The 53,362-nt window shown below is 70.3% G+C and carries 46 protein-coding genes and 1 pseudogene; 23 read left to right on the top strand and 24 right to left on the bottom strand.

From position 1 onward, the window contains the following. Positions 1-60: 60 nt before the first annotated feature. A complete protein-coding gene (locus ADL12_RS34835; protein ID WP_062709829.1) occupies positions 61-1,236 on the bottom strand; it encodes a serine hydrolase domain-containing protein in 1,176 nt (391 codons plus the stop codon). After that, positions 1,188-2,513, bottom strand: coding sequence for a multidrug effflux MFS transporter (locus ADL12_RS34840; RefSeq protein ID WP_062709832.1), 1,326 nt, complete (start codon positions 2,511-2,513; stop codon positions 1,188-1,190). The genes ADL12_RS34835 and ADL12_RS34840 overlap by 49 nt, the downstream gene beginning before the upstream one ends. Before the next feature lie 97 nt (positions 2,514-2,610). Here ADL12_RS34840 and ADL12_RS34845 point away from each other — a divergent pair, with 97 nt between their 5' ends. Further along, on the top strand, positions 2,611-3,657 hold the full coding sequence (locus tag ADL12_RS34845; RefSeq protein ID WP_062709835.1) for a Gfo/Idh/MocA family protein: 1,047 nt from the start codon (positions 2,611-2,613) through the stop codon (positions 3,655-3,657). Here the strand turns inward: ADL12_RS34845 and ADL12_RS34850 are convergent. Then, a complete protein-coding gene (locus ADL12_RS34850; protein ID WP_062709838.1) occupies positions 3,644-5,284 on the bottom strand; it encodes an alkaline phosphatase D family protein in 1,641 nt (546 codons plus the stop codon). The two genes, ADL12_RS34845 and ADL12_RS34850, sit on opposite strands and share 14 nt — an antisense overlap. Before the next feature lie 134 nt (positions 5,285-5,418). Here ADL12_RS34850 and ADL12_RS34855 point away from each other — a divergent pair, with 134 nt between their 5' ends. Further along, positions 5,419-6,198, top strand: coding sequence for an SDR family oxidoreductase (locus ADL12_RS34855; protein WP_062709933.1), 780 nt, complete (start codon positions 5,419-5,421; stop codon positions 6,196-6,198). Between the two features lie 236 nt (positions 6,199-6,434). On the opposite strand, the gene ADL12_RS34860 is transcribed toward ADL12_RS34855, so the two are convergent. Further along, entirely contained in the window at positions 6,435-7,421 is a 987-nt protein-coding gene (locus ADL12_RS34860; RefSeq protein ID WP_062709936.1) for an aldo/keto reductase, read from the bottom strand. 79 nt (positions 7,422-7,500) lie between these two features. Beyond that, entirely contained in the window at positions 7,501-7,827 is a 327-nt protein-coding gene (locus ADL12_RS34865; RefSeq protein ID WP_062709841.1) for a hypothetical protein, read from the bottom strand. 132 nt (positions 7,828-7,959) lie between these two features. On the opposite strand from ADL12_RS34865, the gene ADL12_RS34870 reads away from it, so the two are divergent. Continuing rightward, positions 7,960-8,526, top strand: coding sequence for a DoxX family protein (locus ADL12_RS34870; RefSeq protein ID WP_062709844.1), 567 nt, complete (start codon positions 7,960-7,962; stop codon positions 8,524-8,526). A gap of 57 nt (positions 8,527-8,583) precedes the next feature. Here the strand turns inward: ADL12_RS34870 and ADL12_RS34875 are convergent, their stop codons facing one another. Continuing rightward, positions 8,584-9,132, bottom strand: a complete 549-nt coding sequence (locus ADL12_RS34875) for a YciI family protein (RefSeq protein WP_062709846.1) — start codon at positions 9,130-9,132, stop codon at positions 8,584-8,586. A 79-nt stretch (positions 9,133-9,211) separates the two neighbouring features. On the opposite strand from ADL12_RS34875, the gene ADL12_RS34880 reads away from it, so the two are divergent. Next, positions 9,212-9,562: a MazG-like family protein gene (locus ADL12_RS34880; protein WP_062709851.1), complete on the top strand. Its 351-nt coding sequence runs from the start codon at positions 9,212-9,214 to the stop codon at positions 9,560-9,562. Here the strand turns inward: ADL12_RS34880 and ADL12_RS34885 are convergent. The 4 genes from ADL12_RS34885 to ADL12_RS34900 all read right to left on the bottom strand — a co-directional run bounded on the left by ADL12_RS34885 (position 9,559) and on the right by ADL12_RS34900 (position 15,468). After that, positions 9,559-11,193 carry an NHL repeat-containing protein gene (locus tag ADL12_RS34885; protein WP_062709854.1) on the bottom strand — a complete coding sequence of 545 codons (1,635 nt, stop codon included), beginning with the start codon at positions 11,191-11,193 and terminating at the stop codon, positions 9,559-9,561. The two genes, ADL12_RS34880 and ADL12_RS34885, sit on opposite strands and share 4 nt — an antisense overlap. Then, positions 11,190-13,013, bottom strand: coding sequence for a flavin-containing monooxygenase (locus ADL12_RS34890; RefSeq protein WP_062709858.1), 1,824 nt, complete (start codon positions 13,011-13,013; stop codon positions 11,190-11,192). The genes ADL12_RS34885 and ADL12_RS34890 overlap by 4 nt, the downstream gene beginning before the upstream one ends. 170 nt (positions 13,014-13,183) lie before the next feature. Further along, on the bottom strand, positions 13,184-13,891 hold the full coding sequence (locus tag ADL12_RS34895; RefSeq protein ID WP_062709861.1) for a response regulator transcription factor: 708 nt from the start codon (positions 13,889-13,891) through the stop codon (positions 13,184-13,186). Positions 13,892-13,965: 74 nt separating this feature from the next. After that, complete coding sequence (locus tag ADL12_RS34900) at positions 13,966-15,468, bottom strand: esterase/lipase family protein (protein ID WP_062709864.1); 1,503 nt, start codon at positions 15,466-15,468, stop codon at positions 13,966-13,968. Positions 15,469-15,653: 185 nt separating this feature from the next. On the opposite strand from ADL12_RS34900, the gene ADL12_RS34905 reads away from it, so the two are divergent. From ADL12_RS34905 to ADL12_RS34965, 13 genes are all read left to right on the top strand, one after another. After that, on the top strand, positions 15,654-16,718 hold the full coding sequence (locus tag ADL12_RS34905) for a lytic transglycosylase domain-containing protein (protein ID WP_062709866.1): 1,065 nt from the start codon (positions 15,654-15,656) through the stop codon (positions 16,716-16,718). A gap of 54 nt (positions 16,719-16,772) precedes the next feature. Next, positions 16,773-17,843: an RNA polymerase sigma factor gene (locus ADL12_RS34910; RefSeq protein ID WP_062709868.1), complete on the top strand. Its 1,071-nt coding sequence runs from the start codon at positions 16,773-16,775 to the stop codon at positions 17,841-17,843. A 621-nt stretch (positions 17,844-18,464) separates the two neighbouring features. Continuing rightward, a complete protein-coding gene (locus ADL12_RS34915) occupies positions 18,465-19,415 on the top strand; it encodes an ABC transporter ATP-binding protein (protein ID WP_062709870.1) in 951 nt (316 codons plus the stop codon). Then, positions 19,412-20,182 (top strand): MlaE family ABC transporter permease, encoded by a 771-nt coding sequence (locus ADL12_RS34920; protein ID WP_062709872.1) that lies wholly within the window; start codon positions 19,412-19,414, stop codon positions 20,180-20,182. Before ADL12_RS34915 ends, ADL12_RS34920 begins: the two co-directional genes overlap by 4 nt. 11 nt (positions 20,183-20,193) lie before the next feature. Next, positions 20,194-21,009, top strand: coding sequence for an MlaE family ABC transporter permease (locus ADL12_RS34925; RefSeq protein WP_062709873.1), 816 nt, complete (start codon positions 20,194-20,196; stop codon positions 21,007-21,009). Positions 21,010-21,032: 23 nt separating this feature from the next. Then, positions 21,033-22,283 (top strand): MCE family protein, encoded by a 1,251-nt coding sequence (locus tag ADL12_RS34930; protein ID WP_062709876.1) that lies wholly within the window; start codon positions 21,033-21,035, stop codon positions 22,281-22,283. Further along, positions 22,280-23,329 carry an MCE family protein gene (locus ADL12_RS34935; protein WP_062709879.1) on the top strand — a complete coding sequence of 350 codons (1,050 nt, stop codon included), beginning with the start codon at positions 22,280-22,282 and terminating at the stop codon, positions 23,327-23,329. Before ADL12_RS34930 ends, ADL12_RS34935 begins: the two co-directional genes overlap by 4 nt. After that, on the top strand, positions 23,326-24,420 hold the full coding sequence (locus ADL12_RS34940) for an MCE family protein (RefSeq protein ID WP_244188157.1): 1,095 nt from the start codon (positions 23,326-23,328) through the stop codon (positions 24,418-24,420). The genes ADL12_RS34935 and ADL12_RS34940 overlap by 4 nt, the downstream gene beginning before the upstream one ends. Positions 24,421-24,446: 26 nt before the next feature. Then, complete coding sequence (locus ADL12_RS34945) at positions 24,447-25,556, top strand: MCE family protein (protein ID WP_062709940.1); 1,110 nt, start codon at positions 24,447-24,449, stop codon at positions 25,554-25,556. Positions 25,557-25,582: 26 nt separating this feature from the next. Beyond that, positions 25,583-26,875, top strand: coding sequence for an MCE family protein (locus ADL12_RS34950; protein ID WP_062709882.1), 1,293 nt, complete (start codon positions 25,583-25,585; stop codon positions 26,873-26,875). After that, a complete protein-coding gene (locus tag ADL12_RS34955; protein WP_062709885.1) occupies positions 26,872-28,173 on the top strand; it encodes an MCE family protein in 1,302 nt (433 codons plus the stop codon). The genes ADL12_RS34950 and ADL12_RS34955 overlap by 4 nt, the downstream gene beginning before the upstream one ends. A gap of 5 nt (positions 28,174-28,178) precedes the next feature. Next, positions 28,179-28,658: a hypothetical protein gene (locus ADL12_RS34960; RefSeq protein WP_244188158.1), complete on the top strand. Its 480-nt coding sequence runs from the start codon at positions 28,179-28,181 to the stop codon at positions 28,656-28,658. Between the two features lie 27 nt (positions 28,659-28,685). Next, positions 28,686-29,426 carry a hypothetical protein gene (locus ADL12_RS34965; protein ID WP_062709891.1) on the top strand — a complete coding sequence of 247 codons (741 nt, stop codon included), beginning with the start codon at positions 28,686-28,688 and terminating at the stop codon, positions 29,424-29,426. Positions 29,427-29,492: 66 nt separating this feature from the next. Here ADL12_RS34965 and ADL12_RS34970 read toward each other — a convergent pair whose 3' ends face one another. From ADL12_RS34970 to ADL12_RS54415, 5 genes are all read right to left on the bottom strand, one after another. After that, positions 29,493-30,191 (bottom strand): DUF429 domain-containing protein, encoded by a 699-nt coding sequence (locus ADL12_RS34970; RefSeq protein ID WP_244188159.1) that lies wholly within the window; start codon positions 30,189-30,191, stop codon positions 29,493-29,495. A gap of 72 nt (positions 30,192-30,263) precedes the next feature. Further along, the gene (locus ADL12_RS34975) at positions 30,264-30,668 is read right to left on the bottom strand and encodes a hypothetical protein (RefSeq protein WP_062709897.1); all 405 of its coding nucleotides are present in this window, start codon (positions 30,666-30,668) and stop codon (positions 30,264-30,266) included. Positions 30,669-30,687: 19 nt separating this feature from the next. Next, entirely contained in the window at positions 30,688-30,861 is a 174-nt protein-coding gene (locus ADL12_RS54410; protein ID WP_159053378.1) for a hypothetical protein, read from the bottom strand. A gap of 10 nt (positions 30,862-30,871) precedes the next feature. Beyond that, a complete protein-coding gene (locus ADL12_RS34980; RefSeq protein ID WP_159053379.1) occupies positions 30,872-31,555 on the bottom strand; it encodes a hypothetical protein in 684 nt (227 codons plus the stop codon). A gap of 326 nt (positions 31,556-31,881) precedes the next feature. Then, positions 31,882-32,055, bottom strand: coding sequence for a hypothetical protein (locus tag ADL12_RS54415; RefSeq protein ID WP_159053380.1), 174 nt, complete (start codon positions 32,053-32,055; stop codon positions 31,882-31,884). Between the two features lie 300 nt (positions 32,056-32,355). Between ADL12_RS54415 and ADL12_RS34985 the strand changes: the two genes are divergently transcribed. After that, positions 32,356-34,395, top strand: a complete 2,040-nt coding sequence (locus ADL12_RS34985; protein ID WP_079052442.1) for a tetratricopeptide repeat protein — start codon at positions 32,356-32,358, stop codon at positions 34,393-34,395. Positions 34,396-34,441: 46 nt separating this feature from the next. Here the strand turns inward: ADL12_RS34985 and ADL12_RS34990 are convergent, their stop codons facing one another. The 6 genes from ADL12_RS34990 to eccD all read right to left on the bottom strand — a co-directional run bounded on the left by ADL12_RS34990 (position 34,442) and on the right by eccD (position 40,792). Beyond that, the gene (locus ADL12_RS34990; protein ID WP_159053381.1) at positions 34,442-35,191 is read right to left on the bottom strand and encodes a TRADD-N-associated membrane domain-containing protein; all 750 of its coding nucleotides are present in this window, start codon (positions 35,189-35,191) and stop codon (positions 34,442-34,444) included. Between the two features lie 80 nt (positions 35,192-35,271). Next, positions 35,272-35,568, bottom strand: coding sequence for a WXG100 family type VII secretion target (locus ADL12_RS34995; protein WP_062709907.1), 297 nt, complete (start codon positions 35,566-35,568; stop codon positions 35,272-35,274). A 95-nt stretch (positions 35,569-35,663) separates the two neighbouring features. Beyond that, a complete protein-coding gene (locus tag ADL12_RS35000; RefSeq protein WP_062709909.1) occupies positions 35,664-36,029 on the bottom strand; it encodes a WXG100 family type VII secretion target in 366 nt (121 codons plus the stop codon). A 408-nt stretch (positions 36,030-36,437) separates the two neighbouring features. Then, complete coding sequence (gene mycP, locus ADL12_RS35005) at positions 36,438-37,703, bottom strand: type VII secretion-associated serine protease mycosin (protein WP_062709911.1); 1,266 nt, start codon at positions 37,701-37,703, stop codon at positions 36,438-36,440. Positions 37,704-37,720: 17 nt separating this feature from the next. Further along, a complete protein-coding gene (gene eccB, locus ADL12_RS35010) occupies positions 37,721-39,265 on the bottom strand; it encodes a type VII secretion protein EccB (protein ID WP_062709913.1) in 1,545 nt (514 codons plus the stop codon). 54 nt (positions 39,266-39,319) lie between these two features. After that, a complete protein-coding gene (eccD, locus tag ADL12_RS35015) occupies positions 39,320-40,792 on the bottom strand; it encodes a type VII secretion integral membrane protein EccD (RefSeq protein WP_062709915.1) in 1,473 nt (490 codons plus the stop codon). Positions 40,793-41,164: 372 nt separating this feature from the next. On the opposite strand from eccD, the gene eccCa reads away from it, so the two are divergent. From eccCa to ADL12_RS35040, 5 genes are all read left to right on the top strand, one after another. After that, entirely contained in the window at positions 41,165-45,130 is a 3,966-nt protein-coding gene (gene eccCa / locus ADL12_RS35020; protein ID WP_079052443.1) for a type VII secretion protein EccCa, read from the top strand. A 24-nt stretch (positions 45,131-45,154) separates the two neighbouring features. Then, entirely contained in the window at positions 45,155-45,901 is a 747-nt protein-coding gene (locus ADL12_RS35025) for a toll/interleukin-1 receptor domain-containing protein (protein WP_062709917.1), read from the top strand. A 73-nt stretch (positions 45,902-45,974) separates the two neighbouring features. Next, positions 45,975-46,994, top strand: coding sequence for a hypothetical protein (locus ADL12_RS35030; protein ID WP_159053382.1), 1,020 nt, complete (start codon positions 45,975-45,977; stop codon positions 46,992-46,994). Positions 46,995-47,145: 151 nt separating this feature from the next. Beyond that, a complete protein-coding gene (locus tag ADL12_RS35035; protein WP_062709925.1) occupies positions 47,146-47,958 on the top strand; it encodes a hypothetical protein in 813 nt (270 codons plus the stop codon). A 173-nt stretch (positions 47,959-48,131) separates the two neighbouring features. Next, positions 48,132-50,249, top strand: coding sequence for a tetratricopeptide repeat protein (locus tag ADL12_RS35040; RefSeq protein ID WP_062709946.1), 2,118 nt, complete (start codon positions 48,132-48,134; stop codon positions 50,247-50,249). 102 nt (positions 50,250-50,351) lie between these two features. Here the strand turns inward: ADL12_RS35040 and ADL12_RS58615 are convergent. The 3 genes and pseudogenes from ADL12_RS58615 to ADL12_RS35050 form a co-directional block, all read right to left on the bottom strand. Then, positions 50,352-50,582: pseudogene (locus ADL12_RS58615) on the bottom strand (transposase); the annotation flags it as partial. Continuing rightward, positions 50,579-51,157 carry an IS5 family transposase gene (locus ADL12_RS35045; RefSeq protein ID WP_107120101.1) on the bottom strand — a complete coding sequence of 193 codons (579 nt, stop codon included), beginning with the start codon at positions 51,155-51,157 and terminating at the stop codon, positions 50,579-50,581. The pseudogene ADL12_RS58615 and the gene ADL12_RS35045, both read right to left, overlap by 4 nt. Continuing rightward, the gene (locus tag ADL12_RS35050; protein ID WP_062709930.1) at positions 51,058-52,746 is read right to left on the bottom strand and encodes an IclR family transcriptional regulator domain-containing protein; all 1,689 of its coding nucleotides are present in this window, start codon (positions 52,744-52,746) and stop codon (positions 51,058-51,060) included. Before ADL12_RS35050 ends, ADL12_RS35045 begins: the two co-directional genes overlap by 100 nt. Positions 52,747-53,362 lie beyond the last annotated feature (616 nt).

The following is a 53,362-nucleotide window of genomic DNA, read 5'->3' on the forward strand; positions in this document are numbered from 1 at the left end:
CGCCAGGGGGCTCTGCCCCCTGGACCCCCGCTCCTCAAACGCCGGAGGGGCTGAATTTTGCTACAGCTCCCGGACCGCCCGGGCCACCCTCGTCCCCGCCCTCGCCCTCGGCCGGCTGTCCGGCGTCCGCCTTCGCGGGTGCACCGTGTTCGCCAGCAGCACCACAAACGTGTCCGTCACCGGATCCAGCACCAGCGACGTCCCCGTGAACCCGGTGTGCCCCGCCGCCCCCCGCCCCGACAACTCCCCCATGAACCACGGCTGGTCGACCGCGAAGCCCAGCCCCGGCGGGGTCAGGAGCAGCTCCACGAAATCGGGGCCGAGGATGCGGGCGGGCCCGTAGGCGCCGCCGGAGAGCAGGGCGCGGCAGAAGACCGCGAGGTCGCGGCCGGTCGAGAACAGGCCCGCGTGGCCGGCGACCTCGCCGAGCGCCCACGCGTTCTCGTCGTGGACGGATCCCCGCAGCATCCCCCGGTCCGCCTTGGCCCAGGGACGTCGTTGGTCCTCGGTCGCCGCCGCCCGGGGGCAGGGGCCGAAGTGGGTCGCCGTCATGCCCAGGGGACGCGTGATGCCGTCGTGGATGAGGACGTCGAGCGTGCGGCTGGTGATGCGTTCGAGGGTGTGCTGGAGCAGGAGGAGGTTCAGGTCCGAGTAGCAGTAGGTGCCGGGCACCCCGACCGGCACTTCCGCCCGCAGCCTCTCCAGGCGCTCGGCGTCGTCGGCGCAGTCGTACAGCGGGAGTTCGGGACGCAGCCCCGAGGTGTGGGTGAGCAGCTGACGCACCGTGACGTCGTGTCTGGCGGCCCCGCGGAAGTCCGGCAGATACGCTCCGACCCGCGCGTCGATGCCGAGCGTGCCGCGCTCGATCTGCTGGACGGCGGCGACGGCGGTGAAGAGCTTGGTGAGGGAGGCCAGGTCGAAGGGGGTGCCCGTGGTCATCGGGACTTGTGCCTCGGGCGGCAGTTCCACCCCGGCGTCCTTCTCCTCGTCGTAGGAGGCATACCGCACCGCCCAGCCCGCCGCCTCCTCGACGGCGAGGTACGGTCCCCGCCCGACGGCCAGCACCGTTCCGGCTGCCCAGGGGCGTGGGCCGATGGTGAGGTCGTGGACCTCTCGGACGAGGTAACGGATCTCCCCGGGGTCGAGTCCGGCCCTTTCCGGCGTGTCCCCGCGCAGTCTCGGCGCGCTCAGTTCTCTGCTCCCTCCACATCCGTATGTCTGTTCCAGGGACGGCACATTCCCATGAAGCAGGCCAGCGCCACCAGTGCTGCGGCCAGTTGGACGACCGCCATCGGGACGGCGGTGTCCTCCCCCGCGATGCCCACGAGGGGCGAGGCGATCGCGCCGATGAGGAAGGAGGACGTACCGAGGAGCGCGGAGGCGGACCCGGCCGCGTTCTTGGTGCGCATGAGGGCCAGGGACTGGGCGTTGGGGAGCGTCACCCCCATCGCGGACATCAGGACGAAGAGCGCGGCGGCCACCGGTGCCAGCCCGACCTCACCGAAGACGCCGAGCGACATCAGCAGCAGCGCGGTCGCCGCCAGGATGACGACCGTCAGGCCCACGCCCAGCACCCGGTCCAGGCTGGCCCGCCCGACCAGCATCTTGCCGTTGATCTGGCCGACGATCACGAGCCCGACCGAGTTGAGTCCGAACAGCAGGCTGAAGGTCTGCGGCGAGGCCCCGTAGATCTCCTGGATCACGAACGGCGACGCCGCTATGTACGCGAACAGCGCCGCGAACGCGAACCCGCCGGCCAGGGTATAGCCGGCGAACGCGCCGTCGGCGAGCAGACCGCGCATGGCCCGCAGGGCCTCGCCGACGCCGCCGCTGTGCCGGTCCTCGGGCGGCAGCGTCTCGGGGAGCCTGCGCCAGACCAGGGCGGCCAGCAGCACCCCGACCACGGTGAGTACGACGAACACGCCCCGCCAGTCCGTCACCCGCAGGATCTGGCCGCCGATGAGCGGCGCCACGATCGGGGCCACGCCCGAGATCAGCATGAGGGTCGAGAAGAAGCGGGCCATCGCCACGCCGTCGTAGAGGTCGCGTACGACCGCCCGCGCGATCACTATCGCCGACGCGCCCGCGAGGCCCTGCGCCAGCCGGAAGGCGACCAGGAACTCGACGGTGGGCGCGAGCGCGCAGAGTGCGGTGGCGACGACGTACACGGCGAGGCCGGCCAGCAGCGGGCGCCTGCGGCCCCAGCGGTCGCTCATCGGGCCGACCACCAGCTGCCCGAGCGCCATGCCGGCCAGGCAGGCGGTGAGCGTGAGCTGGACGGTCGCGGCGGGCGCGTGCAGGGAGCGGGTGACCTCCGGGAGCGCGGGGAGGTACATGTCCATCGCGAGCGGGGGCGTGGCGGTCAGGCCGCCGAGGACCAGGGTGACGAGGAGGCCGGTGCGGCGCAGGGAGCGGGGAGAAGTGGGCGGCTGCTCTGTCTTGTGGTCTGCCTTGTGTGTGCTCGGTATGGCCGGCTGCGGCACGTCCTGTGCCTGCCCCCCACGGTCGCCCATGCGCCCCTCCCTCTCCGGCCTCTCCGAATGATCCGCCCTCTATGCTCTCAGCTCGTACAGAGTGCCGAGCGTCACATGAGCGAGAGGTGGGGCCGCCATGGCGGAGCAGAGCGTGCGGTGGGGGATCCTGGCGACCGGTGGGATCGCGGCCGCGTTCACGGCGGACCTGATCGACCTGTCCGACGCCGAGGTGGTCGCCGTGGCCTCGCGGAGCCAGGCCTCGGCGGACGCGTTCGCCGAACGGTTCGGGATACCGCGGGCGTACGGCGACTGGGACGCGCTCGCCCAGGACGGCGACATCGATGTCGTGTACGTCGCCACCCCGCACTCCGCGCACCGCGCCGCCGCCGGGCTGTGTCTGGAGGCGGGGCACAACGTGCTGTGCGAGAAGGCGTTCACGCTGAACTCGCGTGAGGCCGAGGAACTGGTCGCGCTGGCGAGGGCCCGCGGGAGCTTCCTGATGGAAGCCATGTGGATGTACTGCAACCCGCTGGTCCGGCGGCTCAAAGCGCTGGTGGACGACGGCGCGATCGGCGAAGTACGCCATGTGCAGGCCGACTTCGGGCTGGCCGGGCCCTTCCCGCCCGCGCACCGGCTGCGCGACCCGGCGCAGGGCGGGGGCGCGCTGCTGGACCTCGGCGTGTACCCGGTCTCCTTCGCCCAGCTGCTGCTCGGGGAGCCGTCGGACGTCACGGCGCGTGCGGCGCTGTCCGCCGAGGGCGTCGATCTGCAGACGGGAGCCCTGCTCTCCTGGGACAGCGGCGCCCTCGCGTCGGTGCACTGCTCCATCGTCGGCGGTACGGCGACCTCCGCGTCGGTGACCGGCTCGGGCGGCCGTATCGACGTACCGAACGGCTTCTTCTTCCCGGACCGTTTCGTCCTGCACCGCGACGGCCGCGACCCGGAGGAGTTCACGGCCGACCCGGCCGACGGACCCAGGGGCAGCCTGCGGCACGAGGCCGCCGAGGTGATGCGGGCCCTGCGCGCCGGCGAGACCGAGTCCGCGCTGGTCCCGCTCGACGGCACGCTCGCCGTGATGCGGACGCTCGACGCGATCCGGGACCGCATCGGCGTCCGCTACCCGGGCGAGGCCCCCGAGGAGGGCGCCGGAGACGACCTCGCGCCCGCGCTCACGCCGGCGTGAGCCCCGGCTCCCCCACCTCCGTGACATAGGACGCGGCCGTCGTGACCGGCGCCCCGGGCGTGGTCACGTACGGGACCGTCTTGAAGTCGGCCCTCGCCCGCTGCTCCCCCAGCGCGACGGTCACGTATCCGCGCCGTCCGTTGTAGAACTTCATGTGCGGGTTGGCCTGCATGTACGTGTCCCAGTTGGCGGGCTTGTCGATGCCGTCCCGGCCGCTCGCGATCGACGTGGCCACGATCTCCGTGCCGAGCGTGGCGGAGTCGGGGTCGTCGAAGTCGTCCTTGATGTCGAAGCCGTAGCCGACGTGGACGTCACCGGTGAGCACCATCAGGTTCTCGATCCCGGCGGTCCTGGCCCCGTCCAGCACGCGGCGGCGGGAGGCGCGGTAGCCGTCCCAGGCGTCCATCGACACCCGTGACGGCGTGGTGAGGTCGAACTTGCGCTGGGAGAAGGTGACCTGCTGTGGTACGACGTTCCACAGCGCCTTCGACGAGCGCCACCCGTCCAGCAGCCACCGCTCCTGCGTCGCACCGGTCATCGTGCGCGCCGGGTCGTCGACGTCCGGGCCGGGGATCTGGGAGCCGTCGCCGTACGCCTGGTTGGAGCGGTACTGCCGGGTGTCCAGCACGTCGAACTGGGCGAGCCGGCCCCAGTGCAGGCGCCGGTAGAGCTGCATGTCGGGGCCGGTGGGCTGCTGCGGGCTGCGCAGGGGCTGGTTCTCCCAGTAGGCGCGGTAGGCGGAGGCCCGGCGCAGCAGGAACTCCTCCGGCGGGACGCTGTTCTCGGGGGTGTCGTCGGCGTAGTTGTTCTCGGTCTCGTGGTCGTCCCAGGTGACGACGAAGGGGTGTGCGGCGTGCGCGGCCCTAAGGTCGGGGTCGGACTTGAAGAGGGCGTAGCGCAGTCGGTAGTCCTCCAGGGTCACCGTCTCGTGGTTGAAGTGGGCGGGGAGCGTGCGGTCGGTGTAGTTGCGGTAGCCGCCGACGGAGTTGACCGCGTACTCGTACAGGTAGTCGCCGAGGTGGAAGACGACGTCCACGTCGTCCTGCGCGAGATGGCGGTACGGCGTGAAGTAGCCGTCGGCGTACGCCTGGCAGGAGACGGCCGCGAGGGTCAGCGAGCTCGCCGGGCTGGTCGTCGCGGGCGCGGTGCGGGTGCGGCCCGTCTCGCTGATCCAGGTGCCGGTGCGGAAGCGGTAGTAGTACACGCGGTCCGCGTCGAGTCGGCCGACCTCGACGTGGACCGTGTGGTGGTACTCGGGGTGCGCGGTGGCGGTGCCCCGTTTGGCGATGCGGCTGAACTTCTCGTCGTGCGCCAGCTCCCAGTGGACGGTGACCCGTTCGGCGGGCAGTCCGCCGTCGGGCTGGTACGGGGCGGGGGCCAGGCGGGTCCACAGCAGGACGGAGCCGGGCCGCGGGTCGCCGGAGGCGACGCCGAGGGTGAAGGGGTCGTCGTCGATCCGGCGGGCGTCGAGCTCGGCGGCGCTCGCCGCGCCCGCGGCCGGCAGGTTCACGGCGAAGGCGAGCGCGGCAGCCGCGCCCGTCAGGGTCAGAAAGCCGCGGCGGCCGATGTGGCGGGCGGCCGCGCGCAGTTCGGGGGCGTGCTGGGGCTCGTGTCTGGTGATGGTCATCCGGTCCTCCCCTGCCTGATGGATGCATGAGGCATTGGAGTGGCCGGGGACGACACCCTCTTGGCGCGTACACAACACCCGGATGGCGGATGGAAGAGTTCCGGATGGCGGACCCTCACGTACGCTGCGGGCCCATGAACGAGAGGCAAACGGAGACGACGAGGACGGACACGAGGATCGCCGTGGTGACCGGGGCGGGCTCCGGCATCGGCCGTGCGGTCGCGGTGGAACTGCTGCGCGCGGGCTGGTCGGTGGCGCTCGCGGGGCGGCGCGTCGAGACGCTTGAGGAGACGGCGGGACAGGTGCCCGGCGGTGCCGCGCTCGCCGTACGGACGGACGTGTCACGGCAGGAGGACGTGGCCGCGCTGTTCGCCGCCACCGTGGAGCGGTACGGGCGGGTGGACCTGCTGTTCAACAACGCGGGGACGTTCGGGCCGGGCGGGGTGCCGGTCGAGGAGCTGTCGTACGACGCCTGGCGGCATGTCGTGGACACCAACCTCAACGGGGCGTTCCTGTGCGCGCAGGCGGCGTACCGGCAGATGAAGGAGCAGGACCCGCAGGGCGGCCGGATCATCAACAACGGGTCCATCTCGGCGCACACACCCCGCCCGCACTCCGTCGCCTACACGGCGACCAAGCACGCGCTGACCGGCCTGACCAAGTCGCTGTCGCTGGACGGGCGGCCCTACAACATCGCCGTCGGCCAGATCGACATCGGCAACGCGGCGACCGACATGACCGCGCGCATGCAGACGGGCGCCCTGCAGGCCGACGGCTCGGTGGTACCCGAGCCCGTGATGGACGTCGCCGACGTGGCGCGGACCGTGCGGCACATGGCGGAGCTGCCGTTGGAGGCGAACGTGCAGTTCGCGACGGTGCTGGCGACGGCGATGCCGTACGTGGGGCGCGGCTGAGCGGTCAACCTATACAAGCGGAATGTGACCGTCCGCTGCATTGCGACCGGTGAGGAGCATATGCTCGACCCCTCTCCACAAAAGCTTCACACTTGGGGCACAAGTCTCCGCTGACCACTCCGAGGGGGGATGCGGCAGCCGTTCCATGACACCGGGTGGGGGTGGACCTCGCGTGGGACCGCGAGGGACGCACCGGTGCGTGGAACGGCTGTCGCACATTTCCTACGGCGTGGTGCTCACCGCCCGAGGATCCGGTCGACCTCGGCCACCTGCTCCGCGCTGAGCGGTCCCTTCGCCATCGCGCCCGCGTTCTGCTCGGCCTGGGCGACGGAACGGAACCCCGGGATCGGCACGGTGCGCGGGCTGCGGGCCCACAGCCAGGCGAGGGCGCCCTGGCCGAGCGTACGGCCGCCGCTGGTGAGGATGTCCTTCAGCGCGTCGACGCGCCCGACCCACTCCGGATCGGCGCCGGAACCGTCCCCGAAGCCCTGCAGCCACTGCGGCGGCCGACTGCGGATGTCCCCGGCCTCCAGGGCCTGGCCGGTCCTGCGCTTGCCGGTCAGCAGGCCCATCGCCAGCGGGCTGCGGTTGATGCTGGCCAGCTCCAGCTCCGCGCACAGCGCGAACATCTCCGGCGCGTCCTGGAGCACATTGGCCATGTGCTGTACGGCCGCACAGTGCTCCCCTTGCGCGAAGACGGCAGCGCGGGAGGGGTCGTCGGTGCTCCAGGCGTAGGCGCGGACGATGCCCTCGCGCACGAACTCCTCGCAGACGTCACGCAGTTCGGCGGCGCGCTCCGGGTCGGCGTCCGACAGGTGCAGCTGGTAGAGGTCGACGTAGTCGGTGTCCAGGCGCTTCAGCGAGGCGGTCAGCGCCCGGCGGACGTACTGCACGCTGTCGTCGGCGCCGGTGAGGGTGCGGCTCTCCTCGTCGAAGACGTTGCCCCACTTGGTGGCCACGACGACATCGCCGCGGCGCTTGCCGAGGGCGCGGCCGAGGACACGTTCGCTGTGGCCGGCACCGTAGGTGTCCGCGGTGTCGAAGAAGGTGACGCCCAGGTCGAGGGCGCGCCGGATCGCCCGTATCGACTCCTCGTCGTCGACCTTGCCCCAGCCCAGGGGCTGCCCATCGGTGGACTGCCACTCACCGCCGATGGCCCAACACCCGAAGCCGAGAGCGCTCACCTCGATACCGCTGCGGCCCAAAGTCCTCTTGGTCTCCATGACGGAGGACATTAGGAGTTGGAGCGCACACGAAGGCAAGCACACGAAGGCAGGTCCCGAGGGGATTCCCTGCGGCCGACTATGCCTGTCCGGTCTCGAAGCGGGAGATCCTGCCGTCGTCCTCGATCTCGAAGTGCCACCGGGTGCGCATCTCGCCCCAGGTGTCGTTGCGGTAGTGGGTGAGGAGGTCGCGGCCCTGGTTGGACTCGTTGTCCACCTCCATGTGGCCGTTGGAGGCGAAGATCTCCCGCTCGATCCAGTCGGCGAGGTCGCGGTCGGTGCCGTCGTCCGCCATGGTCGCGCCGGGCGCGAGGATGTTCAGGAAGCCCTCGCGGTCGTGGGCGTTGACGGCGGTGACGAAGGCGCGAACGGCCGGGTCGCTGAGTTTGGAGGTCTGAATCGTCATACCGGTCAGCCTCACACCGGCCCCGTCGGCCCGCCACCCGAACGGCGGCGCGGACAGGCCGACCGGGTGTCGTCGGTGCGACGGTGGATACGCGGGAGGGTCCTGTTCCTGCTGTCAGTTCCGGGAGTCACTGTGAGTGCATACGACCGACGTGATCTGGGCCTGCTGTTGCTCCGGCTGGGTGCCGGCGGAGTGCTGGCCGCGCACGGTACGCAGAAGCTGTTCGGCTGGTTCGGCGGGCATGGCATCGAGGGGACCGGCCAGTTCATGGAGTCGGCCGGCTACCGGCCGGGCAAGGCGAGCGCGACGGCGGCGGGCCTCGCCGAGACCGGCGGCGGCACACTGCTGGCGCTGGGGCTCGCGACGCCCGGGGCGGGCGCGGCGGCGGCCGGTGCGATGGCGGGGGCGTCCGCGGTGCACGCCCCGAACGGCTTCTTCAACCAGGAGGGCGGCTTCGAGTACGCGGCCACCCTCGGCCTCGCCGCCACCGGCCTCGCGATCGCGGGCCCCGGCCGCCTCTCCCTCGACCACGCGCTCGGCCATGTCTTCGACCGCGGCTGGATGGTTCCTACGGCACTCGCGGCGACGGCTGCGGTGACGGCGGTGGTGGTGGGGGTGCGGAACAAGCGGCTGGACAAGGCGGAGAAGGAGGAGGAGGCGGGACTCTTCGACGAGCAGGAGGTTCTGTTCGGGGAGTAGATGGGTGCACGGGCGGATTCGTAGCTGGGTCCATGGGTGGGTCCACAGGCAGGTGCATCACCGCCGCCCGCCGAACTCCCAGTCGTGGACCTCGATGTCGGCGTACCGGCCCGGGGTCAGCACGGCGCGTGCCGTGTCCGGGTCCGGGGACCGGAGCAGCACGGCCGTACCCAGCCAGGCGGCGCCGTCGTCGGACAGCAGGGGCCCGTACGCGATCAGGTCGTCCCGGTCGGCCGGCACGGCGAGGTCGGCGGCCTGTCCCGCGCCCAGGCCGAGCACCAGGTACCGGTTGCCGCCGGTCCGGCCACCGGGGAAGTCCCACATGGTGCGCCCCAGCAGATTGCGCCACCGGCGCAGCAGCACGTCCCGGTACACGCCCGCCTGGTAGTTGGGCTCGTCGAAGGCGAACGCGCGGGCGGCGGCGGGATCGGGCAGGTCGACGATGTGCACACTGCCGGTGGGCGTCTCACCGTCGTCGGCGAAGGTCGGGCCGCGGGCGATCATCTCCTTCGCGTACCGGTCCATGTAGGACCAGTGCTCCTCCAGCAGTTCCTCGCGCAACGTGACCGAGTCCGGCCGATCGCGGTGGTAGCAGAAGTACTCCATGCCACCAGACCCTCCCCGACGAACGGCGGCATCTCAACGGACTTTCCCGGCCCGGGTGGCCCTGTGCCAAGCTGCCCGCATGACTGATCAGGCCGCCCCTTCCGACGCCTCCGCCGACCTGTGGGCATCCATCGACGACCTGTGGACCTGGCTCGACGCCAACCGGCCGGTCGGTGACAAGGAGGGCATGCTACTGCGGATGCTGAAGCTGTCGGAGGAGGTCGGCGAGGTCGCCCAGGCGGTGATCGGGGCGACCGGTCAGAACCCGCGCAAGGGGGTCACGCACAGCTGGGAGGACGTGCAGGGCGAGCTCTGCGACGTGGTGATCACCGCGCTGGTCGCCCTGCGCACCCTGACCCCGGACACCCGCGAGGTCTTCACCCGGCATCTGGCCCGGGTGAAGGAGCGCTCGCTGGGTTCTGCGTCCTAGCGGGGCTTCAGCCTCAGCACCGTCCCCTCCCCGTTCGCCGACAGCAGCAGTGAACCGTCCGGGCCGGCTGTCAGCCCCGCGAACCGGCGGGCCATGCCCGGCATGCCGTTCGCGAAGAGGGCGGGCTCCGTGCGGGGTACGACCCCGGGTGGCGGCCCGACCGGCAGGTCTTCGGCGTCGGTGCGGGTCTCCCCCGTCGTCAGGGACAGCGCCCGCAGCCGGCGCTGTCCGGTCTCCACCGTGAACAGTTCGTCGCCCAGGACCGCGAGGCCCTGCGGCGCGTCGAGCCCGTCCACGACGACCGTCGGCGGCCCGTCCTCCTCCAGCCGCAGCACGGCGCCGAGTTGCTCGTCGCTGACGTAGCAGCGGCCCTCGGCATCGAAGGCCACGTCCACGGGCCGGTCGAGCCCGTCGGCGAGCACGGTGAGGACATCGGCCTCGTCGACGGCCACGACCCGCCCCGCGTCCGACTCGGCGACGATCAGCGAGCCGTCCGGGGCGACCGTGAGGCCGAGCGGCCGCCGCAGTCCGCCGGCCCGTTCCCGTGTGGTCCCGGCCTCGGGGTCGTACGTCTGGATCTGCCCGAACTGCGAGGTGATGTGCAGGAGTTCGCCGTCGGCCACGATGCCGTGCGAGAAGTGCAGCAGGGAGTGTGTCGTGACGCCGCCCTCGGGTGAGGGTTCGGGGCGCGCGACGCGGTAGTGGTCGGCGGCGTACACCCTGCCGCCCAGGTCGATCGTCACGCCGTACGGTCCGTCGAGGCCGCGCGGCACGATCTCGCGCGTGCGCCCGTCGGGATGCATCTCGGTGACGCCGCCGCTGGAATAGCTGGAGACGAACATGCGGTTCTCGGCGTCGAAGGCCGCGTTGTCCAGCCCGACGACGCCGCTGGTGACCAGGGTCCGCGAGCCGCTGCCGTGCAGGTCGATGCGGGTGACGATGCCCTCCGGGCCCCGGGACAGCACATGCAGCACCCCGCCCTGGTCGAACCGCACGGCGACCGGCTGGTGGACGTCGTCCGCGACCACCTCGGGCGCGCCCCCGTCGGGCGGGATCCGCCAGACCTGGCCGGTGAGCAGCGGGTTCCGGCCGCTCATCATGTGCGGGTAGTAGAGGTGGCCGTCGGGGCCCAGCTGCATGGCGTTGCCGAGCGCCAGCCCCTGCGTCAGGACGCGCGGGTCCCGTCCGTCGGGAAAGAGCTCCATCAGACGGCCGTCGGGCTTCATCTCGTTCACGAACAGCCGGTCGCCGATGCAGGTGATGCCGTTGGGATTGTCCACGTCGCCGGAGACGAGCGTGTACGTCCCCTGCGGGCTGCGGCGCCACACCCGCCCCGGCACCAGGTCGGCGATGTACATCGAGCCGTCCGCGCCGAAGGCGAGGTCGTCCGGCGACTGCACGGGGCTGTCCATCGGCACGACCACCTCGACGTCCCCGGAGGCCGGGTCGACGGCGCTGATCTGCCCGGCGAGGAACTGGGCGACGTACAGCCGCCCGTCGGGCCCGAACGCCACGCCGTTGGAACCCCACAGCAGGCTGGGCGGATTGAGCCGCTCGAGCGCCCAACGGGCGCTGGTGGCACGCCGCTTGCCGGTCGCGTCATACCTGCTCGTCGGCTCCATGACCGTCATGCCTCGCTCTCCACCAGCACCTCGCGCATGCCGCCCTGCGACCGCCAGCGCCGCAGCAGCTCGTGGAAGGCGACCGGTCCGTCGCCGTACGACTCGCTGCGCTCCCTCGGACTTCCCTCGTTGTTGTAGTAGCCGGGGGTGCACTCGGCCTGGAACTTGTAGAGGTCGGCCGCCTTCTGGCGGATCGTCGTCACCCAGGCGTCCTGCGCCTCGGCGGTCGGCTCGACGTACCGGGCCTGCCTCTTGCGCGCCTCGGCCACGACCTCGGCGACATGCGAGGCCTGTTCGTCGAGGATGTGGACGAAGTTGACGGAGGCGGCGTTCTGCATCGAGCCGAGCAGGAAGAGGTTGGGGAAGCCGCGGGTGGTGAGTCCGTGCAGAGTCTTGAGGCCCTCGGTCATCCAGGTCTGCAGCAGGCCGGCGCCGTCCCGCCCGTACACCGGGAGCTTCCCGGACAGCACGCCCGACCTGCCGACGTCGAACCCGGTCGCGAAGATGATGCAGTCGACCTCGTACTCCACGTCGCCGACCACGACGGCGTTCTCGGTGATCCGCTCGACGCCGTGGGTGTCGGCGGTGTCGACGAGGGTGACGCTGGGCCGGTTGAAGGTCTGCAGGTAGTGGTCGCTGAAGGTGGGCCGCTTGCACATGTAGCGGTACCAGGGCTTGAGCTTCTCGGCGGTCTCCGGGTCCTCGACCACTGTCTCGACGCGGGAGCGCAGCTCGTTCATCTTCTGGAAGTCGGCGATCTCGTAGGCGAGTTCGCGCTCCTCGGCCGGGACGTCGGCGTAGGCGTTGGTCGGGATGAGCTTCTCCTGGAGCCGGGCGCTGGAGGTCCAGGCGTCGTTCACCAGGTCCTCGTCCTGCCGGACGCCGGTGACGACCTTGAGGAAGTTCTCCATGCGGCGCCGCTGCCACCCGGGCTTCAGCGACTTCGCCCACTGCGGGTCGGTGGGCCGATTGCCGCGTACGTCGACGGAGGACGGGGTGCGCTGGAAGACGTACACCTGCGCCGCGTCGGCCCCGAGGTGCGGCACGACCTGGATGGCGGTGGCGCCGGTGCCGATGAGGGCGACGCGCTTGTCGGCGAGGCCCGTCAGGCCGCCGCTCGCGTCGCCGCCGGTGTAGGTGTAGTCCCAGCGGCTGGTGTGGAAGGTGTGCCCGCGGAAGGTCTCGATGCCGGGGATGCCGGGCAGTTTGGCCTGGCTGAGGGTGCCGCTGGAGACGACGACGTAGCGCGCCCGCATCTCGTCGCCGCGATCGGTGCGGACGACCCACTCCGACTGCTCCTCGTCCCAGCGCAGTCCGGTGACCTGGGTCTGGAAGCAGGCGTGGTCGTAGAGGCCGAAGTGCCGGGCGATGGCCTGCGCGTGCTGCCGGATCTCCTCGCCCGGCGCGTACTTCCACTGCGGGACGTAGCCGAGCTCTTCGAGCAGCGGCAGATAGATGTACGACTCGATGTCGCAGTGGATGCCCGGGTACCGGTTCCAGTACCAGGTGCCGCCGAAGTCCCCGCCCTGCTCGATGACCCGGATCTCCTGGGCACCCGCCTGCCGCAGCCGCGCCCCGGCGAGCAGCCCGCCGAAGCCACCGCCCACGACCAGGGCCTCGACCCGGTCGTGCAGCGGCTCACGGGTGAACTCCGGGTCGGCGTACGGGTCCTGGTCGTCCACGCCGGCCTCGCCGGCGAGGTGCCGGTACTGGGCGCCGCCGTCGGGGCGGATCCGGCGGTCGCGCTCGGCGCGGTACCTGGCGCGCAGGGCTTCGGGGTCGAAGTCCAGGTCCTGCACGTCGTTGTGGGGGTCCTGTGGCTCGGGCACGGGCCTGCTCTCCTCGGTCGTGGGGCCGGCCGTGGGGAGGGCCGGGACTGGGGAAGTCGAGGACCAGTGAAGCGAACCGGACTGACAGCACCCAGACAGTTCCCGGACACTTGATCAGCGTGAGCCGTCCCACAGCTGCCGCACGTCCGAAACCGGCCGCCACGGCAGGCTTACGGCCGGGTCGTCCCGCCCAGCCAGTAGCCGAAGCCCCGCCGGGTGTGGATCAGCGGCGGCTGCTCGCCGTTCACCTTGCGGCGCAGCCGTGAGACGAGCCGCTCGATCGCGCTGTCGGTGGGCGGGTCGTCCCAGACGTGCCGCCCGATCTGCTCCTTGGACAGCACGCGTTCGGCGTTCACCAGCAGGTGGCGCAGGAGGCGGTACTCCGCGGGCGTGAGCTCGATGGTGCGCTCGCCGCGCCGCGCCCGGCGGGTGGCGTGGTCCAGCACGAGGTCGCCGTAGCGCAGCGCACCGTCCCATCCGGAGGGCTCCGCACCGCGCACCAACTGCCGTGCGCGGGCGAGGACTTCGGCCACTCGGCCCGACGCCGCCCGGCCCCCCTGCCCGTCCGCGCCGGGGCCGCCCCCGGGAAGACTGCCCAGGAACTCTCCGCTGCCGGTGAGCAGCAGGACGGCCGGGCGGTCGGGGGCGAGGAGACGGCGACTGTTCCTGAGCGCCCCGGTGTCCGGCAGCGTGACATCGAGGATGACCAGATCGAACCGGCGCTCGGTGAGCCAGACGGTGGCCTCGGTGGCGCGGTCCACCGCGACGGTCCGGTATCCGGCGAGCTCCAGCATCGCGGACAGCGGCTCGGAGGTACGGGGGTCACCGGCGACGAGCAGGACATCCGGTACCGCGTCGGTCGACGGCGGCTTCGGCATACGGTCACTTTACTGCGGGTTGCCTGAGGCAAGTATCCGCAGATGAGGTCTCCCGGTCTCCTCACCACGTCACGTCACGTCCAGGGCGTGGCGACGAGCCGGATCCGCGCCTCGCGGCCGACGAGGGGTGCGGCGGTGGTGGGCAGTTCGATGTGCGCGACCCAGCGCTCGGGGGTGGGGTCCTCGTCCACCCGGGGCTCTCCTGCGACGCGGTGGTCGCGGATGGCACCTTCGATCTCCGAGTTCCAGGCGGCCCAGATGCCGGGGCCGGCCTCCGGCGTGCCCACGTCGATGACGAGGGTGTCGGCGAAGTCGGCGGTCTGCTCCAGGTGGTCGCCGAGATGGAGGATGCCGTGCCGCTCACGCAGGGAGATGATCCGCAGCTGGAGGATGAACCGCATGGGTTCGTCCGTCGACTGCCGCAGGCCGCTGTTGAGGAAGGTGGTCGCCAGCGACTTCGACGCCTCCTGCCCGTCCTGAGCCGCGTCGAGTTGGATCGGGCACCAGTGGGCGGCGAGCCGCTCGTGCATCACCACGGGCAGCCCGCGCACCGACAGCCGGGCCTCGGCCTGCCACACAACGTCCGAGCCGCCGGACAGCCGGTAGTCGACCAGCGACGCCTCGATCCTGGTGTCCCCGAAGAGAAACCGCCGCAGGTTCTGGTAGCCCTCCTCGGAGTTGACCATCCCGTAGCGCCCGCTGTGGCTGCGGTGCACGAAGGCCTGGTGGGCGCCCGGCACATACGCCCGCTCGATCTGCACGAGCCCGTCGCTGTGCGGCCCGACGGCGGCCGACGACAGCCCGAGGGCGACGTCGTAGTCCGCCGGGTCGGTCCCCACCAGGCAGAAGACGCGCTCGGCGGGTAGCGCCCCCGGCCCCGTGGGCATCAGCCGGGAGTCCCAGTCGCCGGGCGGGCCGTCGGGGTCCAGCCGGTCCTGTGGGGTGAGGTACTCGTACATCCGCCGGGGGCCGAAAATGTCGGCGCCCTGGATGCCGAGCGTGTCCCGGATCCGCTCCAGCCACCCGCCCCCGGCGTCGAAGCCGATGCCACCGTGCGGGGTGCCGTAGGTGAAGAACTTCGCTACGCAGTCGGCGGCGGCGCGGCCCCGGTCGGGCAGGACCTTCTGCAGCAGGCACCGGCAGATCAGTCCGCCCATGGAGTGCGCCACGAGGATCACGGCGGGGGCCCCGCTCTTCTCCCGCAGCCGGTCGATCAGGTCGAGCAGGTCGGCGGCGGCGTGCTCCAGCCGGTACTCCTGGGGGCTGCCGCCCCAGGTGGTCGCCGAGCGGTCGTAGAAGCGGTGGATCCAGATGCTGTTGGCGGGAATCTCCGCGTGGTCCGCGAGGTAGGCCTCCTGGCTCCCCTTGACGAGCAGTTCGTAGCCCTCCTCCCGCAGCAGGCGCAGCAGCGGGCTCTCGAACTGGTGAAAGAGCGGCTGGCTGTGCGCGCCGACGCGGACGTGGGTGGAGCCCTCGTTGAAGCCGTAGAAGGGGTCGACCACGGCCTTGTCGATCCCGCGGGTTCCGCCGGCGAAGCCCCGGACGTAGACGAGCGGAAGTCTGCGGTTGTCGTCCACGCCTTGCCTCCAAGCACCGGGGTCCACTCCTCCTGAGTAGACGAAGCCCGGAACTCCGGCCTCCGGGAATAGCCCGAAACGGTGATGCCACGGCCGGGCGGGTCCCCGCGACAGATCCCCGCGACGGATCCGCCCCCCTGCCCCGTAGAGCAGACGACAGCCGTCTGCAGGGAGGGGAACAGAACGTGGCAGGGCACGGAGGCAGAGCCGCCAGAGGTACGGCGGTCGCGGTGGCGGCGGTGGTGGCGCTGACCGCGTCCCACGCGCCGGGGGCGGTCCCGGCACGGGCCGCGGGGCAGGCGCCCGCGGAGCACGGACCGAGCGTGTCCGGCGACACGCCGTACCGCACCGAACTGCCGCCGCTGCGGACCGGGAAGCGGGACGGCGGCGGGGCACCGGCCGAAGTGGCGGGCGCCACGCTGCCCGCGAGCGTGTTCGACGCCTACCGGCGGGCGGAGGAGCGGCTCGCGCGCGAGGCGCCCGGCTGCCGGCTGCGGTGGCAGTTGCTGGCGGCGATCGGGCAGGTGGAGTCCGGTCAGGCGCGGGGCGGCCGGGTGACGTCGGACGGTACGGCCGTGACGCCGATCCTCGGCCCGCGCCTGGACGGCGTGGCCTTCGCGCTGATCCGGGACACCGACGGCGGCGCCCACGACGGGGACACGGCCTACGACCGCGCGGTCGGGCCGATGCAGTTCATCCCGTCGACCTGGGCCCGGTGGGGCGCGGACGGCAACGGCGACGGGCGCAGCGACCCGAACAACGTCTTCGACGCGGCCCTCGCGGCCGGGCGCTACCTCTGCGCGGGCGGGCGGGACCTGTCCGACCCGGCCGGCCTCGACCGGGCGATCCTCGGCTACAACCACTCGGCAGCCTATCTGCGCACGGTCCGCGCCTGGTACGCGTACTTCCTGGAGGGGCACAGGGTCGTCCCGGACAGCTCCGCCGCCTCCGCCGAACACCCCGAGCCGTCGCCGTCCCCGGCCCGGCCGAAGGAGGTCTCACCGACGCACCCCTCCTCCCGGCCCAGCGCCACCCCGTCCCGCCCGCCGTCGACCCCCGACTCGCCGGCCCCGACCGCGTCCCGTCCGGCCACCGAACCCGACGAGACCGAGAATCCGCAACTCCCCCTCCCGTCCCCGGACATCGAGCTCCCCGACGACGGCCTGCTGTCCGACGGCGCCCCACTGGCCAGTAACAGCGCGGACTCGATGACCGCCACCCCCTCCACAACGGCCGATACTCGGCGGTAATGTCGCGCCCCGCCGGGCGGAACGAAAACCGGTGGTGAGCGCGAAGGGGCCCTCATGGCGACGGACATGCCTGCGGACATGCCCGCAGAGACACCTGCGGAGCTCGATGCCGCCGACGAACGTTGGCAGCGCATGTGGAACCACCGCGAGCAGTTGCTCAAGGTGGCCAGGCGCAGGTCGATGAGTGCGGAGGACGCCGAGGACGCGGTGCACGAGGCGATGCTGCGCGCCGCCGAGCGTCCCGACCTGGACGACGAGCGGCTCGCGGCCTGGCTGACGACGGTCACGATGCGGCTGTGCATCGACCGCTACCGGCAGGTGAACCGTGAGGCCGAGGTGCGCACCAGCCCGACGCTCATCGCCCCCGGCCCCGTGCCCGTCGAGGAGGCGGTGTGCGACCGGGCCGAGGCGAAGTGGCTGGCGGTGCGCAGTGGTGAGCTGCCCGCGCGGCAGGCCGAGGCGCTGCGGCTGAAGTCGGAGGACCTCGACGTCGGGCAGGTCGCCGTCCAGATGGGACTCAGTTACCGGACCGTAGAGTCGCTGCTGGCCCGGGCGCGGCGGACGCTGCGGCAGTCGCTGGCCGCCACGCTCGGGTTCGCGCTGTTCCTCATCGGATGGGGGCGACCGCGCGGCGGCGGCAAGGTGCACGCCGTGGCGGTGGCCTCGACGGCGGCGACCCTGGCGGTGGCGGGGTTCGTGCTGCCGTACGCCCTCGACGGGAGCGGGGACGGCGGTGGCGGTACGGCACCTCGGCCCGCCGTCGCCTCGCCGGGCGGCGGGGAGGCGCTGCGGCCCGACGGCAGGGGTGCGGGTGGTACGCCACAGGGGAACACGCCCATGGCCACCTCGGGCGAACGGGGGGCTGCCGAGTCCCCGGCGGCCGAATCGTTCCTGCCCCTGTCCGTGCCGTCGCTGCCAGCGGTGCCGGAGGTCCCGGTATCCCCGCTGCCGGTGCTGTCCGCCCCGGAGGTCCCACTGCCCCCCGAGGTACCGGACCTGCCCGACGTCCCCGACCTGCCGGTAGAGGCCCCCGTCGACCCAACGGACACGACGACGATCCCGGACGCCTCCACCGCCCTACCGTCCCCCTCACTGCCCGTGCCAACGCCAAGCACCCTGCCGTAACCGTTCCTGAAGACTGAGCAGGAGTGAGTCCCGTTCAGCCGCGCGCCCCGAACGGTCTTGGGTGCTCCCCCAGAGGGGGTGCCCCCAGGTCCCCGGCGTACTCGACCCCGGGGCGGCGACACGCATCGCGTGCGTGGTCCGGGCCCGGGAGGCCCCCGCGGCCGGAGGCCGCTGATGGACACCGCCCTCACGACCTGGCCATGTGGGTACGGCCAGAGGCGGCGGAGAGGCCCCGAACCATCACTCCGGTGGAACGGGGGCTCCGCACGCCGGCGCCGTAACCGGCGTCCCAGATCGCACGATCACGTTGACCCGGTCGGCCAACCCCCGAGGTGCCGGACCTCCCCAAACTCCCCGACGTCCCCGACCTGGCGGTGCAGCCCCCCGCCGACCCGACGGACACGGCAACAGTCCCGGACGCCTCCACCGCCCTACCGTCCCCCTCACTCCCCGTGCCGACGGCAGCGCCCTGCCGTAGCCGCGGACATACGACCGTAAGCCACCCCAAATTCCCCACTCCGAAACTCGCCCGAAAAAAATCCGCCACGCAAGCGACGGACGTCCGCCCCCTCCCCGTAGAGCAGATGTCAGAGCTGCTCCAGGGGCTGAAGGGTGGACCGGATGGGTGTCGAGATCTGTGTGGAAGGGCTGACCAAGTCCTTCGGTCACCAGGTCATCTGGCAGGACGTCTCACTGACGCTGCCCGCCGGGGAGGTCTCGGTCATGCTCGGGCCCTCGGGCACGGGCAAGTCGGTGTTCCTCAAGACGCTCGTCGGACTGCTGAAGCCGGAGCGCGGGTCGATCACGATCCAGGGCCGGGACATCACGCGGCTGCGCGAGCACGACCTGTACGAGGTGCGGAAGCTGTTCGGGGTGCTGTTCCAGGACGGCGCGCTGTTCGGTTCGATGAACCTGTACGACAACATCGCCTTCCCGCTGCGCGAGCACACCCGTAAGTCCGAGAGCGAGATCCGGCGCATCGTGCTGGAGAAGATGGACATGGTCGGGCTGATCGGCGCCGAGGAGAAGCTGCCCGGCGAGATCTCCGGCGGGATGCGGAAGCGGGCGGGGCTCGCCCGGGCGCTCGTGCTCGATCCCGAGATCATCCTCTTCGACGAACCCGACTCGGGCCTCGACCCCGTCCGCGTGGCCTACCTCAACCAGCTCATCGTCGACCTCAACGCCCAGATCGACGCGACCTTCCTGATCGTCACCCACGACATCGCCTCGGCCCGCCAGGTCCCGGACAACATCGGGCTGCTGTTCCGCCGCGAGCTGGTCATGTTCGGGCCACGTGAGGAGCTGCTGACCAGCGACGAGCCTGTCGTACGGCAGTTCCTGAACGGCCGCATGCAGGGGCCGATCGGCATGGCGGAGGAGAAGGACGCCGCCCAGGTCGAGCAGGAGCTCGCCGCCCTCGGCGACGGCGACGGCAAGGGCGCACGGTCTCCCGGCAGCCAGGCTCTGACTCCCCGCCTGCTGCCGGGGCCGGGCATCCCGCGGCCACCGCGCTGGGAGGCCATCGCCCGGCGCGAGGCCGCGCTGCACGAGAAGGCGGTGGCCGGCGCATGAGCCTGTCACCGATCGGAGCGCTGCGGCAGTCGGGGAGCCTGTTCGCGATGGCGCTCGACGTCATCCGGACGATTCCCCGACGGCCGTTCCAGGCAAGGGAGTTCATCCAGCAGGCGTGGTTCGTCGCGAGCGTGACGATCCTGCCGACGGCCCTGGTCTCCATCCCGTTCGGCGCGGTCATCGCGCTGCAGATCGGCAGCCTGACCCGGCAGCTCGGCGCCCAGTCCTTCTCCGGAGCCGCCTCCGTGCTCGCCGTACTGCGCGAGGCCTCGCCGATCGTCACCGCGCTGCTCATCGCGGGCGCCGGCGGCACGGCGATCTGTGCCGACCTCGGGGCGCGGAAGATCCGCGACGAGATCGACGCGATGCAGGTGCTGGGCATCGACCCCATCCACCGCCTCGTCGTACCGCGCGTGCTGGCGTCGATGCTGGTGGCGGTGCTGCTCAACGGCCTGGTGTCGGTGGTCGGCGTGGCGGGCGGCTATTTCTTCAACGTCGTCCTGCAGAACGGCACCCCCGGCGCCTACCTCGCCTCCTTCACCACCCTCGCCCAGCTCTCCGACCTGTGGGCGGCCGAGGTCAAAGCACTCGTCTTCGGCGCGATCTCCGGGATCGTCGCCTCGTACAAGGGACTGACCGCGAAGGGCGGCCCGAAGGGTGTGGGCGACGCGGTGAACCAGTCGGTGGTGATCACCTTCATGTTGCTGTTCGTGACCAACTTCGTGATGACCGCGGTGTACTTCCAGGTCGTCCCGCAGAGGGGTTGAGGGGTTAACCGATGAGACTTCTCGATCGCCCGCTGCGCTCACTGGAAGCGCTGGGCACCCAACTCTCCTTCTACGGCCGCTCGTTGGCCTGGACCGGCCGCACGCTGCGCCGCTACAAGAAGGAGATCCTGCGCCTGCTCGCCGAGGTGAGCTTCGGCCGCGGCGCGCTCGCGGTGGTGGGCGGCACGGTCGGCATCATCGCCTTCCTGTCCTTCTTCACCGGCACGGAGGTCGGCCTCCAGGGCTACGCGGCCCTCAACCAGCTCGGCACCTCCAACTTCGTGGCGTTCCTCTCGGCGTACTTCAACACCCGGGAGATCGCCCCGCTGGTGGCCGGACTCGCGCTGTCCGCGACGGTCGGCGCCGGGTTCACGGCCCAGCTCGGCGCCATGCGGATCAGCGAGGAGACCGACGCCCTCGAAGTCATGGGCGTGCCCTCGCTGCCGTTTCTGGTGACGACGCGGATGATCGCCGGGTTCGTCGCGGTGATCCCGCTGTACGTGATCGGCCTGCTGTCGTCGTACCTCGCCGCCCGCACCATCACCACCGGGTACTACGGCCAGTCGGCCGGCACCTACGACCACTACTTCCAGCAGTACCTGCCCCCGGTCGACGTGCTGTGGTCCTTCGGCAAGGTGCTCGTCTTCGCCGTCCTGATCATCCTCGTCCACTGCTTCTACGGCTACTACGCGAGCGGCGGCCCGGCGGGCGTCGGCGTGGCGGTGGGCCGTGCGGTGCGGACCTCGATCGTGGCGATCAACGTCCTGGACTTCTTCCTGTCGCTCGCGATCTGGGGCGCCAACACGACCGTAAGGATCGCGGGGTGAGCCGCCGAATGAGGGTGCGCCGTATGAGGGTGCTGAGACTGCGGCTGTACGGCGTCGTCTTCATCGCCGTACTCGCGACGCTGCTGTCGCTGTCGGTCGCCGTCTACCGGCAGGCGTTCACGCCGGTCGTGCGGATCACCCTGGAGGCCGACAGCCTCGGCAACCAGCTCGATCCGCGGGCCGACGTCAAGCTGCGCGGGCTGCTGGTCGGCGAGGTGCGCGAGGTGCGGGCGGACGGGACGAAGGCGACGCTGGACATCGCGCTCAAGCCGGAGCACGTCGCGTACATCCCGTCCGACGTGCACGCGCGCCTGCTGCCCAAGACGCTGTTCGGCGAGAAGTACGTCGACCTGGTGCCGCCCACCGGCGCCGGGGCCTCGTCGGCCCGCCCGATCCGCGCCGGCGACGTCATCACCCAGGACCGCACCCGGGTCGGCATCGAGGTGCAGCAGCTGCTGAACGACCTGCTGCCCCTGCTGCGAACCGTCCAGCCCGGCAAGCTCAACGCCACCCTCTCCGCGTTCTCCACCGCCCTCGAGGGCCGCGGCGACCGGATCGGCGACAACCTCACGCGCCTGGAGGCCTACCTGCGCCGCCTCAACCCCCATCTGCCGTCCCTCACCGAGGACATCGCACGCTTCGCCGAGGTCGCCGAGGTCTACGGCGACGCGGCGCCCGACCTGATGGAGATCCTGCGCAACACCGTCACCACGAGCCGCACGATCGTCGACCAGAAGGACCGGCTGGCAGCGGCCCTGAAGACCACAGCCACCGTCGCGGGGACGGCCGAGGACTTCTTCGACACCAACGGCGACCGGCTGATCACCCTCGGCCAGGTCTCCCGCCCGACCCTGGAGCTGTTCGCCCGCTACTCCCCCGAGTACCCGTGCCTGCTGGCCGGCCTGGTCCGGCAGGAGAAGGCCTCGGAGGAGGCGTTCCGGGGCGGCAAGATGCACATCACGCTGGAGGTCGTACGGCCGCAGGGGGCGTACGAACCGGGCGAGGAGCCGCGCTACGGCGAGCGGTCGGGGCCCAACTGCCGTGATCTGCCGCATCCGCCGGTACCGGCACCCGGGGCTCACCTCGACGACGGTTCGAAGTCCGGGGGTTCGTCTGCGGGCGGCCCGCTGGGCGTCTCCGCGACCCGGGCCGAGCAGCGGGCGGTCGGCTCGCTCGTGGCCCCGGTCCTGGGCGTGCCCGCCGACGAGGTGCCGCCGGTGGCGACGCTGCTGTTCGGGCCGCTGGCGCGCGGGACGGCGGTGACCGTCGCATGAGAACCGCAGGCGCACGGCAGACCGTCGCTCCCCTCATCAAGTTCAGCCTCTTCGCGCTGGTGACCATCCTGGCGACGGCTCTGCTCGCCGCCACCATCGTGAACATCTCCTTCACGCCGGACCATCGCTATCGCGCGGTCTTCAGCGACGTGACCGGCCTGGAGGAGGGCGACGACATCCGCGTGGCCGGGGTGCGGGTCGGCGAGGTCGAGGGCATCCGGATCAAGGACCGGACGCTGGCCGAGGTCACCTTCACGGTCGGCCAGGACCGGCCACTGCTCATCGGCACCGGCGCGGTCATCCGGTACCGCAACCTGGTCGGGCAGCGGTACGTCGCGCTGACCGAGGGCACGGGCGACGGAACCCGGCTGCGCCCCGGCGCGACGATCCCGCTCTCCCGCACCCAGCCGGCGTTGGACCTCAACGCCCTGCTGAACGGCTTCAAGCCCCTGTTCGCCGCGCTCAGCCCGAAGGACGTCAACCAGCTCGCCACCGAGATCATCAAGACCCTCCAGGGCGAGGGCGGCACCGTCAACAGCCTGCTCGTGCACACGGCGTCGCTCACCTCGACCCTGGCCGGCCGCGACAAGCTGATCGGCTCGGTGATCGACAACCTCAACACCGTGCTTCAGACGCTGGACAAGCGCGGCACCCGCTTCTCCGGGCTGCTCAAGCAGCTGCGCCGGGTCATCTCGGGACTGTCCGCCGACCGCAAGCCCATCGGCCAGTCGCTGGTCAGCATCGGCGACCTGACGGAGGCCACCTCGGGGCTGCTGAAGGACGCGCGGCCGCCGCTGAAGGACGACATCGCCGAGCTGACCGACCTCACCGGAACCCTGAACGACAACGAGAAAACCGTGGAGGGCGTGCTGAAGCGGCTGCCGAACAAGCTCAACGAGCTGACGGGGACGGCGTCCTACGGCTCGTGGTTCAACTTCTACCTCTGCGACTTCGACGGCCGGATCGTGCTGCCGAAGACGGAGTCGGGGTCCCAGCAGGTCCTGACGCCCGATCTGCATGTGGCGAGGGCGAGGTGCGGGTCATGAGCCGTAAGCATGGTCCGGAGCCGCTGTTCAAGGTCCGGGTGGAGCCGCCGAGGCTGCCGAAGATACGTCTGCCGAAGGTACGGCTCCCGCGCATCCGCCGCCCGCACCTCTCCCCGTTCCGCGAGCGCAACCCCGTCGTCATCGGCGCGGTCGGTCTCACGTTCCTCGCGCTGCTGACGGTGGCCGCCTTCAACGCCGACCGCCTGCCGATCATCGGCGACGGCGATACGTACAGCGCTGCCTTCGCGGAAGCGGGCGGTCTCAAGCCGGGTGACGAGGTGCGGATCGCCGGGGTCAAGGTCGGCAAGGTCGAGGAGGTCGACCTGGACGGCGATCACGTCAAGGTCACCTTCAAGATCAAGGGCGAGCCGGGCTTCGGCACGGAGACCGTCGCGTCGATCCGGGTCAAGACGATCCTCGGCGCGAAGTACATGGCCCTGCACCCGAAGGGACAGGGCCAGTTGGAGCCGGGCAGCGAGATCCCCCTCAAGCGGACTGTCCCCGCGTACGACGTCGTACAGGCCTTCAGCGACCTCACCACCACGACGGAGGAGGTCGACACCGACCGCGTGGCGAAGGCCCTGGACACCCTCTCCACCACCTTCGAGGACTCGCCGGAAGAGGTACGGGCGTCCATCAAGGGCCTGTCGCAGATCTCCCGGACGGTCGCCTCCCGCGACAAGGCGCTGCGCGAGCTGCTCGACCACGCGAACGGCGTCACGGGCGTACTGGCCGACCGCTCAGGGGACTTCACCACGCTGGTCAAGGACGGCGACAAGCTGTTCAAGGAGATCACCAAGCGGCGCGAGGCGATCCACAGACTGCTGAAGAGCTCCGCCGCCCTCGGCATCCAGCTCTCCGGCCTCGTCCAGGACAACGACAAGGAGATCGGGCCCGCGCTCAAGGGCCTGAACAGCGTGGTGCAGATGCTCGAACGGAATCAGTCCAGCCTGGACAGGAGCATCAAGCTCCTCGCTCCCTATACGCGGCTCTTCACCAACACCCTCGGCAACGGCCGCTGGTTCGACTCCTACGTCCAGAACCTGGTCGCCGCTCCGGTGGTACCGCGCACGGGAGGGGCGGCGCAGTGAACATCCCCGTCAGGGTGAGAAAGCGGCTGGCCCTGCTCACCGTACTGATCCTCGTCGCCGCGCTTGCCTACGTCCTGTGGCCGCGCCTCGAGCCGGTCCGTGTCACCGCGTACTTCCCGCGCACCGTCGGCATCTACCCCGGTTCGGACGTCCGCGTCCTCGGCGTCCGCATCGGCGAGGTCAAGGAGATCACGCCGGAGGGCGGCCGGGTGCGGGTGGAGCTGGAGTACGAGGCCGGCCGCAAGGTCCCCGCGGACGCGCAGGCGGCGATCATCAACTCGTCGGTGGTCAGCGACCGTTACGTCCAGCTGCTCCCGGTGTACCGGGGCGACGGCCCGGTGCTGCGGACCGGGGACGAGATCCCCGAGTCGCGTACGGCCGTGCCGGTCGAACTGGACCGTGTCTTCGACAGCCTGCACACCACGGCCGAGGCGCTCGGCCCGGACGGCGCCAACAAGGACGGCGCCCTGTCCCGGCTGCTCGGGGTGAGCGCGGACAACCTGGACGGTCAGGGCAAGAACCTGCACGGGACGGTGGAGGATCTCGCGGCGGCGGTCACCACCCTGTCCGACGGCCGCACGGACCTGTTCGGCACGGTCCGCAACCTCCAGGTCTTCACGGCGGCGCTGGCGGCCGACGACAAGAGCGTGCGGTCGTTCAACAGCAGCCTCGCGAAGGTCGCCGATCAACTGGCGGGCGAGCGCAAGGACTTGGCGGCGGCACTGAAGAACCTCGGGACGGCACTGGGCGACGTGTCCGCCTTCGTGAAGAAGAACAAGAAGTCGCTGACCTCGAACGTGGAGGGTCTCAGCAAGGTGACCAAGGTCCTCGTCACCCAACGGGCGGCGCTGGCGGAGCTGTTGGAGGTGGCCCCGACCGGCATGTCGAACCTCAACAACGCCTACAACCCGTCGGCCGGCACCCTCGACACCCGCAACAACGCCGATCAGGCGCAGGACCCGGCGTCGCTGCTGTGCTCAGTGCTCAGGACGACCGGGGACGAGGGCGGGAAGAACCCCGACTGCAAGGAGTTGCGGGAGCTGTTCGACTCCCTGCCGGAGGTGCCGCAGGGCGGCGCGGCGGTCACGGGCACGGTCGATCGCACGCTCGGCGGAATCCTGGGGGCGAGCGCATGAGGGCCGAGCGCATGAGGGGCGAGCGTATGAGCGGGCTGCTCCGCAAGGGCGGGGTGGCGGCGTGGGCGGCAGTCGGCTCGCTGCTCCTGACCGGCTGTGAGTTCAACGGCTGGTACGACGTCCAACTGCCGGGCGGCGCCGCCTCGGACGGCAACGCGTACCACGTCACCGTCGAGTTCCGTGACGTCCTGGACCTGGTGCCGCAGTCGGCCGTGAAGGTCAACAACGTGACGGTGGGCGCGGTCGAGAAGGTCGAGCTGGACGGCTGGCACGCGCGCGTGCACCTGCGAGTCGCCGACTCGGTGAAACTGCCGGCGAACGCGATCGCCGAGCTGCGTCAGACCAGCATGCTCGGCGAGAAGTACGTGGCCCTGTCGAAGCCGCCGGGTACGGCGCCGGTCGGCCGTCTCGGCGAAGGCGCCGTGATTCCGCTGTCCCGCAGCGGCCGCAACCCGGAGATCGAGGAAGTGCTGTCCGCGCTGTCGGCCCTGCTCAATGGCGGCGGAGTGGCCCAGCTCAAGACGATCACCGTGGAGCTGAACAAGGCGCTGGAGGGGCGGGAGAACCGGGTCAAGTCGCTGTTGAAGGAGCTGGACACGTTCCTGGGCGGCCTGGACAAGCAGAAGCAGGACATCGTCCGGGCGCTGAAGGCCGTGGACCGACTCGCGGGGCGCCTCGGCAAGGAGAAGGAGACCATCGCCGACGCGGTCGACACGATGCCTCCGGCCCTGAAGGTACTGGCCGACCAGCGCCGCGACCTGACGACGATGCTGACGTCCCTGTCCAAGCTCGGCGAAACGGGCACCAAAGTCATCAACGCCTCGCACGACGACACGGTCGCCAACCTCAAGCAGCTGCGCCCGATCCTGCAACAGCTCAACAAGGCGGGTACCGACCTGCCCAACTCCCTTGAACTGATGACTACTTACCCGTTCCCGCGCAACGCGGTGGACGCGATCAAGGGCGACTATGTGAACCTCCACATCACCGCGGACCTCGATCTGGCGGGGATCTACGGCAACTTGACGGAGAAGCCGGGCGGGGACGGCCGGGGCGGCGACGGGGACACCCAGGGCCCCGAGCTTCCCGGGACCCCCGACCTGCCGGACGTACCGGATCTCCCGGAGGTGCCGGGCGTGCCGACACCCACGGCGCTGCCGAACGGCCCGAGCGTGCCGTCCCCTTCGGCCTCGTCCGGGGGCGGCGGTGACCTGCTGTGCCCGCCGGTGTGCACGGCCGGCTATGCGGCTGGGGGCGACTGGCCCGAGGGGATCAACCTCGAACTCGCCGAGCTCATGCTGAAGGGGGTCCAGCCGTGATCACCCGTACGGTCAAGGTCCAGCTGATGGCCTTCGCCACCATGACCGCTGTAGGGGTGTCGTATGTCGGCGCCGAGTACACGGGGCTGGTGGACGAGGTCCTGGACCGCGGCTACACAGTCCGCGCGGACTTCGCCGACTCCGGGGGCATCTTCCCCGGCGCCGAGGTGACGTACCGCGGTGTGCCGGTGGGCAAGGTGGGCGGGCTGCACCTGACGGGCTCCGGGTCGGGGTCCGGGTCCGGGCCCGGCGGAGTTTCGGTCGCCCTGGACATCGAGGACGGGGCGCCGCACATCCCGGCGAACACCGTTGCCGTGGTCGCGAACCGTTCGGCGGTGGGCGAGCAGTACATCGACCTGCAACCCCGCGCGTCCCACGGCCCGTACCTGCTCGAAGGCAGCAGCATCCCGCGCCGGAACACCCGCGTCCCGCTGCCGACGACCGACCTGGTCCTCAGCCTGGACCGACTGGTGAACTCGGTCGGCAAGGACGACCTGCGGATCACCGTCGACGAGCTGGGCGAGGCCTTCGCCGGAACCGGCCCCAACCTGAGCCGCCTGGTGGACTCGGGCAACGAGCTGGTCAAGTCGGCATCGGACGCCCTGCCGGAGACGATCGCGTTGATCGAGGACTCGAGGAAGGTCCTGAAGACGCAGGCGGACCAGGGCTCGTCGATCAAGTCGTTCGCGAGTGATCTCGCAGCGCTCACGGCCCAGTTGAAGGCGAGCGACAGCGACCTGCGCAAGCTGATCGGCAACGCGAGGCCGGCCGCACAGGAGGTCAACTCGCTGCTGAGGTCGGTCGACCCGGAGCTGTCGGTCCTGCTGGCCAACCTGATCAGCGGCGGCCAGGTAACGGTGGCGAGACTGCCCGGCGTGGAGCAGGCGCTGGTCACCTTCCCGGCGATGGTGGCGGGCAGCTACACGGTGCTCCCGGGCGACGGCACCACGCACTTCGGCCTGGTCGTGAACGCCGACGATCCCCCGGCCTGCACCCAGGGCTACGGCACGGCACGCCGCGACCCGGCCGACACGAGCACACGCGAGGCGAACACCGGGGCCCGCTGCACGCTGCCGCGCGGGAGCGAGTCGTCGGTGCGGGGCGCGCAGAACGCCCCGGGTGCGTCGCGCTCGTACGGCGGCGCGAACCAGGCGGCGTACGTCACCCCGTACGACCCGGAGTCCGGCACCACCACCGGCCCGGACGGAAGGAACGTCGAGATCGGCTCGACGGGCGGCCAGCGGGCCGTGTTCGGAAAGGAGTCGTGGCAATGGCTGCTCGTTGGCCCGATGGCATGAGACTGATGCGGTCCAGGGCGATGCGGGCGGGACTCGTCGTGGCGACAGTCCTCACCACCGCACTCAGCATCTGGCTGGCCCTCGGCCTCCACGCCCAGCGCGAGGCGGACCAGCGCCGCCAGGACATCCTGTCCGCGGCCCGCCAGTCGGCACTGAACTTCACCTCCCTCGACTACCGGCACTACAGCCGCGACAGCGCGAACGTCCTGGCAGGCGCCACCGGCGACTTCAAGAAGCAGTTCGCTGCACAGACGGCCCAGTTGACGGAGCTGGTGGCCCAGAACAAGTCGGTCTCGGAAGGCCAGGTCCTGGAGGCCGGCATCGTCCGCTCGGGCGAGGACTCGGCCCGCGTGCTGGTGGTCGCCGACAGCAAGGTGACCAACACGGCGGTGCCCCAGGGCGAGGCACGCACCTACCGGCTCCAGCTGGACCTGGTGCAGCGGGACGGCCGCTGGCTGACGTCGGACGTCGAGTTCGTCGGCTGACGGACGGCACGAGTGAGGAGTACGACCATGACGAAGACGACCACCGGCCGCGCCCCCGTTTCCACCACCCGGCGCAGCATGACCGCGGCAGCCCGCGCAGCGGCCAAGCGAGCGGAGCGCGGCCACCGCGAGCAGGACCCGGAATCCACCGTCGCCGGGCGCACCGTACTCATCGACGCCCCGAAGAACGGCTGGGAGGACCCGCCCGAGCCGTCCCTGGAGTCGTTCGAGGAGGACGCGCCTCCGGAGAACGGGGGCCGGCCCCGTGTACGCCGACTGCTCATCGCGGTCCTCGGCCTCCTGCTCGTGGCCGGCCTGGTCGCCGTCGCCGTACTGGGTTGGCAGTACCAGGACGGACGTCAGGCGGAGAGCGCACGGGCCGAGGCGGTCGCGGCCGCCCGCACGGCGGCGCCGGCCGTCCTGTCGTACGACTACCGCCACCTGGACCAGGACTTCGCCCGCGCCCGCACCCACCTGACCGGCGACTTCCGCGACGAGTACGAGAAGACCACGAAGACGGTGGTCGGCCCGACGGCCACGAAGTACCGGGGCGTGGTGAAGGCAACGATCGCCGCCCCCGCCTCCGGCGGATCCCCGGCGGCTTCCGTCGTCTCGGCCTCCCCGGACGAGGTCGTGGTCCTGCTCTTCGTCAACCAGGTCACGGAGAGCACGCAGGTGTCAGGGTCCCGCGTGGACCTGAACCGGGTGCGGATGACGCTGACGCGGACGGACGACGGCTGGAAGGTGAGCGCGGTGGACGCACTCTGACGGCCATAGCGGATCCCGCCCGATCCCGGCGAATCCCGGCGAATCCCGGCGAATCCCGGCAGATCGTCAGTACCGGATCTCGATGACGCGCCCTTCCGCATCCATCTCAGGGAGCTCCGGAATCCGGCCCGCGACACCTAGCGCGATCCGGTGTGCCGACCAAGCCGCCGCAGCGGCGTCGAGTACGTCGTCCACGGCAATGCGATCCGCTTCGCCGAGCTCGTCCGGCAGCACGAGCCCGGCTGCAGCCAGCAGCCGGCGGCGCAGGTTCTGGCCACGCCAGGTCTTCTTGGGGTAGTCCAGCGGCACACCGCCGGCGAGCGCGCTGAAGGACACCTCGGGATGCACCTCGTGGATCCGGTGGTCGGCGAGCCAACACGCCCGAGCCTCCAGAAGCTTCGGAGCCAGCGCCCACGCCTGTCGGCTCAGCCGGCCGCCGGCGAGCTCATGGCATCGCTCCGAGGCCGCCACGTAGTCCGGCTCCAGCCACGCCGGCCGCGGTGCCATGAGGAAAACACTGCTGCGCCGCACCCGTAGCAGCACCCTCGCCTCGAGATCCGCGGCCCGCCAGCCCTTCTCGACCAGGCCCAGCGGCATGTCCACCGCGATCGCCTCCACCCCGGCGGCACGCTCGACCAACGCATCGAGCCGGACGTCGACCAGGCTGCCCGCGTACGCGCCGTCCGTGAGCCTGATCCCTGCCCACCCCTGCTTGCCACAGGCATCGATCCCCAGGACATCCATGCCGCCTCGCCTCTCACGCAAGATCGGAGTGGAAGCTCATCGTAAGCAGAGGCGGCCATGTCGTCACCGGCCGCAGGCCGTCCCAACAGACCGTCAGGAACTCGGCTTGTCAGCCGAGGCAGATTCCTTACCGGACTCGGCGGGTTGCTGCGTGAAGACCACGAGATGCCAGGTGCCCTTCTCCCGCGTCACGGTGAAGGTGTCCCGCATGGCCTTTCCTGCCTTGTCCTCGGCCATGAGGCGGGCCGAGCCGGTGTCCGGGCCCATGTCGTGCTCGACCTGCACGTCCTTGATCTTCCACCCCCGCCCGCCCCGGTCCGCGAGGATCTGCTCGGCCTCGTCCCTGGACCACTGCTCGTCCTTCACGCCCCCGACTTCGATCAGCCCAGCCGGATGCGACGGCCAGAGCGGCCGGCACAGCCAGAAGTTGTCGACGCTCCACAGCGCACTCCTATACGTCAGGTAGGGCGTGCCCCGGTACTTCTTCGTGACGATCATCGTGTGGTCGATGTTGTTGTCACGGCCCCAGTCGGCCTGGAGGACGTCCGCACGCCTTGGCCATCCAGCTGGTGGTCCACGTCGTCGGTCCGTAGAACCAGTACTTGTTGCTGGGCCGCTGGATGATTGCGCCGCCCTTGGGGCCCCAGCCGCCGTTGTGGTGGTTCCAGTACTTGTCCGCGTAGGCAACCATCCTGCCGTAGCTAGCTGCTCCTGACCTCTGGCTTGTCGCCGGAGTCGTCGCTGCTGCCGGGAAGCGGAGCGGTGCCGGAGGCGGCGTCCTTGCTTACCTCGTCCTCTTCCGCCTTACCGCCCCCGTCATCGGTGCCGTCAGTGGCGTCCACGTCGGACACCTGCGTGGTCGGCGTCGGACCGCCGTCCGTGTCGGCCTTGTCGGACGACAGCAGCCAGGCGCCGTCGGAGCCTTGGGTGAACTTCACGGTGTGCGGGACGGACAGTTCCTCGTACTCCGGGGCGCCGTCCGCGACCTCCTGCGGCGTGAACGGGAGGTAGAGGCGGGTGCGCTCGGTGAGCCGGAGCGTTGCCGACTGGCCGGTGACGGAGGTGTCGGTCACCTCCACGTCGACCTGCGCCTTCGTGTAGCCGCCGTCGACGTCCTTGTACCGCTTGCCCTTCTCCACCAGTGCGGCGAGATCATCCTGCACCTGCGCGGTCATGGAGCGCGTGGCCCGGACGCGGGCGGTCGCGGCTCTGGCCGTCGGACGAGTCGTCGTCAGCATGTCGGCCCGCTGCTGCAGATAGCCTTCGGCGAGCTGAGTGAGAGCGGCGGCGTCGGCGTCCGCCGGGGTGCCGGTGAGCACAAGCATCGCCGCTGCGGCTGAGGCCGAGGTTCCGGCGAGGACACGTCTGTGATGCGCAGTGCGCATGAAACCCCCTTGATCACGGCTGACTGGTCGGGTCAACCCGCAGATCAAGAGAGCCCATTCGAACATCGCGTTCCGAGTGGCGCATTCCTGATCCCGGAATGTCCGATTCCTGCAGGCTCCCTTGTCCGCGCCCTCCTACAGGCGCAGGCCCTGCGGTGGCACAGGAGCCAGGAGGGGCGGCCGGTCGCGCGTAGCCGTGGATTCCGTCGCTGGAGTCGCTGTCCGACGTGCGCCGGTCGGCTCGCCGGGCGGACCGGGGTTGCAGTATCAGAGCTGTGGGTGATGAGGGCGTGCAGTCTGCTGGGACCCCTCCCGGACACCGCTGCCTAAGCTCCGTCCATGGCTGCTCCACACAGGTCAGCGTCGTCGCCTTGCGCTCCGATGGAGGTGCGGCGTTTGAGGGGCACCCGCTGGACTTCGACGGCCTGCGTAGCGCCGCGGTCGTAGGTGTCCACCGCGCCGAAGGCGGGAAGGACGTTCTCGCCGCACAAGGGATCCACGTGAGCACCGCACGGAACAGTTCGGCGATGGCCGACAGCGCGCGCCCGCATCTCCTTGCCGGTGTGGGCGATCAAGGCAGCCCTTGTCTGCAGAGACGTGCCCCTCCGCGATCATCCAATTTGTCATCATTGCGATGCACGCCACCCCAACGGGGGGACTGTATAGCCATGTTCACCATTGAGATCGACGACGACCCTCTCACGGAGGTGAAGCGGCTCCCTGCCACACCGAGGACGGCAGCAAGACCCAGTGGCCGACCCGTCAGTGACCGAGACTTCCCTCTTCGTGGAGCGTGACTCATGCAGGTATTTGCCCGGCGCGTGGAATGCAAGCACATAGTCTGGGCCGGACCGCTGGTCGACACAGCGGCGACGTTGAACGTCGCCGACGAGTTGCGCGGCCGTTCCTGTCCGACGTGTGGTGAGATCGTGCGCAAGGTCGACTTCGTGGCGATCAAGAACTCGACGTCGTCGACGTTCGACGAGCCACCCGCACCGCGCAACACCGAGAACCGGCTGAAGAACCCGTCGAACGCCGACGCCAAGAAGACCCGGCAGCGGTTGGCGGGGCTGGGCGCGGAGACCGGCGGCCTCGCCGCCGACCTCAAGGACGCCGCGCTCGGGCTGACCCCACCGCGGTGGCGCGGCGCCTTGGCGAAGATCCCCGTCGGCATCCTCCAGACATACGAGCCCAACGCGGAATGCATCAGGTTCAAGGACTCCGCGATGCCGGCGATCGTGTTCCACCAGGGCCTCGCCGGTTATCTGTTCAAGATGAACAGGAGCATCTTCCCGCTGATCCGCATGGGCTCGCTGAGCAGGGACGCGATCAGCCGCTTCGTCGAGGACGAGAGGACCCGGTCAGCGCTGCGGGTGCAGGCAGTGGACACCGCACTCGAATTCCTCGGCGTCGGCGAGCCGAGGTCAAAGGTCCTCGTGGAGATCCCCATGATCGCGAGGGCCCTGGAGATGCCGCTGACCAGGACCATGTCGGCCTTCGTGCTGTGCCACGAGTACGGACACGCGGTCCTCAACCACGCCGACGAGCTCCGTTCCGTCGGCCGCGACTCGAAGTTCTACCTGCTGGAACGCTCCAGGGCGATGGAGTTCGAGGCCGACACCTGGGGCCAGGACGCGGTGATCGGCGCGTTCACCGGCGGGAAGAACCTTGAGCCGAGCCTGGCGATGCTGGACGACCTGTTCTCCGGCGGCGCGCCGGAGCTGAAGCACGACATCTCCCATGCCGCCCCGTGTGTGGCACTGCTGTACTTCGAGTTTCTCGACGTGATCGAGGAGCGGCTGGCCCGCCACGGCATCGATGTCGCCGCGCAGGACGCGCTCACAAGGCGTCGTGCCCGAATGGCCGGGAAGGCACCCGAGCGCTCGACCCACCCCTCCAACAAGGAGAGGTTCCAGGCGCTGTACGCCCACCTGTCGGAGCACGGGAACTTCACCACCCACACCTGGGTGGAGGGGTTCGAGGTGCTGCTCAACGAGATCAAGGACGACCTCGACCGGCTCATCGACAAGACCGGGGCGGTCGCGGGGAAGAGGCTGAGGCGCCGCTTCCAGTGGCCACGGAGCAAAGAGAAGAGCGAGTCGAGCTCATGGGCCGGCACCGTGACCCGCATTGATGACGACGATGACACGCGCATCAAGCTGCAAGAGGCGTTCCAGAACGTGGAGGGGCAGGTACTGGAGCTCGACGAGGCCGAGCTCTGGCGCCGTTTCGAAGAGCAGAAGAACAGGGCGGCAGCGCATTACCGGAACGAGGAGTACGCCGAGGCGGAGAGGATCTACACGCAGATACTCGACTCCGGCGAGACAACCGAGTCGGTGCCGCTGTACCCGATGCTCGGGGTGTGCCGCGAACAGCTCGGAGACGAGCAGGGCGCGATCGCGGCGTACCGCCGTTGCCTCGAGTTGGTGCCGGGCAGTGACTTCGCGGCCATGAGCGGCCTCTACCTCGGCCGGATCCTGTTGCACGACAAGCAAGATCCGAATGGCGCCGAGACCGCGCTCACCGCCGCGACCACGTCAAGCGTCCCGGACGTCCGTGCACAGGCGCTGTACTGGCTGGGCACCATCGCGCACGAGCGGCGTGATACCGAGGCGGCACTGCGGAGGTACCGGGACGTCTACGCATTACGAGACAGCGAGCTCACCGCGTTCCCCAAGGTGATCCCGCTCGCGGCGCTCAACATCGGCGGCGTGCTGGAGGAACGCGGGCAGTTCGGCGAGGCGGCGAGGATGTTCGAGTACGCACGGGACCACCGCGCCATCGACCCGCAGAACCGCGCTGTCGCCGAGCAGCACCTTCGGGCGGTGCGGGGAAGGTAGCGTCGGCTCTCCCCTGTTCTCGCAGCGTCAGCTTGTTCTCGCAGCGTCAGCTTTCGCGCTTCTTCTTGCCGTTCTCGACCGCCTTCACCCGGTTCTTCAGCAATGTCTCCAGCTCATCGGTCGGAAAGAGCATGTGCATACCGATCACCTCGTACATGCGGTTGCGGGTCTGGGCGTCGCCGATCTCGGCGGTCGCCGCCAGCGCCGCCTGCACCGCGCTGAACCGCCGCACACTCTCCTCCAGCCCACGGAGGTTCTCCGCCGCGCGGTTTCCGACGATGTTCGCCTGGCGGAACAGCAGACGTCCCGCGGCGGCCGGGATGACACCGGCCAGCGCCGTCACCGCGCCGACATCCAGGCCGGCGAAGTAGGTGAGGGCCCCGCCGACGAGTACGACCGAGAACCCCAGCAAGCCGGACCACAGCGATGCCTGCTGGTACGCGGAGTGGTGCTTGAGCGCGATCCGGTGGTGCTGGAGGTAGATCTCCGCCTCCTGCAGCGCGGTCCGCGAGATCGCTGTCATCCCCTCGGCCTGCACGACCTCCGGATCCGCTTCGATCCGGGCGGTCTTGCGCCGGGCGGACAGTCGGATCTCCTCATCGTCCACATCATGGTGAACACGCGCGAACACCTGCTCCGCGTGCCCGGATTCCTCCCGAAGCCGCCGTGCCTGGGTCCGACCGACGAACACCACGCCCAGTACCGCCGCCAGGATCGCGAAAGCAGCGACGCCGAGAGTGACCGTGTCCTCTGTACCACCGACCTGAGAGAGTAACTCGAACTGCTGTCCTGTCATGGCCTTGTCTCTGTTCCGGTCGAAGCCAAGGTCGGGGTGGACACCTCCCGCGCGTGCCCACCCCAGCTCCCTGACCACCGCTAGTAGTTGGCGGCAGCCTTCCGGTCCGCCGCGCTGTACGCCGCGCTCGCCTCCCGGACGGCATTCGCGATGGAGTTCAGGGCCTGGTGGATCTCCCTGGCCTTGATGTCCCACTCGCGGTGAAGGCCGTCGGCCGCGGTCTTGGCCTCGCCCTCGAAGAAGGCCGCGATGTCCTTCATCCGCTGCTGGAGGGCTTCCAGGTCCGTGTCCAGCTTCTTGGCCTGGGCGGTGATGTCCCCTGCGGCCCTCTCAAGTTCCGCGTAAGTGACGAGCATTGTGCCGTTGTCTACTGCCATGGCTTCTCCAACTGCCTTCCATGCCTGCTGTGCTGACGGTTTGAACCGAAGATTTGCTGCGGCCTCGGATGGGCCGCCGCCCGATCGCGCACGAGCTACATGCCGGAGAAGGCCGAGGTCTTTCCGGCCGGGGCGCTGCCGCCGGCCGCGCCGGAACCGCCCGCGTCGATGCCGGACAGGGCCTGGTAGATCTCTTCGTCGGTGCTGCCGGCGATGCGGCGGTTGTCGTTGACCGCGTTCTGGAACCGGACGAGCAGGTTGCCGATGTGGGCCATGCGCTCGTTGATCTCGGTCTGCTTGCGGTCGAAGGACACGGCGCCCTGGCCCTGCCACTTGCCTTCCACGCCGTCGATCACGGCGTGCAGCTGCTGCAGCTGCTGCTTCACCGACCCGAAGCGTTCGTTGAGCTCCTGCTCGAACTGCCGCAGTACGTCGTCAGTGACCTTCTGGGTTCCTGCCATCTGTTCTTCCTTTCCGGTTTCTCCGGTGCTGTGGTGGGCCCGACGGCTTGGAGAGGTGGCGTGTCTCGTGCGATTCGCGGAGACTGCGCCGTGGTGAGACGCTCGCGTCGCTTCTCAGGCTGAGGAGTCGGCCCGCTCACGGGCCGTTGCAGCCTCGTGGAGCTTCGCGGTGTGACGGCCCCGTACTCGGCCTCCAGCGCCCCGGACATCGCCGGCGCACGGCATGACGCTCTCCCCTCCCCGTTTGCGACGACCGCGGGTCATTGCGGTCGCGGTGACGCGAACATCACCGATTGCATGCGTGTCACTCTAACCACGACCAGTGACAGTACCAACGGTCTTCTCGGCTATCCCTGGGGCTCGTTGGCCACAGGTGCGTGATCCATGAGTACGGCTGTGCCTGCTGGCTCAGAAGCTCGTATCACCCCGCGAGCCCCCGGCCTTCCTCCTGCCGTCCCGCATGGCCACCGACCCGCCCGCGATGACGGCCACCAGCAGCATGCTGCCCACCACCACATAAGTCCCAAGACGGACGGCCCGCTCCTGCGGGGTTTCGCCGAGCGGGAGTTGGGCCACGGTGGGGGCCTTGGCCTGCCCGGCGCCTTCGTTGCTCGGTACCGGTTGCTCGATCGGTTTGTCGTCCTCCGTCAGGGCGCGTACGGGGTCGATGACGCCCCAGCCGACCAAGCGGTCGTGGCCGGGGATGGAGCGTTCCGCGGTCTGCATGATCTGGGCGGTGATCTGCTCCTGCGTCCAGTCCCGGTGCTTGGCCTTGATGAGGGCGGCGACCCCGGCGACGTAGGGGGCGGAGAAGCTGGTGCCGTTGTCGGCGCAGTGGCCGCCGCCGGGGACGGTGGAGACCATGTCGACGCCCGGAGCGGCGACGTCGACGAACTCGCCGGACTGGGAGAAGGCCGCGCGTTCGTTGTTGCGGTCGGCGGCGGCGACCGCCAAGACGCCGTCGTACGAGGCCGGGTAGGTTTCCTTGACGTTGCCCCCGAGGCCGTCGTTGCCTGCCGAGGCCACGATGACGATCTCCTTGGCCAGGGCGTTGTCCACCGCGTCCTTCAGTGTGGAGGAGCGCGCGATGGCGTTGACCGTGTCCTGGGAGATGTTGATGACGTCGGCCTTGGCCCTGACGGCATGGTCAATGGCGTCGGCCAGGGTCTTGGTGTCGCCGTGGCCCTCGGCGTCGTTCTGCTGGATCGGGATGATCGTCGCCTTGGGGGCCAGGCCGACGAAGCCCGTGCCCTTTACCGGTCTGGCAGCGATGATTCCCGCGACCTTCGTGCCGTGGCCCACTACATCGGTGGTGCCGTCCTCGCGGCCGCGCTCGATCTTGTTGCCCTGGTCGTCCTTGAGGTTCTTCGGCAGGTAGTTGCGGCCGCTCCTGACATCCACCGCCGGGGCCAGCTGGGGGTTCTTCACGTCCACGCCCGTGTCGATGACCGCGACGCGCACTCCCTCACCCATCGACTGCTTCCACACCTCGTCCAGCAGGACCCGTTGCAGCGCCCAGGGCCGTCCCTCGTACATCTTGCCGGGAAAGGTGCACTGATCGGCGGCGGTAGCGGCAGGAGCCGGCGGCACGCCGACGAACGCGAGGGTGGCAGCCCCCGTTCCGGCAAGCAGGCGCAAGCTGCTCCACTGGCCCAAGTGGCGATGCGTACGCATCTACTCGGCCCGCCCCCTCACGAGCCCTGCGGCTGCCGCGCCGCCCCCGTCGACAGCCGCGGTCCCGTCGGCAGGAACGCCGACCACGCGGCCGGGATCGGAGCCGGCGTCACGTCCTTGTAGCCGAGGCGATTCTGCGCCTGCTGGGCCTCCTGCAGTGCCGCCTCACGCTGATCCCGTTTCTCGGTGGCCGAGCCCGAGGAGCCGATGCCGGCGTCGTCGGTCTCGCTGTCGCCGTTGGACTGCATCGCATAGCGCAGGCCGGTGTCGGTGACCAGGAAGAAGAAGCCGGAACGGGTCGACGAGCCCGTGAACTGACGGAAGAACTGGCCCGAGCCGGGGGTGACGTACGCACTGCTCGAACCGGTGGGAAGGGGGGCCGGGAAGCTCGTGCCCGCCCAGGTGCTCACGGTCGTGGCGCCGTTGTCCTCGTCCACGTCGCGCAGGACATTGCAGACCGTGTTGCGGCTGCCCTCGTCGGTGCTCGCCGAGTTGACCGGCTCCGGCTCCTGCTGAGGCCAGGTCTTCTCCGCGCCGAAGGGCGCCCCGGGCGTGAAGCTGCCGGCGCTGACAGGCATGGCTCGGCCCGCCTGCCCCAGTCTGATCAGGTCCTTGCTGCTGAGCAGCAGCTTCGCCATGAAATCGGAAACCGGCGCGACCCGCCCACGCAGGACGACGTACTTCTGCATCCTCGTACCGGACGGCGCCTCCAGGACCATGCCCACCCTGTTCGCCTCGTCCGGCAGCTGGCCCTGGATCCCGGCGTCGGTGCCGGGTGTGTCCGGGATCTCCGGGAAGGCGATGGTGTCGCCCTCATGCGAGGTCTTCAGCCAGCCGGCCGACACCCGCTGGGGCTCCGTGCCCTCGCCGACGACCTGACGCAGCAGCAGTTCATCGTTCTGGACGGCGTACGCCGTCCCCCCGGCGTCGACGACGTGGCGCGTACGGCCCGGGCCCGGGCCTTCCACGTACATCAGCTCACCGCCGCGCAGCCGCTCCGCACCTTCGGTCCGGTCCATGTCGCGCTGGGCGAGGATGAAGGCCGCCTTCTGGATGGCACGGCCGCCTTCACCGGGGCGCTCACAGACCACCCAGCGCTTCTTCGACCCGGCTTCCCCGGCGTCGGGCAGGCGGTCGGGGGCGTAGGGGATGCCGAGGGTGGGGCCGTGCGGGATCTTGCCGCTGTCGAGCACCGATTCGTCGACGTTGATGACCTTGCCCTTGTCCGGCGCCAGCAGGAGCTTCGCCGAGGACATGTTCAGCACCGGGTGCAGCTGCGTCTTGCCGTCGGTCGTCAGGATGACGTACCGGGTGGTCGACTTGCTGGAGATGATGATGTTCTCCCCGGGCTTGTCCCAGCCCTGCGGCGCGGCGGGCTTGAACATGCCCCAGGCCCCGAAGGCCGCGAGCAGGACCGTGGTGACGATCGCTCCCGGCACGACGGCGCGCAGCGGGCGTGGCCACCCCTCCTCCGTGCCGTTCGGGTTGGGCTGGAGGAACTGGCCGACCAGGCGCCGTCGCGCGAAGGTGTAGGCGTTGAGCTCGTCCCGCCGTGATGCCATCGTTCCGCTGCCTCTTTCCCCCGCTGATTGATCTGGTCTGGTACGAGGAGCTGATCACGACGAGAGCGACCGCATCTGGTGGTACGCCCCGAACACCGCCAGACACAGCGGCAGCAGCGTCAGCAGTACGAAGCTCTCGGCGATCTCCAGGAATCGGCCCCAGAACGGGGTGACCCCCTTGCTCGGCACGACCAGCGCGATCGCGGCGATCGCCCCGGCGACGACGGCGACCGTGACCGACAGCCAGACCAGCCTGATGTCGAGGGCCGTGCCGTCGCCTCGTAGCGCCTCCAGGACCATCCGACCGGGCGGGTTGAGGGAGAGTCCGAGTCCCAGGAGCACCAGTGAGGCAAGGCCGGCCGCGAGCGTGCAGCCCACCTGGGCGGTGTGCCGGAACAGATGGGCACGCATCAGCAAGGCCAGGCCGGTGGCGAGCGCGAGCAGTTGGGCCCACAGGTCGTCGGAGAACCCGAGTACTGCGGCCGCACCCGTCGCGACCAGTGCACATCCGCCCACCAGGCCGAGCAGCAGCTCGTGGCCGCGCCGTGCCTGAGCGGTGATGCGTTCGGCGTCGATCGCGGCCGGTGCCGTGGTGCCGTCACCCTCGTCATCGGCATCGGCGTAGTCGCTGCCGACGGCGGTGCGCGGCGGGTCGAATCCGACAGGAAGGCGGGCGAAACGCGTGGCCAGGCCGGGCAGGAAGGCGAGGATGCCCAGGGCGAACGGAGAGCAGAGTGCCGCGGTCTCGACCGGCCTCATGTCGGTGAGGATCGCGACGAACGTCAGCAGCATGCCGATGGCCGAGGCGAATGCGAAGGCGACGAAGGGGCCGTCGCCGCTCGGTGTGAGGAACACCAGCACCACCGATCCCACGAGCACGGCGGCGCAGGCGAGCAGGAATTGCAGCCTGCCGATGCCGTCTCCGGCCGACAGTGCGAGCAGTCCGCTGCCTGCGACTCCCAGGTTGGCGAGGGCGCCTGTGCCGAAGGCCACGGACGATCCGCGGTCGCCGTACACCCGGGCGCGTACTACGGCGATCGCCAGGAGCACCACGCCCGAGACCGCGGCCACGATGCCGGGGAGGCCGTTCATGTCGTGACGGACGTCGGAACTCCAGGCCACGAACGCGAGCAGCATCAGCAGCACACAGCTGCCGAAGAGTCCTGCGGCGCGCAGGAGTTCGTCGTTCCACAGCGTGCGGTCGCGGGTGACGGCGCTGGCGGTGGCGTGCGTGACGTCGTCGAACACCGCGGGCGGAAGGGAGTCGGAGAAGGGGCGCAGCAGGAGAAAGTCGCCGTCGGCGATGCGCTGTGCGGCGAGTGAGCGTGACTCGTCGAGCACCGTGCCGTCCCGGCGCACCAGGTGGTATCCGACCGGGGCGCCGGGGGGCGGAGTCTGTCCGGACAGGCGCAGGATCTCCGGGAAGAGGTGGGCGAGCGGAATGTCGTCGGGCAGCGCCACATCGATGCGGCTGTCGGGCGCCGCCACGATGATCCGGCGGAAGCCGGTGCTGCGCGTGGTCGGCATCCCCGGTCCCCAATGCTGCCCGGGTCCCGGATGAGCACCCGACCCCGTACGACCCCCTGGTCCCGGGTGACCGCCGGTGTTCCCCGCGTTCCCTGCCGCTCGAACTGTCGCAGGCACGTACTTCTCCCCCTCGCGGTGCTTCTCAACTCGCGGGCCGCGCCCCTGTCCCGTTTCGCGTGCCCGCTCTCATTCCGGTTCCGAATTACGGTGAATGACCCCGAATCCGTTGGTTGTTCGCGGGTGCGCACACGCGTGGCGTCACCCTACCGTCCGTGATGTCAGTGCCCGCCAGTAGGATCCGGTCCGGATGAAGTCGGCGCCACGGGGGTGCGGACAAGGGCTCTTGAAGTCCGCGAGGGGGACGGGTCAGCTTTGAGCCAGATCGTCGTCAAACGGCCACCGAGGACCTTGCCCACCGAGGTGCCCGCCGATCCAGTGCAGTTGCAATCCCCGCCCGAGCTGCCCCGAGGGCAGCAGGAGGGGGCGCTGATGCAACTGCTGCCCATGCTGGGGATGGGCGGCTCCGTCGTCTTCTTCTTCATGACGCCGAACCCGATCATGCGCATCATGGGTATGGTCATGATCGCGTCGACGATCGCCATGGGCATCGCCATGCTGGTCCGCTACCGACGCGGCGCCCAGGGCCAGCTCGCCGATATGCGGCGGGACTACTTGAAGTACCTGGCCAAAACCCGTCGTGCGGTTCTCCGTACGGCGCGGCTGCAGCGCGATGCCCAGTTCTATCTGCATCCCGCTCCGGAACAGTTGTGGGCCCTGGTCGCCGAGGGCAGCCGCGTCTGGGAGCGGCGCATCAGCGACGACGACTTCGGACAGGTCCGGATCGGCCTGGGCAGCCAGCAGCTCGCCACCCCGCTGATCGCACCCGAGACCGCTCCGGTGGACGAGCTGGAACCACTCACCGCCGGGGCCATGAAGCAGTTCCTCACCGCGCACAGCACGATCGAGGGCCTGCCCATGGCGATCTCGCTGCGGGCCTTCTACCACCTCACCCTCAGCGGGGACGAGACTCACGTCAGGGCGTCGGCGCGCGCCATGGTGGCCTCCCTGGCCTCACTGCACTCGCCCGACGACCTGGTCGTCGCCATCGCTGCCGGGCAGGACGCGGCCTCGCACTGGGAGTGGGCCAAGTGGCTGCCCCACGTCCAGACCGACGGCAGCGACGGAGCAGGCAGCCGTCGTCTGATCACCACGAGTGCGCAGGATTTGGAGCTGCTGCTCAAGGAGCAGCTCGAAGGCCGACCACGGTTCCAGGCCGCCGGCCAGCCCCTCCTGGAGCAGCCGCACATCGTCGTCGTGCTCGACGGAGAGACGCTGTCGCCGTTGTCGGCGCTGGCGGCGGCCGAGGGACTGCAGGGGGTCACGATCGTCGAGGTCGTGCCGGGCAGGCTCACCGGGGCACGCGGCGGCCTCTCGGTCGCGGTGCATCCGCATTCGTTGCGCCTGGAGTCCGGCGACGGCCTCGTCTACGAAGGGACGCCCGACCGCCTCAGCCACGAGGCCGCCGAGGCACTCGCCCTGCAGCTCGCGCCCCTGTACATGGCCTCCGGCGGCGACTCGGACGAGCCGCTGCTCGCCAATCTGGAGTTCACCGATCTGCTCGACCTGGACGACGCGGAATCCGTGGATGTCGGCCGCACTTGGCGCCCACGCTCCCGTGCCGAACGCCTGCGGGTCCCGATCGGGGTCGGCGAGGATGGCACCCCGGTGATGCTCGACCTGAAGGAAGCTGCGCAGGAGGGCATGGGCCCGCACGGCCTGTGCGTCGGCGCCACCGGATCCGGGAAGTCGGAGCTGCTGCGCACCCTTGTCCTCGGTCTCGCGGTGACACACTCCTCGGAGACGCTGAACTTCGTCCTCGCGGACTTCAAGGGCGGGGCGACCTTCGCCGGCATGGCGGACCTGCCGCATGTCGCTGCGGTGATCACCAACCTCGCGGACGACCTGACCCTCGTCGACCGCATGGGCGACTCGATCCGCGGCGAACTCAACCGGCGCCAGGAGCTGCTCCGCCGGGCGGGCAACTATGCCAACATCCGCGACTACGAGAAGGCCCGCTCGGCCGGCGCCGCGCTGGAGCCCATCCCGTCCTTCGTCCTGGTCATCGACGAGTTCAGCGAACTCCTCGCCGCCAAGCCAGACTTCATCGACATGTTCGTCCAGATCGGCCGCATCGGCCGCTCCCTGGGCGTCCACCTGCTCCTGGCCTCGCAGCGCCTCGAGGAAGGCCGCCTGCGCGGCCTGGAAACCTACCTCTCCTACCGCGTCGGGTTGCGGACGTTCTCCGAGGCCGAGTCGCGCGCCGCCCTCGGCGTGCCCGATGCCTACCACCTGCCGAACGTCCCGGGCTCCGGCTACCTGAAGTACGGCACCGACGAAATGGCCCGCTTCAAGGCCGCCTACGTATCCGGTGCGCACCGGCCCGCCTCCTCCCGAGCCACGACGGGGGACGGTTCCCTGCCGGTGGACCGTCGTCCCGCGCCCTTCACGGCGGCCCCCGTGCCGGTCCAGTACGCACAGGCCGATCCCCGGGCTCAGGTGCCGGACCCGCGGGCGAGCGGGGATGACGCGCTGAGCGACACCGTGCTCGACGTCATCGTCCGGAGGCTTACCGGGCAGGGCCCGGCCGCACACCAGGTGTGGCTGCCGCCCCTGGACAACCCGCCCTCGCTGGACGCCCTGCTCCCCGGACTCGCCGCCGAGCAGGGTCGAGGCCTGACGAAGCCCGGCTACAAGGGCGCGGGCCGCCTCATCGTGCCGCTCGGTGTCGTCGACAAGCCCTTCGAGCAGCGGCGCGACACGCTGTACCGGGACTTCTCCGGTGCCGCGGGCCACATGCAGATCGTCGGCGGCCCGCAGTCGGGTAAATCGACGCTCCTGCGGACGATCGTCTCCGCGTTCGCGCTGACCCACACTCCGCACGAAGTCCAGTTCTACGGCCTGGACTTCGGCGGTGGCGGCATGTCGGCCGTCTCCGGGCTGCCGCACGTCGGCGGGGCCGCCTCACGCCTGGACCCGGAGCGGGTACGCCGCACGGTCGCCGAGGTGTACGGCATCATGACGCGCCGCGAGGAGTACTTCCGCAGCTCCGGCATCGACTCCATCGCCACGTTCCGGAGAATGCGGGCCCGCGGGGACATCTCGGTGGCGGACCAGCCGTGGGGGGACGTCTTCCTGGTCATCGACGGCTGGGGGAACTTCCGCACCGAGTACGAAGCCCTGGAATCAGCTGTACTCGACATCGCCGCGCGAGGCCTCGGCTACGGCATCCACCTGATCCTCACCGCCTCCCGCGCCATGGAGGTCCGCGCCAACCTCAAGGACCTGCTGATGAACCGCCTCGAGCTGCGGCTCGGCGACCCCATGGACTCCGAACTGGACCGCAAGGCAGCCGGAAACGTTCCGACGGGCGTGCCCGGCCGGGGAGTCACCCCGGAAGCACTGCACTTCATGGCAGCGGTTCCCCGCATCGACGGCATCCACTCCGACGACAACCTGTCCGAGGCGACCGCCGCCATGAGCCGGGACGTGGCCCGCCACTGGACCGCGCCCAGCGCGCCGGCAGTCCGCCTCCTGCCACGCCAAGTCCCCCTCGCAGAGCTGCCCGCAGCCCTCGCCCAGCCGGACCGCGGCGTCGCCTTCGCCCTCGACGAGAACAACCTGGAACCCGTCCACGTCAATTTCGAACAGGACCCCTTCTTCCTCGTCTTCGGCGAAAGCGAGTCCGGCAAGTCCAACCTGCTGCGCCTGCTCATCAAGCAGATCACCGATCTGCACGACGCCGACTCCTGCAAACTCTTCGTCATCGACAACCGCCGCTCGCTCCTGGACGCCGCCCCCGCGTCCCATCTGGCCGAGTACGTGCCCATGTCCAACGCCATGGACCACCACGTGGAGGCCCTGGCCGACCTCATGCGCCGCCGCACACCTCCGCCCGATGTCACAGCCGACCAACTGCGCGCACGCAACTGGTGGAGCGGCCCCACGATCTATGTGATCGTCGACGACTACGAGCTGGTGTCCACGTCCAGCGGCAACCCCCTCGCCCCCCTCACAGAACTCCTCCCGTTCGCCCGCGACGTCGGCATCCGCTTCATCGTCGCCCGCAACACCGCAGGCGCCGGCCGGTCCTCCTACGAACCCTTCATGCAGCGGATCAAGGAACTGAGCGCGCAGGGCGTCGTACTCTCCGGCGACCCGAATGAGGGCGACATCCTCGGCAACGTACGCCCGCGTGCGATGCCGGCAGGACGGGGCATCTTCGTCTCCCGGAAGCGGGGGAACCTGCTGGTGCAGACCGGGATGGTGGAGCCGGGGTAGAACGCACGCTGCCGCTCCGGGTCCGTGCCCCGCCGGTCCGTCATCGTGGTCCCCGTGGTGGGCGAGCACTGGATGGCGTTGGTCGAGCGAGGTTCCGGCCCGTGGACCGACTATCTCCACTCCATCGCTGCGGCACGTGAGCGTGCTCCGGACCGGGTCGGCGTCTTCGCCGTGCATGACGTTCAGGACGAACGCACACGCGGGCGGGCCTCCCGTCTGGAATCCACCCTCCGATTCCAGGCCATCGGCATGTCGCCCGCCCGGGTCGGGAGCTACGCCGAGCCGTCGTCCTCGGCGCGCTGCCGTGAGCTCGCCCAGGGCATCGCGCAGCTCTTGAGGGGCGAAGGGAAGCGCCCGATCAAGGTGTTCATCAACCACACCCTCCACGCCTCGCCCGAGCACGCCGCCGAGGTCGCCGCCTTGCGCGACCAGGTCCGCGAGGTGATAGCCAGCACGCGCCTCGACCACTTCCTTGACGCCAGCGATCTCCAGCCCGGAGTGGACTTTGCAGCGGCACTCCTCGAATATGCCGGTCACAGCGCCTTCCTGATGCTGGAGACCGACTTGTACTCCAGCAGCGAGTGGTGCACGACCGAGTTACGCACCGCGAAGCAGGAGGGTGCGGCGATACTGGCGCTGACCGCTCTGCAGCTCGGCGAGCAGAGCCACTCCCCCGACACGGGCCATGTCCGTCGGCTGGCAGTAGCAGAGTCCAACGCTTCTGCAGCACGCGGACCAGTCGCGAGTCTGTGCTCTCCCTCGGCCTCCTGAGCTGTCCACCGTGCGACGGGCGTTGCGCGATCGTCGTGCGCGGGGGACGCTTCCGGTGTCAGGCTCGTTCTTCGTGCTCCATCACGGAGATCCGCTCCTCCCGGGCGCGGCGTCCTCCCTGGTGGAGGATGCGACGGACGGCGAGCTTCTGGTCCGCCCCATGACGGCCCAGCAGTTCGTGGCGAGCAGAATGACCCGGCCACACTGCGACGGAGGTGTTCTGACCGTGCCCCAGCCGCTCCCGTCCGACGCCCTTCGCGGAACCCGTATCGGTGTATCGGTCGCCGAGAGCGAGGACCTCGACCGCCGTGGCCTGCTCGAAAACCACTTCCGGGAAGTCCTCGGCGAGCTCGCGCAGTTGGTCGTCCTGTCCGGAGGCGACCTCGTCTACGGCGGTGACCTACGCCCCGACGGATACACCCGCCTCCTCATCGAGCGGCTGCGCACCTGCAGCGCCCTGGCTCTGCGGTTCCACAACCTCCTGGCCTGGCCGTCGCACCGCAAGCTCCCGCTGTCCGAACTGCAGCGGCAGCGCCATGAGCTGGGTGGATACGGTGAGATCGTCTGCCTTGATCCGGACGGCCGTGACATGGATCCCGAACGAGGTCGGAGCGAGGCGCCGGCGCCCGTCACTGACGAGCACGAACGAGCCAGGTCTCTGACCGCGATGCGTGGGCGCCTGTGCGACTTCATCGACGCGCATCTGGTGATGGGTGGCAGGCGCAGGGGCTTCTCCGGCAGGTACCCCGGTATCGCCGAGGAGGTGCTGCTGTCCCTGGAAGCCGGCCGCCCGGTCTGTCTCGCCGCCGGGGCCGGCGGGATGACCGCAGATGTCGCCGAGGCGCTCGGGATCATGGACGGCCCGCTCCTCCCGCCCTGGCCCGGCGCACCCGCACCGGATCCCCGGCACACAGCCGCCCTCGAACGCCTGCGCGCAATCGCCGCCGCACCGCACTGGACCGGGCTGGACAACGGGCTGACCGCGGAGGAGAACCTGACGCTCACGACCTCGCGCTACCCGCAGGAGATCGCGGCGTTGGTCGCCCTGGGGCTGGGTCGTCTCCGGCAGGAGGGCCGCCTGGTCCGCCCCTGACGGCTCCTCCCCTCACCGTCCCTCGGGGGTCTGTGCGGGGCAACGCCGTTGATCACTATCGTGGACGGGCGTACGCCGCGCGCGTCGTACGGATGCACGACTGCCATACGGGCGGGAACCGGCCTGCGCGGGGTGTGGAACGGGAGGGGTCATGATGGACGGCGGGACCGCGTCGGTGCGGCTGCGAACGGTGCTGCGGGCAGCGGCACGGGCCGTGTTGGCCGGTGTGCTTGGCGCCGTCGCCGGCATCGTCGCCTTCTCCCTCAGCCAGACGGGCGGGCAGAGTCTGTCCGTCGTGGTCGGAGGCCTCCTGGGGGTCGCTGCCGCCCTCGGTGCCGATCTCTACCGCCGGACCGTCCAGCTGACCGAGGTCCGCCTCGTCCTGCCGGGCAGCGAGATGACGTTCAAGGCGAACACGGACATGCGCCAGGCCGCCCAGCGCATGTTCTTCCAGGCCTCGACCCGCATCGCCACGCGGCCGCTGGAGGACGGCAGCGGAAACCTGCGCGAGGCGCTCACATCCCTCAAAACGCTCTTCGACCTGTACCGGGAGCCGCTGGAGTCGGGGGAGGCACCGCCCCCTCCGCCCCACGGCGACTCGGTACACGAACTGGTCCTGGACATCCTCAACTTCGAGCTGGCGCCCTTTCTGTCCAAGTGGCACCCGCGGCTACAGGCCTTCGAGCAGGCACACCCCGACATGGACGAGTCCGCATGGCCGGACAACGCCGTCTTCCGGCAGGAGCTGCAGACCCTCCAGCAGAACCTGCGCCCCTACTTCGTGGCCCTCGGCAAGATCGCGGGACTCCGCGATCCGGAGCGCCACCTGCGCCCGTCGGATCGCCGCACGGGTCAGCCGCCGGCCGACCCTCTCGGCCCCTTGCCCGGACAGCGCACCGCCACGAGGGACGGGACATGCCCGGCCGACCCCACCCCCGCTGCCGACGAGACGGATGACGGATGACGGGACCGTGATGATCACCGCCGGACCGAGCAGCGCGAAGCCACAGAAGGGGCCGTCGCGCGCCTCGGTGTCCCCGCTTCCAACGCCCCCCCCCCCGGCTGCATTCGGGGCTGATCCCGTCACGGGTGCGCACGCCCCGGAGGGGTGCTGAGGCAGGGAGAGAGGCCGTGCTCGTGAGCGCCTCGTCCGAGCGGCCCGCCTCCGAGTGGGATGTGTTCGTCAGCTACAGCCGCTCCGCGACCGGTCATGCCGAGACGGTGGTCGCCGCCCTGCGTTCCCAGGGGCTGAGGGTATTCGTCGACGACACCGCCGTGGAGGACTTCACCTCCATCACCACCACCATCACCCGGGCCCTGGCACACGCAAAGGTGCTGCTGGCCCTGTACTCGTCCGACTACCCGCAGCGCCGCGCCTGTCAGTGGGAACTCACCTACGCCTATCTGGCCGGCCAGCGAGAAGGCGACCCCCGTCGACGGATCCTCGTGGTCAACCCCGAGCCCTCCGCCGACCACATCCACCCCGTCGAACTCCGCGACGCCCGGTACTGGCCCTGGCGCGCCGGAGCCGACGAGGCGAACCGGCTCGCCACACGCGTCCTCGCCCATGTCGCCACACTCTCCGAGCCCATGGGAAGCCACACCGCCTCCCCCGTCGTCCCTTGGCTGCCCGCCCCCGCCCGCACGGGCTCCGCTCGCTTCACCGGCCGACTCCCCGAGCAGTGGCACATCCACACAGCCCTGCACCGCCACCGGGCACCTCTCGTGTCCCAGGCCGGCAGCGGACGCACCGCGCAGCTGCGGGGCATGCCCGGCATCGGCAAGTCCCTCCTCGCCCAGGAATACGCCCTGCGCTTCAGCTCCGCCTTCCCCGGCGGCGTCTTCTGGTTCGACCTGCACACCGAACAACCCGAGGGCACCGGTGCCGTGGCCCGCGCCATGGACGCCTACACAGACCAAGTAGCCACCGTACTGGCGGCTCTCGGCATCGACGCGCCCAGCACATCCCTCCCCCGGCTGCTCAGCCGACTCGCCGTCCACCTCGGCGAGCAGAACACCCCCTGCCTGTGGGTCGTGGACGGGGTCCCGGACGGACTCACGGACAGCCGGCTCCACTTGCTGCGCGGCCCCCACCTGCTCGCCGCCACCCTCGTCACCACACGCTCCCTGCACTACACCGCCTTCGCCGAGCCCATCGACGTAGCCCCACTCCCGGACCACGACAGCCTCACCCTGATCACCTCCCGGCGCATCCCCGCCGACGAATCCGAGCAGTCCGCCGCCCTCGCCCTGGTCCACGACGTGGGAGGCCACCCGCACGCGCTCGACGTACTCGCCGACCTCGCGGCGTCGACCGGCTTCACCCATGCACGCGGAAGACTCCACGCCCCAGGTGCCGATGTGCTCACCGGCCCGGCACCCCGCGACCGCACCGACGTACGGCCCGTGACGTCCTTCCTCACCCGCCCGCTGACCGGGCATGGTCCGGTCGACGACGTCCTGCGTCTGCTCGCTCTTGCCTGCCCGGCACCGCTGCACCAGTCCACCCTGGAGAACGTGCTCTCAGCAGTCTCCCCATACGCTCCCTGGGAAGCTGCTCCCCTGGTGGCAGAGGCCGTCGAATCCCTTCTCGGCTCCGGTGCGCTGCGCCCCAACCCCGACCTCTCCCGTAGTTGGACCGTCCACCCATTGCTCGCCCGCGCCGTGCGGCGACACGACGCCGACACCGCCCGCCAGGAGGATCTCCGACGGCTGCTCCTGCACGCCCTGGTTCCCCTCGCCGCCACGGCCCTCCGAGCCCCGGTTCCCACTCAATCCTTCACCGGTCCGTCAGCCAACCGCCCCGTCCCAGGCCCCGTCGAGCGCGCCGCAGCCTTCGACCTCCAGGTCGAACTGGTCACCCGCGTCGGCGTCCAGCCGCTCGCACCGGACCAAGGTTCTCTACGCGAAGCCCTCACCTCGATGCACGCCCTCTTCGGCACCACCCGGGAGGTCCTCCACCGGGTCGCCGCCGAGACCTCCGCACCACTCAGCCCGCCCCACATCGCAGCCACCCTCGCGAACGAGCACCTCCGACCGTTCCTCTCGACCTGGCACCCCGCCCTCCAGCAGCACGAGGCCAAACGCCCCGACGGCACGAGCCCTACGGAACATGAGCACGCCTGGGAACGCGCTGCCGAGATGCGCGCGGACCTCGACCGGCTGCGCCTCCCCCTCACACGCATCGCCACCCGGCTCGCGGAACTGTCCGGCGTCGATCTCCTCACGGAACCGCCGCCAGAGGACAAGCCATAGCCACCCACCACACCCACGGCGCGCATCGTGCATGACTGCCTTCGGCACGCGCCGGAACATCTCCGCCAGGGCACGCTGCGCGCTGGTTGGCACCGGGCGCACGGAAGACGTCCGCCTGTTGCGCAGGTAGGCGCGGAAGCCGCGGGAGCTGTAGGCCTTGTCTGCAATGACATGGCCGGGTCGACAGCGTGGTCGGCCCAGGCCGGAGCGAGGGACACGGATCCGTTCCAGAAGAGGGCGTGCGCAGATGCTGTCGTGCCGCTGGCCCGGGGTCACCAGCACGGCGAGAGGGCGGCCTTGGCCGTCGCAGGCGAGGTGGATTTTGGTGGTCAGGCCTCCTGGGGATCGGCCGAGGGCGTGGTCGTCCGGTTCGTCCGGCCGGTGCTGCCCCCTTTTCGGCCGGTAGCGGCGACGTGCTGGTGGGCGCGGATGATGGGGGAGTCGATCTGCACCAGCCAGTCGATGTCGCCGGACGCGTCAGCCCGGGCCTGGATCTGCTGCAGGGCCCGGGTGAACACGCCGTCCAGGGCGTAGCGGCGGAAGCGGGTGTACACCGTTTTCCACGGCCCGTAGCGTTCCGGCAGGTCACACCAGGAGATCCCAGTCCGGATCTTGTAGACCATCCCGTTGATGACCTGCCGGTCTTCCACACGCGGTCGCCCTGTAGCGGCTCGCGGTATCAGCGGAGCGAGTAACTCCCACTCCTGATCGGTGAGTTCATGACGGCGTACCACCCCACCATGATCCACCATCCGACGATCTTTGAAGACGGACCCTGGTACAGACTCGGCGACATCGCCCTTGCCGTTCAAAGAGGCGGAACTCGAACGAACCGTCCGGCCAGGTGCAGATCCATCTCCGTCCGGACAGCCGTTGCACGCAGTTCCGGCAAGACGGCCTTGACGCATTCCGCGGCCGAGCGGCGGCTGCTGTGCATGGTGACGTTGATCGCCGCGACGAGGCTGCCCTCGCGGTCACGCACCGGTACGGCAACCGAGCGGAGGCCCGCTTCGAGCTCCCCGTCGACCAGGGCGTAGTCCTCCTCGCGCACCTGATCCAGGATCGTCCTGAGGTCGGCGGGCCGTGTGACGGTACGGGGGGTCAACGCCCCCATCCGCAAGTGGGCCAGCCGGCTGGAGTACTCCTCGGCCGGCAGACCCGCGAGCAGGACCCGTCCCGTGGAGGTCGCGTAGGCGGGCATGCGCGAGCCCACGGCGATGTCGGCGTCCATGATGCGCCCCGCGGCGACGGAGACCGCACACTGGACGTCATCCCCCATGAGCACCGCCAGGGACGTCGACTCCTGCACCCTCCGGGTGAGAGCGGTGAGGTGGGGATGGGCGATCCGGGCCAGCGTTGTCCTGGACAGGGGCGGGAAACCGAGGGCGAGAACCCGTGGAGTGAGCCGGAAGACCCGGCCGTGCAAAGTGACATGACCAAGATGCTCCAGCGTTATCAGGGCCCGGCGAGCCGTGGCACGCGGCAGGCCGGTGCGCTCGGCAACCTCGGAGAGCGTCAGCTCGGCACGGCCCTCGCCGAATGCGGTGATCACGGTCAGGCCGCGGGCCAATGACGCGATGAACTCCCCGCCCAGTTCTTGCTTGGATTCTCTGGTCCAGGCGGCGAGGCCCGAGGGCGCGCTCCGGGTTTCGGACGGTGGGGCGTCGGCGTCAGCGAGCTCCCGTTCCATGGCGGCCACCGCCGCACGCAGTCTGGGCAGAAGGGAGTCGCGCAACGAGTCGGCGCTGTGCCTGCTGGTGTGACTCACGGTACTCGCCACACAGGCGATACGGCCATCCGGGGCGCGCACCGGAACGGACACCGCCACGAGGCCCGTCTCGATCAGTTGGTCGTCCATGGCCCAGCCGTGTACACGCGCACGTTCGACCCGTGTTCCGAAGTCCTCGGCGACGGCGCCGTGCGACCGAGGCGGGATCGCCGGGAAGCCGAGGTCCTCCGGGTCGAGGGCCTGCCGCTCTCGCCACCGTGTCCAGTCCTGCGCACTCCACTCGGTTGCCAACAGCGGTCCGGGGGCGGTGCGTTCGGCAGGCAGAAGATCGCCGATACGGAAGCTCAGCGACAAGGTACGGCGGCGGATCGCCTGGTGAATGAAGCGGATGCCGTCACCGTCCGCCACCGCGAGGGACACCGACTCGTCGAGTTCGTCGGCAAGTCCGTCGGCATGTCCGCCCAGCAGATCAGGCAGACGCAGAGCGCCCAGATACGCATTGCCCAACTCCATCAGGCGGGGCTCGAGGACGGCGCTACTGCCGTCCAGGCGCAGATACCCCATGTGCGCGAGCGTTCCGGCGACCCGGTCGACGGTGGCGCGGGCCAGCCCGGTGGCCCGTCCCAGATCGCTCAGGCTGGCCGCCCCTCCGACATCGGTGAGCCCGCGCAGCACGGCGATGCCGCGCATGAGGGGTGCGACCGCCTCCTCCGGCGGCGCGGGCGCCGTCACGGGGTAGGCGGGCGGCACGGCGTGGGTCGATGTCATGGGCTCTCCGCAGCGGCTGTCTCGTCACTCCAGTGAATGATGCCTGGCGGGTGCGGAGTTCCGCTCGGCGGTGCCGGGGCGAGGAGACCACGCGAGCGTTGCCGCAGCTTCGGGCTCGGAGAACGGGAGAGTGGTCGGGAGGGGCAGACGGCCGGGCCGCAAAGAGCCGCCGGGCGCAAGGCACCCCCCGCAGTCGGTTCTGGCGGCGCGGTGTCTTCCGTGCCCGGCGCTGGGCGCGGCCTCGGACGCGATGCTGCGGGGAGCCCGGCCACGCCATGCCGGGCGGTGTGCTAGGCGTGTGTCGGAAGTCCCGTCTGCCGGGCGACGCCATGCACGCGCCCCCACCCTCGAACCGGCTTCGCACGGCTCGGGCGGGGGGACCCCCTTCGCCGCACCGGGCGAAAGCCCAAGTACGTCCAGTACGAGGGCTTCCGCCCGGCACGCCGAGAGCACGCACCTGACGCCGCCCGGCCCGCCCTGCGGGCGGACGACGGGACTTCCGACACACGCCCTAGGGCCAATGCCGTTGTTTTAGTTGCGGGCGTACGCTGCTGCGTAGTGCTTCCCGGGGGGTGGTGCGGGTGTCTGCGGATGTCGGCGAGTTATCGGGGCTGGG

It is taken from the genome of Streptomyces regalis (assembly GCF_001509475.1).
In the GTDB taxonomy this organism is placed as follows: Bacteria; Actinomycetota; Actinomycetes; order Streptomycetales; family Streptomycetaceae; genus Streptomyces; species Streptomyces regalis.

What these genes read in the sequence shown, in the direction of transcription:
- ADL12_RS34910 (WP_062709868.1), top strand. Translation starts at nt 16,773, where the DNA reads ATGGCGACGGACATGCCTGCGGACATGCCCGCAGAGACACCTGCGGAG.
- ADL12_RS34920 (WP_062709872.1), top strand. Translation starts at nt 19,412, where the DNA reads ATGAGCCTGTCACCGATCGGAGCGCTGCGGCAGTCGGGGAGCCTGTTC.
- ADL12_RS34845 (WP_062709835.1), top strand. Translation starts at nt 2,611, where the DNA reads ATGGCGGAGCAGAGCGTGCGGTGGGGGATCCTGGCGACCGGTGGGATC.
- ADL12_RS34840 (WP_062709832.1), bottom strand. Translation starts at nt 2,513, where the DNA reads ATGGGCGACCGTGGGGGGCAGGCACAGGACGTGCCGCAGCCGGCCATA.
- ADL12_RS34915 (WP_062709870.1), top strand. Translation starts at nt 18,465, where the DNA reads ATGGGTGTCGAGATCTGTGTGGAAGGGCTGACCAAGTCCTTCGGTCAC.
- ADL12_RS34995 (WP_062709907.1), bottom strand. Translation starts at nt 35,568, where the DNA reads ATGGCAGTAGACAACGGCACAATGCTCGTCACTTACGCGGAACTTGAG.
- eccD (WP_062709915.1), bottom strand. Translation starts at nt 40,792, where the DNA reads ATGCCGACCACGCGCAGCACCGGCTTCCGCCGGATCATCGTGGCGGCG.
- ADL12_RS34950 (WP_062709882.1), top strand. Translation starts at nt 25,583, where the DNA reads ATGAGCGGGCTGCTCCGCAAGGGCGGGGTGGCGGCGTGGGCGGCAGTC.
- ADL12_RS35045 (WP_107120101.1), bottom strand. Translation starts at nt 51,157, where the DNA reads ATGCGTCAAGGCCGTCTTGCCGGAACTGCGTGCAACGGCTGTCCGGAC.
- eccB (WP_062709913.1), bottom strand. Translation starts at nt 39,265, where the DNA reads ATGGCATCACGGCGGGACGAGCTCAACGCCTACACCTTCGCGCGACGG.
- ADL12_RS54410 (WP_159053378.1), bottom strand. Translation starts at nt 30,861, where the DNA reads ATGGTTGCCTACGCGGACAAGTACTGGAACCACCACAACGGCGGCTGG.
- ADL12_RS34980 (WP_159053379.1), bottom strand. Translation starts at nt 31,555, where the DNA reads ATGCGCACTGCGCATCACAGACGTGTCCTCGCCGGAACCTCGGCCTCA.
- ADL12_RS34930 (WP_062709876.1), top strand. Translation starts at nt 21,033, where the DNA reads ATGAGGGTGCTGAGACTGCGGCTGTACGGCGTCGTCTTCATCGCCGTA.
- ADL12_RS34965 (WP_062709891.1), top strand. Translation starts at nt 28,686, where the DNA reads ATGACGAAGACGACCACCGGCCGCGCCCCCGTTTCCACCACCCGGCGC.
- ADL12_RS34875 (WP_062709846.1), bottom strand. Translation starts at nt 9,132, where the DNA reads ATGGAGTACTTCTGCTACCACCGCGATCGGCCGGACTCGGTCACGTTG.
- ADL12_RS34855 (WP_062709933.1), top strand. Translation starts at nt 5,419, where the DNA reads ATGAACGAGAGGCAAACGGAGACGACGAGGACGGACACGAGGATCGCC.
- mycP (WP_062709911.1), bottom strand. Translation starts at nt 37,703, where the DNA reads ATGCGTACGCATCGCCACTTGGGCCAGTGGAGCAGCTTGCGCCTGCTT.
- ADL12_RS34865 (WP_062709841.1), bottom strand. Translation starts at nt 7,827, where the DNA reads ATGACGATTCAGACCTCCAAACTCAGCGACCCGGCCGTTCGCGCCTTC.
- ADL12_RS34985 (WP_079052442.1), top strand. Translation starts at nt 32,356, where the DNA reads ATGCAGGTATTTGCCCGGCGCGTGGAATGCAAGCACATAGTCTGGGCC.
- ADL12_RS34975 (WP_062709897.1), bottom strand. Translation starts at nt 30,668, where the DNA reads ATGATCGTCACGAAGAAGTACCGGGGCACGCCCTACCTGACGTATAGG.
- ADL12_RS34850 (WP_062709838.1), bottom strand. Translation starts at nt 5,284, where the DNA reads ATGACCATCACCAGACACGAGCCCCAGCACGCCCCCGAACTGCGCGCG.
- ADL12_RS34895 (WP_062709861.1), bottom strand. Translation starts at nt 13,891, where the DNA reads ATGCCGAAGCCGCCGTCGACCGACGCGGTACCGGATGTCCTGCTCGTC.
- ADL12_RS35035 (WP_062709925.1), top strand. Translation starts at nt 47,146, where the DNA reads ATGATGGACGGCGGGACCGCGTCGGTGCGGCTGCGAACGGTGCTGCGG.
- ADL12_RS34940 (WP_244188157.1), top strand. Translation starts at nt 23,326, where the DNA reads ATGAGCCGTAAGCATGGTCCGGAGCCGCTGTTCAAGGTCCGGGTGGAG.
- ADL12_RS34990 (WP_159053381.1), bottom strand. Translation starts at nt 35,191, where the DNA reads ATGACAGGACAGCAGTTCGAGTTACTCTCTCAGGTCGGTGGTACAGAG.
- ADL12_RS34935 (WP_062709879.1), top strand. Translation starts at nt 22,280, where the DNA reads ATGAGAACCGCAGGCGCACGGCAGACCGTCGCTCCCCTCATCAAGTTC.
- ADL12_RS34925 (WP_062709873.1), top strand. Translation starts at nt 20,194, where the DNA reads ATGAGACTTCTCGATCGCCCGCTGCGCTCACTGGAAGCGCTGGGCACC.
- ADL12_RS34960 (WP_244188158.1), top strand. Translation starts at nt 28,179, where the DNA reads ATGCGGTCCAGGGCGATGCGGGCGGGACTCGTCGTGGCGACAGTCCTC.
- ADL12_RS35000 (WP_062709909.1), bottom strand. Translation starts at nt 36,029, where the DNA reads ATGGCAGGAACCCAGAAGGTCACTGACGACGTACTGCGGCAGTTCGAG.
- ADL12_RS35050 (WP_062709930.1), bottom strand. Translation starts at nt 52,746, where the DNA reads ATGACATCGACCCACGCCGTGCCGCCCGCCTACCCCGTGACGGCGCCC.
- ADL12_RS34885 (WP_062709854.1), bottom strand. Translation starts at nt 11,193, where the DNA reads ATGACGGTCATGGAGCCGACGAGCAGGTATGACGCGACCGGCAAGCGG.
- ADL12_RS34880 (WP_062709851.1), top strand. Translation starts at nt 9,212, where the DNA reads ATGACTGATCAGGCCGCCCCTTCCGACGCCTCCGCCGACCTGTGGGCA.
- ADL12_RS34860 (WP_062709936.1), bottom strand. Translation starts at nt 7,421, where the DNA reads ATGGAGACCAAGAGGACTTTGGGCCGCAGCGGTATCGAGGTGAGCGCT.